General features: G+C 32.3%; 48 protein-coding genes (1 of these 48 running past the window's edge). 38 read left to right on the forward strand and 10 right to left on the reverse strand.

Annotated features, from left to right (window positions below; translation table 11 throughout):
* Nucleotides 1–171: 171 nt before the first annotated feature.
* A complete protein-coding gene (locus NU08_RS10480; protein ID WP_129747075.1) occupies nucleotides 172–585 on the reverse strand; it encodes a thiol-disulfide oxidoreductase DCC family protein in 414 nt (137 codons plus the stop codon).
* A 252-nt stretch (nucleotides 586–837) separates the two neighbouring features.
* Nucleotides 838–3,003, reverse strand: coding sequence for an endonuclease MutS2 (locus NU08_RS10485; RefSeq protein ID WP_129747076.1), 2,166 nt, complete (start codon nucleotides 3,001–3,003; stop codon nucleotides 838–840).
* 153 nt (nucleotides 3,004–3,156) lie between these two features.
* Between NU08_RS10485 and NU08_RS10490 the strand changes: the two genes are divergently transcribed.
* Entirely contained in the window at nucleotides 3,157–3,822 is a 666-nt protein-coding gene (locus NU08_RS10490) for a uracil-DNA glycosylase (RefSeq protein WP_129747077.1), read from the forward strand.
* 154 nt (nucleotides 3,823–3,976) lie between these two features.
* Here the strand turns inward: NU08_RS10490 and NU08_RS10495 are convergent, their stop codons facing one another.
* The 4 genes from NU08_RS10495 to NU08_RS10510 form a co-directional block, all read right to left on the reverse strand.
* On the reverse strand, nucleotides 3,977–4,351 hold the full coding sequence (locus NU08_RS10495; RefSeq protein WP_111424863.1) for a DUF4258 domain-containing protein: 375 nt from the start codon (nucleotides 4,349–4,351) through the stop codon (nucleotides 3,977–3,979).
* A 36-nt stretch (nucleotides 4,352–4,387) separates the two neighbouring features.
* Nucleotides 4,388–5,587: an alanine dehydrogenase gene (locus NU08_RS10500; RefSeq protein WP_129747078.1), complete on the reverse strand. Its 1,200-nt coding sequence runs from the start codon at nucleotides 5,585–5,587 to the stop codon at nucleotides 4,388–4,390.
* A 131-nt stretch (nucleotides 5,588–5,718) separates the two neighbouring features.
* Nucleotides 5,719–6,126 carry a tRNA (adenosine(37)-N6)-threonylcarbamoyltransferase complex ATPase subunit type 1 TsaE gene (gene tsaE, locus NU08_RS10505; protein WP_129747079.1) on the reverse strand — a complete coding sequence of 136 codons (408 nt, stop codon included), beginning with the start codon at nucleotides 6,124–6,126 and terminating at the stop codon, nucleotides 5,719–5,721.
* A gap of 178 nt (nucleotides 6,127–6,304) precedes the next feature.
* Nucleotides 6,305–7,858: a bifunctional response regulator/alkaline phosphatase family protein gene (locus tag NU08_RS10510; protein WP_008464034.1), complete on the reverse strand. Its 1,554-nt coding sequence runs from the start codon at nucleotides 7,856–7,858 to the stop codon at nucleotides 6,305–6,307.
* A gap of 223 nt (nucleotides 7,859–8,081) precedes the next feature.
* Between NU08_RS10510 and NU08_RS10515 the strand changes: the two genes are divergently transcribed.
* The 22 genes from NU08_RS10515 to NU08_RS10620 all read left to right on the forward strand — a co-directional run bounded on the left by NU08_RS10515 (nucleotide 8,082) and on the right by NU08_RS10620 (nucleotide 35,411).
* Nucleotides 8,082–9,311 carry an HD domain-containing protein gene (locus NU08_RS10515; RefSeq protein ID WP_129747080.1) on the forward strand — a complete coding sequence of 410 codons (1,230 nt, stop codon included), beginning with the start codon at nucleotides 8,082–8,084 and terminating at the stop codon, nucleotides 9,309–9,311.
* Between the two features lie 39 nt (nucleotides 9,312–9,350).
* Nucleotides 9,351–10,394, forward strand: coding sequence for a UDP-3-O-(3-hydroxymyristoyl)glucosamine N-acyltransferase (gene lpxD, locus NU08_RS10520; RefSeq protein WP_129747081.1), 1,044 nt, complete (start codon nucleotides 9,351–9,353; stop codon nucleotides 10,392–10,394).
* On the forward strand, nucleotides 10,387–11,775 hold the full coding sequence (locus NU08_RS10525; RefSeq protein ID WP_129747082.1) for a bifunctional UDP-3-O-[3-hydroxymyristoyl] N-acetylglucosamine deacetylase/3-hydroxyacyl-ACP dehydratase: 1,389 nt from the start codon (nucleotides 10,387–10,389) through the stop codon (nucleotides 11,773–11,775). The genes lpxD and NU08_RS10525 overlap by 8 nt, the downstream gene beginning before the upstream one ends.
* Nucleotides 11,776–11,849: 74 nt before the next feature.
* Nucleotides 11,850–12,635 (forward strand): acyl-ACP--UDP-N-acetylglucosamine O-acyltransferase, encoded by a 786-nt coding sequence (gene lpxA / locus NU08_RS10530; RefSeq protein ID WP_008464041.1) that lies wholly within the window; start codon nucleotides 11,850–11,852, stop codon nucleotides 12,633–12,635.
* 129 nt (nucleotides 12,636–12,764) lie between these two features.
* Nucleotides 12,765–13,331: an elongation factor P gene (efp, locus tag NU08_RS10535; protein ID WP_008464042.1), complete on the forward strand. Its 567-nt coding sequence runs from the start codon at nucleotides 12,765–12,767 to the stop codon at nucleotides 13,329–13,331.
* 121 nt (nucleotides 13,332–13,452) lie between these two features.
* Entirely contained in the window at nucleotides 13,453–14,382 is a 930-nt protein-coding gene (locus NU08_RS10540) for a UDP-3-O-(3-hydroxymyristoyl)glucosamine N-acyltransferase (RefSeq protein ID WP_129747083.1), read from the forward strand.
* A gap of 1 nt (nucleotide 14,383) precedes the next feature.
* Nucleotides 14,384–14,746, forward strand: coding sequence for a nuclear transport factor 2 family protein (locus tag NU08_RS10545; RefSeq protein ID WP_008464044.1), 363 nt, complete (start codon nucleotides 14,384–14,386; stop codon nucleotides 14,744–14,746).
* Nucleotides 14,747–14,832: 86 nt separating this feature from the next.
* On the forward strand, nucleotides 14,833–15,705 hold the full coding sequence (sucD, locus tag NU08_RS10550; protein ID WP_057118027.1) for a succinate--CoA ligase subunit alpha: 873 nt from the start codon (nucleotides 14,833–14,835) through the stop codon (nucleotides 15,703–15,705).
* 154 nt (nucleotides 15,706–15,859) lie between these two features.
* Nucleotides 15,860–16,288, forward strand: a complete 429-nt coding sequence (locus NU08_RS10555; protein ID WP_091131824.1) for a hypothetical protein — start codon at nucleotides 15,860–15,862, stop codon at nucleotides 16,286–16,288.
* A gap of 122 nt (nucleotides 16,289–16,410) precedes the next feature.
* Entirely contained in the window at nucleotides 16,411–18,855 is a 2,445-nt protein-coding gene (locus NU08_RS10560; protein ID WP_129747084.1) for a T9SS type A sorting domain-containing protein, read from the forward strand.
* A gap of 470 nt (nucleotides 18,856–19,325) precedes the next feature.
* Nucleotides 19,326–19,931 (forward strand): RNA polymerase sigma factor, encoded by a 606-nt coding sequence (locus tag NU08_RS10565; protein WP_129747085.1) that lies wholly within the window; start codon nucleotides 19,326–19,328, stop codon nucleotides 19,929–19,931.
* A 90-nt stretch (nucleotides 19,932–20,021) separates the two neighbouring features.
* Nucleotides 20,022–21,137: a FecR family protein gene (locus NU08_RS10570; protein ID WP_129747086.1), complete on the forward strand. Its 1,116-nt coding sequence runs from the start codon at nucleotides 20,022–20,024 to the stop codon at nucleotides 21,135–21,137.
* 231 nt (nucleotides 21,138–21,368) lie between these two features.
* The gene (locus NU08_RS10575; RefSeq protein ID WP_129747087.1) at nucleotides 21,369–25,094 is read left to right on the forward strand and encodes a SusC/RagA family TonB-linked outer membrane protein; all 3,726 of its coding nucleotides are present in this window, start codon (nucleotides 21,369–21,371) and stop codon (nucleotides 25,092–25,094) included.
* A gap of 11 nt (nucleotides 25,095–25,105) precedes the next feature.
* Nucleotides 25,106–26,584: a RagB/SusD family nutrient uptake outer membrane protein gene (locus tag NU08_RS10580; RefSeq protein WP_129747088.1), complete on the forward strand. Its 1,479-nt coding sequence runs from the start codon at nucleotides 25,106–25,108 to the stop codon at nucleotides 26,582–26,584.
* Nucleotides 26,585–26,601: 17 nt separating this feature from the next.
* The gene (locus NU08_RS10585; RefSeq protein ID WP_129747089.1) at nucleotides 26,602–27,459 is read left to right on the forward strand and encodes a putative zinc-binding metallopeptidase; all 858 of its coding nucleotides are present in this window, start codon (nucleotides 26,602–26,604) and stop codon (nucleotides 27,457–27,459) included.
* A 16-nt stretch (nucleotides 27,460–27,475) separates the two neighbouring features.
* On the forward strand, nucleotides 27,476–28,816 hold the full coding sequence (locus tag NU08_RS10590) for a DUF4302 domain-containing protein (RefSeq protein ID WP_317126355.1): 1,341 nt from the start codon (nucleotides 27,476–27,478) through the stop codon (nucleotides 28,814–28,816).
* Nucleotides 28,817–29,375: 559 nt separating this feature from the next.
* The gene (locus NU08_RS10595; RefSeq protein ID WP_129747091.1) at nucleotides 29,376–29,567 is read left to right on the forward strand and encodes a hypothetical protein; all 192 of its coding nucleotides are present in this window, start codon (nucleotides 29,376–29,378) and stop codon (nucleotides 29,565–29,567) included.
* A gap of 196 nt (nucleotides 29,568–29,763) precedes the next feature.
* Nucleotides 29,764–30,510, forward strand: a complete 747-nt coding sequence (gene fabG / locus NU08_RS10600; protein WP_008464066.1) for a 3-oxoacyl-[acyl-carrier-protein] reductase — start codon at nucleotides 29,764–29,766, stop codon at nucleotides 30,508–30,510.
* A gap of 107 nt (nucleotides 30,511–30,617) precedes the next feature.
* Entirely contained in the window at nucleotides 30,618–32,645 is a 2,028-nt protein-coding gene (locus NU08_RS10605) for a hypothetical protein (RefSeq protein WP_129747092.1), read from the forward strand.
* A gap of 28 nt (nucleotides 32,646–32,673) precedes the next feature.
* Complete coding sequence (locus tag NU08_RS10610; protein ID WP_129747093.1) at nucleotides 32,674–33,462, forward strand: hypothetical protein; 789 nt, start codon at nucleotides 32,674–32,676, stop codon at nucleotides 33,460–33,462.
* Between the two features lie 11 nt (nucleotides 33,463–33,473).
* Entirely contained in the window at nucleotides 33,474–34,370 is an 897-nt protein-coding gene (locus tag NU08_RS10615) for a LysR family transcriptional regulator (protein ID WP_129747094.1), read from the forward strand.
* Nucleotides 34,371–34,445: 75 nt separating this feature from the next.
* Nucleotides 34,446–35,411: a YeiH family protein gene (locus NU08_RS10620; RefSeq protein WP_129747095.1), complete on the forward strand. Its 966-nt coding sequence runs from the start codon at nucleotides 34,446–34,448 to the stop codon at nucleotides 35,409–35,411.
* A 59-nt stretch (nucleotides 35,412–35,470) separates the two neighbouring features.
* Here the strand turns inward: NU08_RS10620 and NU08_RS10625 are convergent, their stop codons facing one another.
* Nucleotides 35,471–36,421 carry a hypothetical protein gene (locus tag NU08_RS10625; protein WP_129747096.1) on the reverse strand — a complete coding sequence of 317 codons (951 nt, stop codon included), beginning with the start codon at nucleotides 36,419–36,421 and terminating at the stop codon, nucleotides 35,471–35,473.
* Between the two features lie 176 nt (nucleotides 36,422–36,597).
* Between NU08_RS10625 and NU08_RS10630 the strand changes: the two genes are divergently transcribed.
* Nucleotides 36,598–37,596, forward strand: coding sequence for a zinc dependent phospholipase C family protein (locus tag NU08_RS10630; RefSeq protein ID WP_129747097.1), 999 nt, complete (start codon nucleotides 36,598–36,600; stop codon nucleotides 37,594–37,596).
* A gap of 134 nt (nucleotides 37,597–37,730) precedes the next feature.
* On the opposite strand, the gene NU08_RS10635 is transcribed toward NU08_RS10630, so the two are convergent.
* Nucleotides 37,731–39,866: an LTA synthase family protein gene (locus tag NU08_RS10635; protein WP_129747098.1), complete on the reverse strand. Its 2,136-nt coding sequence runs from the start codon at nucleotides 39,864–39,866 to the stop codon at nucleotides 37,731–37,733.
* Nucleotides 39,867–40,065: 199 nt separating this feature from the next.
* Between NU08_RS10635 and NU08_RS10640 the strand changes: the two genes are divergently transcribed.
* The 10 genes from NU08_RS10640 (at nucleotide 40,066) to hisIE (ending at nucleotide 50,240) form a co-directional block, all read left to right on the forward strand.
* Nucleotides 40,066–40,728 carry a response regulator transcription factor gene (locus NU08_RS10640; protein WP_129747099.1) on the forward strand — a complete coding sequence of 221 codons (663 nt, stop codon included), beginning with the start codon at nucleotides 40,066–40,068 and terminating at the stop codon, nucleotides 40,726–40,728.
* Nucleotides 40,729–40,731: 3 nt separating this feature from the next.
* Nucleotides 40,732–42,138 carry a sensor histidine kinase gene (locus NU08_RS10645; protein ID WP_129747100.1) on the forward strand — a complete coding sequence of 469 codons (1,407 nt, stop codon included), beginning with the start codon at nucleotides 40,732–40,734 and terminating at the stop codon, nucleotides 42,136–42,138.
* Between the two features lie 307 nt (nucleotides 42,139–42,445).
* Nucleotides 42,446–43,303: an ATP phosphoribosyltransferase gene (gene hisG / locus NU08_RS10650; RefSeq protein WP_129747101.1), complete on the forward strand. Its 858-nt coding sequence runs from the start codon at nucleotides 42,446–42,448 to the stop codon at nucleotides 43,301–43,303.
* 105 nt (nucleotides 43,304–43,408) lie between these two features.
* Nucleotides 43,409–44,692, forward strand: coding sequence for a histidinol dehydrogenase (gene hisD / locus NU08_RS10655; RefSeq protein WP_129747102.1), 1,284 nt, complete (start codon nucleotides 43,409–43,411; stop codon nucleotides 44,690–44,692).
* Nucleotides 44,693–44,782: 90 nt separating this feature from the next.
* Complete coding sequence (hisC, locus tag NU08_RS10660; RefSeq protein WP_129747103.1) at nucleotides 44,783–45,832, forward strand: histidinol-phosphate transaminase; 1,050 nt, start codon at nucleotides 44,783–44,785, stop codon at nucleotides 45,830–45,832.
* Between the two features lie 161 nt (nucleotides 45,833–45,993).
* Nucleotides 45,994–47,130 (forward strand): bifunctional histidinol-phosphatase/imidazoleglycerol-phosphate dehydratase HisB, encoded by a 1,137-nt coding sequence (hisB, locus tag NU08_RS10665; protein ID WP_129747104.1) that lies wholly within the window; start codon nucleotides 45,994–45,996, stop codon nucleotides 47,128–47,130.
* 161 nt (nucleotides 47,131–47,291) lie between these two features.
* On the forward strand, nucleotides 47,292–47,873 hold the full coding sequence (hisH, locus tag NU08_RS10670) for an imidazole glycerol phosphate synthase subunit HisH (RefSeq protein ID WP_129747105.1): 582 nt from the start codon (nucleotides 47,292–47,294) through the stop codon (nucleotides 47,871–47,873).
* Nucleotides 47,874–47,966: 93 nt separating this feature from the next.
* Nucleotides 47,967–48,692: a 1-(5-phosphoribosyl)-5-[(5-phosphoribosylamino)methylideneamino]imidazole-4-carboxamide isomerase gene (gene hisA, locus NU08_RS10675; RefSeq protein ID WP_129747106.1), complete on the forward strand. Its 726-nt coding sequence runs from the start codon at nucleotides 47,967–47,969 to the stop codon at nucleotides 48,690–48,692.
* An 82-nt stretch (nucleotides 48,693–48,774) separates the two neighbouring features.
* Nucleotides 48,775–49,530 carry an imidazole glycerol phosphate synthase subunit HisF gene (gene hisF, locus NU08_RS10680; protein WP_129747107.1) on the forward strand — a complete coding sequence of 252 codons (756 nt, stop codon included), beginning with the start codon at nucleotides 48,775–48,777 and terminating at the stop codon, nucleotides 49,528–49,530.
* A 107-nt stretch (nucleotides 49,531–49,637) separates the two neighbouring features.
* Entirely contained in the window at nucleotides 49,638–50,240 is a 603-nt protein-coding gene (gene hisIE, locus NU08_RS10685; RefSeq protein ID WP_317126356.1) for a bifunctional phosphoribosyl-AMP cyclohydrolase/phosphoribosyl-ATP diphosphatase HisIE, read from the forward strand.
* 74 nt (nucleotides 50,241–50,314) lie between these two features.
* Here hisIE and NU08_RS10690 read toward each other — a convergent pair whose 3' ends face one another.
* The gene (locus tag NU08_RS10690; protein ID WP_129747108.1) at nucleotides 50,315–51,013 is read right to left on the reverse strand and encodes a carbohydrate-binding family 9-like protein; all 699 of its coding nucleotides are present in this window, start codon (nucleotides 51,011–51,013) and stop codon (nucleotides 50,315–50,317) included.
* A gap of 162 nt (nucleotides 51,014–51,175) precedes the next feature.
* Here NU08_RS10690 and NU08_RS10695 point away from each other — a divergent pair, with 162 nt between their 5' ends.
* The gene (locus NU08_RS10695; protein ID WP_129747109.1) at nucleotides 51,176–52,831 is read left to right on the forward strand and encodes a M1 family metallopeptidase; all 1,656 of its coding nucleotides are present in this window, start codon (nucleotides 51,176–51,178) and stop codon (nucleotides 52,829–52,831) included.
* A gap of 329 nt (nucleotides 52,832–53,160) precedes the next feature.
* On the opposite strand, the gene NU08_RS10700 is transcribed toward NU08_RS10695, so the two are convergent.
* Entirely contained in the window at nucleotides 53,161–54,705 is a 1,545-nt protein-coding gene (locus NU08_RS10700) for a hypothetical protein (RefSeq protein ID WP_008464092.1), read from the reverse strand.
* 155 nt (nucleotides 54,706–54,860) lie between these two features.
* On the opposite strand from NU08_RS10700, the gene NU08_RS10705 reads away from it, so the two are divergent.
* From NU08_RS10705 to ilvD, 3 genes are all read left to right on the forward strand, one after another.
* Nucleotides 54,861–56,036 (forward strand): 2-isopropylmalate synthase, encoded by a 1,176-nt coding sequence (locus NU08_RS10705; protein ID WP_008464093.1) that lies wholly within the window; start codon nucleotides 54,861–54,863, stop codon nucleotides 56,034–56,036.
* 63 nt (nucleotides 56,037–56,099) lie between these two features.
* On the forward strand, nucleotides 56,100–57,218 hold the full coding sequence (gene leuB / locus NU08_RS10710) for a 3-isopropylmalate dehydrogenase (protein WP_129747110.1): 1,119 nt from the start codon (nucleotides 56,100–56,102) through the stop codon (nucleotides 57,216–57,218).
* Between the two features lie 269 nt (nucleotides 57,219–57,487).
* Nucleotides 57,488–57,671, forward strand: partial view of a dihydroxy-acid dehydratase gene (gene ilvD, locus NU08_RS10715; RefSeq protein ID WP_129747111.1) — the beginning only. Its footprint extends 1,490 nt past the window's final position; only the first 184 of its 1,674 coding nucleotides appear in the window; its start codon is at nucleotides 57,488–57,490; its stop codon lies off the right edge, out of view.

Below are 57,671 nucleotides of genomic sequence, written 5' to 3' on the forward strand. Positions count from 1 at the left end.
AATAAGTAACTTTTACAATTTCGACGAAGGAGAAATCTTCTCGAGAAGCTCCACAAAGATTGGATTTTCGTTACAGAGTTACTTGCGAAGATTTCTCCTTCGTCGAAATGACAATATTGCGGAGATTGAAGTTTTACTGTTGGAATTTGAAATTTAAAAAATTGGAATTTTTTAAAGAAATTTAGCTTTTAACTCTGGAGTAGGAATCATGCAACTTTCTTTTTTGCCATACCAATTGTATCTGTTTTTGGCAACGTAATTGTAAATTCTGTCACTTATAAAAATTGGAATGATTCTAAAAATTGGAATTAATTTCCAAAGTCCGCCAAAATTTTTAGCTATTTCAATAACAGCAGAAGATTTGTAGAAATAAGCTGTTCCAGGATCAAACAAAATAATACTATCCATTTTTGAAAAACTGATTCCCAGATGTTTACAAATGGAAATACCTAAGTCAGATTGTAATGCGACAAATCTAAAAACATCTTTTTTGTCGTGATTGATAATAAACTGTACAGCAGAACTGCAAAGATTGCAAACTCCGTCAAAAAGAACAATTTTTTTATTTATAGGAAGGCTTTCCATTATATGGCTTTAAAAGTAAACTTTAAAAAGTTTATATCTAATATTATTAAATTGGTTTTATCTATTGAATTTTGTTTTTGTATAAATTTAGTAAATTAAAAACAGCATTCATAAATTGTTTTAAATGAATTTTTAAAAAATGTTGACCTACTTTTGTGTAATTTTTAAAATAATTGCTTAAATCGCTTTATTTTAATTTTGGCGTTTTTTGGTCAATTTTTTTACTGAAAACTGTCACTGCGACTGAAAACTTTATTTCTTAACAGCCTCTACCAATTCCAATTCATCCAAACTTACTTTAGAAGTAAAAATGCCATAATTTACAGTTGCTTTATTTTTTTCGATTAAGTCTATGCTTCCAACAGATCTTCCGTCAAGCATTCTTACTCGATCGCCAACTTTTAAAATAGGCTTTGGTTTTTCTACAACAGGTTTAAGTTTTTTCTCTTTTTTCTCTTTTCGAATTTCTTCAACTTTTACCTGTACTTCGGCAATAATCTCTTTTTGTTTTTCAACTTTTGCTTTTACTTCTTTCGGAGTTGCTTTTTTACGTTTTGAATTTTCAATCTCAACAATTTTCAAAAATTCGCCAATAAGTTCTTTTTTGTTTTTGTTGTTGAAATACTTCTCAGCAATATCATCAATTTTTTGTCCTATATATATAATCTTCTGATTGCTGTCGTATAGTTCCTGATAGCTTTCCAGTTTTTGCTGAATCTTAGTATTGATGGTTTCCATCTTTTTACTTTCTTCACGCGCACGACTTTCTTCTTCTTTTAAATTGAGAGAAGTTTTTTCAAGCTTCGATCTCTCTTTTTGAAGATTGGCAATAGTTTTATCAAAACGAACTTTTCCAACTTCTATTTTCTTTTTCGCACGATTAATTAATCCAAACGGAATTCCATTTTTTTGTGCTACTTCAAAAGTAAAAGAACTTCCTGCTTGACCAAGAGCCAGTTTATACATTGGCTCAAGAGTCTTTTCATCAAACATCATGTTGGCGTTTGTTGCGTATGGCAACTCGTTTGCCAAAATTTTTAAATTTGCGTAATGCGTTGTGATAATTCCAAAAGCTTCACGATGATAAAATTCTTCCAAGAAAATTTCAGCCAAAGCACCACCCAATTCAGGATCAGAACCTGTACCAAATTCATCAATTAAAAACATGGTTTTTCGATTACATTTCTTTAAAAAGTAATTCATATTTTTTAAACGATATGAATAAGTACTTAAATGATTCTCAATAGATTGGTTATCTCCAATGTCAGTTAAGATTCTGTCAAATAAGAAAGTTTCACTTCTTTCATGAACTGGAATTAATATTCCGGATTGCAACATTAATTGTAATAATCCAACTGTTTTTAAAGAAATAGTTTTTCCACCCGCATTTGGACCAGATATTACAATAATTCTGTTTTCTTGTTTCAGTTCAATTGTCTGCGGATGCGTAACTTCTTGTTTTTGTTTATTGTTCAAATACAAAATTGGATGATAGGCTTCTCTAAAGAATAATCTTCTTTCTTCTGTAATTGCTGGAAGAATTCCGTTAATGCGATTTGCATATTTTGCTTTTCCTGCAACAACATCAATATCGCTCAAAAAGTCTTGGTATTCAACTAATAAAGGAAGATAAGGGCGAATTACGTTTGATAAATTCTTTAGAATTCTCGTAATTTCTTCTTTTTCTTCATATTCCAGATTGGCTAATTCACGAGAATATTTTAGAGTAGCTTCAGGTTCAATGTAAGCAATGCTTCCAGTTTTAGAACTTCCTAAAATTGAGCCTTTTACTTTTCGGCGATACATGGCCAAAACGGCTAAAACTCTACGGTTTTGAACAAAACTTTCTTTAATGTCGTCCAAATAACCCAAGCTATTGTATTGAGTTAAAGCTACGCCAAAACTTTGGTTTACTTTTCCGCGAACCAAATTCATATTCTGACGAATTCCAGACAAAGCAGGAGAAGCATTGTCTTTTATTTCGCCATATTTATCTACAATTGCATCAATTGCCGTAATGATGTCTTTAGTTAATTCTACTCTTGAAGCTCTAGCATTTAAGTTTGGATAATAGTCGTCAAACTTTTTTAAGAAATTCAATAGAACATTTGTAGTCGCAGAAAGATTGGCTATTTTTCTAAAACTTCCAACTTCTAAAAAACTGTCTTCGATGGCAAGAAACTTAATTTCATGCGTTATGGCGTCAAATCCTTGATTCGGAATGGCGTTATTATTTTGAAAAGAAGACACGTACTCTGATGTCTGCATCAAAGCTTGCATTAATTCTTCTTTATCTCTAAATGGTTTTATTTGTAAAGCCTTTTCTTTTCCAATATCGGTGTTGCAACCATCAGATATGGTTTCGAGAACGGTTGGAAATTGTAAGTCTTGTAATGTTTTTTCGGTAATACTGATCATTTAATTTCTTTATGAAAGCAATCACAAAAGTACGAAAACAATAATGAATTATGAGTTATGAATTATGAGTTTTTAGTTTGCTTAACTTGTGACTTTCGATTTTGGACTTTTTTGATTTTAAGTATTAATTTCAGAAATTCGCATAAAAAAATTATGGACGTAAAAATGCATTCTTCTTGGAAGCCTGTTTTGAATGAAGAATTCGAAAAACCATATTTCAACGATTTAATCGAATTTGTAAAATCGGAATATGCAACAAAAGTTTGTTATCCAAAAGGTAGCCAGATTTTTTCCGCTTTTGATCATTGCCATTTTGATGAAGTAAAAGTGGTTATTATTGGGCAAGATCCGTATCATGGGCCAAACCAAGCAAATGGTTTGTGTTTTTCTGTGAACGATGGAATTCCGTTTCCGCCATCACTTCAAAATATATTTAAAGAAATTCAGGATGATTTCAATATACCAATGCCTAATACAGGTAATCTGGAACGTTGGGCAGATCAAGGTGTTTTTCTTTTAAATGCAACTTTAACAGTTAGACAATCTGAGGCAGGAAGTCATCAGGGAAAAGGTTGGGAAAAATTTACTGATGCAGTGATCAAACAAATTTCTGCTGAAAAAGAAAATGTTGTTTTCTTGCTTTGGGGCGGTTTTGCTCAAAAGAAAGCTTCTTTGATCGATGCATCAAAACATCACATTTTAAAATCGGGACATCCTTCGCCTTTGAGCGCCAATAGAGGTTTTTGGTTTGGAAATAAACATTTTAGCCAAACTAATGAATTCTTGAAATCGAAAGGATTGAAAGAAATTGAATGGTAATTTTTTAGAGTTACAAAGGCTCAGAGTTGCAAAGAGACAAAGGGAAAAAAACTTTGTGTTTTTGTGGCTTTGCGAGAAATATTTACAGCTAAAAAAAAATCTTTTGAATCTGCAATCCCTATAGCTATCGGGAGCGAGAAACAAAAGATTTTTTTTATTTTTTTACGATTTCTTCTAAAACGGCTTTGTTTTCGTAATTAACCACTTTCAGAATAATTTCCTGATTTTTTACTGTTTTTCCTTCAATGATATACAGTTTTCCTTTTTTGAACGGAACATTGCTTTGGTCAAAATCTACGTCTCCGTAAGTTAAAGTATTTTTGATATCTGCTGTGTCAACCCATTTTTCGTTTAAAGTCTGAACCGCTTTTGGAGAATATTGAAAAGGTTTTGTTCTAAGATTGTTTAAAACTCGGGCATTTGGAAAATAATTGCAACGGGTGTCTTTTCCGATAAAAAATCCGGATACAATAAAACATCCCATAACGAGACCAATCAGGTAATATGCAAAACGGTGTACGAACTTCATGAAATAAAATTTTTGCAAAGGTACATTAAAGTTCCCTTAAAATACAAGTAAATTAATATCGTTATCTGGAAGATCAAACCAATCGCCAATAGCTTTGTTAGTTAAAATTCCGTGATAAAGATAAATTCCGTTTTTAAGGCCTTTGTTGCAACGAATTGCACTTTCAATGCCACCATCTTCGGCTATCTGATGTAGGTAAGGAGTCAAGATGTTACTGATTGATAATGAAGCAGTTTTAGAGTATCTTGAAGGGATGTTTGGCACACAATAGTGTAAAACATTGTTTTTTATGAATGTTGGTTTTTCATGAGTCGTAACTTCAGATGTTTCGAAACAACCGCCAGTATCAATGCTGACATCAACAATTACGGCACCTTTTTTCATGTGTTCAACCATTGTTTCATTCACTACGATCGGACAACGCTCTTTACCGCGCATGGCGCCAATTGCTACGTCACAGCGTCTTAAAGCTTTTAATAAGCCTTTTTGCTGTATGGTTGAAGTAAAAATTCTTTGATTTAGATTATTTTGCAGACGGCGTAATTTGGTAATGGAATTATCAAAAACTTTTACGTTTGCTCCTAATCCAATTGCGGTTTTAGCTGCAAATTCTCCAACAGTTCCAGCACCAAGAATTACAACTTCGGTAGGAGGAACGCCAGTTATGTTTCCGAATAAAAGTCCTTTTCCGAACTCGTTTGTAATCATTAATTCGGCAGCAATTAAGATTGAAGCTGTTCCGGCAATTTCGCTTAAAGATTTTACTGCTGGATAAGAACCGTCTTCATCTTTTATATATTCAAAAGCTAAAGCAGTAATTTTCTTTTTTGCTAAAGCCTCGAAATATTCTTTCTTTTTGGTTTTTAGCTGAATAGCAGAAATAATAACCGTTTCAGGATTTATCATTTCTATTTCAGTTAAAGTTGGCGGTTCTACTTTTAATAGAAACGGGCAACTAAAAACTCTTTTAGCGTCTTTTGTGATTTCTGCACCAGCATCGGCATATTCTTTATCAGTATAACTCGAACTTTCTCCAGCGCCAGATTCGATCATAACGCGATGTCCTTCATAAGTTAAGGAAGCGACTGCATCGGGCGTAAGACAGATACGACGTTCCTGATAACTTGTTTCTTTAGGGATTCCTATAAAAAGTTCTCTTTTAAAACGACCAACCTCAAGTTTTTCTTCCTGTGGTATTAATTGTTGTTTTGTAAATGGAGTTAACGTGATTGACATGGATTGTGCAAAAAATTAAGAGTACAAATTACGTAAAAAGTTTTAAAATTAGTGTAAAAATTCTGCTAATACTCAAAGCGAAAAGTTAAGAAATATAATATCCATCAATTAAAAGTACTGATTGAATATTTTTAGACCAATTCTAACTCTCTTTTACCGTCAGAAAGTAATTTGATGTTTATTGTAGAATGTTCTTCTGGAATTAAACTTGCGATTTTTTCAGACCATTCAATAAAACACCAATTTCCAGAATATAGGTAATCATCAACTCCCATATCTAGCGCTTCTGTTTCTTGTTTTATTCTGTAAAAGTCAAAATGATAGACTTTTTTTCCGCTTGGAATTTGATATTCGTTTACTAAAGAAAAAGTAGGGCTGCTAGTTGCGTCAGTAATTCCAAGACTTTTGCATAACTGTTTGATCAAAGTTGTTTTTCCAACTCCCATTTCTCCATTAAAAAGGATGGTTTTATTAGGATTTGAAGCTATAATCTGCTCTGCAACTTCTTGAATTTGATCTAATGAAAAAACGATGTTCATTGTTATTTAATTTTTGCCACGAATTTCACAAATTTTCGCGAATTATTTTTTAATGCCACAGATTAAAAGATTAAAAAGGATTTTTTAATCAGTGATAATCTGTGAAATCTGTGGCAAAAATTATTTCTATTTAATTGTATTCATTGCTGAAAACTGAAAACCGCGACTGAAAACTTTTTTACTTCGGGTTAAATACCAAGAACGGAATAATCATTTCTTCTAATGAAATTCCCCCGTGCTGGTAGGTGTTTTTGTAATAACTCACATAATGATTGTAGTTGTTTACGTAAGCCAAGAAAAAATCATTTTTGGCAAAAATAAACGAACTGCTCATGTTTATAGCCGGCAAACCAATAGTTTTAGGCTCTTTTACTACATAAACGTCTTTTTGCTCATATGTTAAGCTGCGTCCAGTTTTGTAACGCAAATTTAGACTTGTATTTTTATCTCCCACAACTTTCGACGGATTTTTTACATTTATTGTTCCGTGGTCTGTTGTTAGAATCAGTTTGAAACCTAAAAGTTGAGCTTGTTGAATGATTTCTAACAAAGGTGAATTTTTAAACCAGCTTAAAGTCAAAGAGCGATACGCTTTATCGTCTGAAGCCAATTCTTTTACCACTTCCATCTCTGTCTTAGCGTGTGAAAGCATGTCAACAAAGTTGTAAACTACCGTTACTAAGTCGTTTCCTTTTAAGGCCTTAAAGTTTTCTGCCAGTTTTTTTCCTCCAGCATAATTGGTGATTTTAAAATAATCTTCCTTAATATTTAAGCCTAAACGCTTTAATTGAGCAGATAAAAATTCTGCTTCGTAAAGGTTTTTTCCGCCATCTTCTACATCATTTTTCCAATATTCAGGAAACTGTTTTTCCATTTCTAAAGGCATTAAACCAGAAAAAATGGCATTTCTTGCATATTGTGTAGCAGTGGGAAGAATAGAGTAGTACGGAACTTCTTTTTCTAGTTTGTAATAGTTTGAGATTACACCTTCAAAAGCTTTCCATTGGTCGTAACGAAGGTTGTCAATTACCACAAAAAGAATTGGTTTGTCTTTCTTTTTTATTTCTGGGACCACTAATTCTTTAAATAAAGTATTGGATTGAATCGGTTTGTCTGCTTTTGGCGCAAACCAGTCTTCATAATTTCTTTCAATATATTTTCCAAATTGAGAATTCGCCTCGACTTTTTGAGATTCTAGAATTTCAATCATCGCTGTATCGTTGATGTCTTCTAGTTTTAGTTCCCAAAAAAGCAATTTTTTATACAATTCAATCCAGTCTTCATACGAATTAACCATTGCCAATTCCATCGAAATTTTTCTGAATTCTTTCTGGTAATCTAAGGTTGTTTTTTCTGTAATCAATCTCGAATCATCCAGATTTTTCTTCAAACTTAACAGAATCTGATTCGGATTTACAGGCTTAATCAAATAATCGGCGATTTTAGAACCAATGGCTTCTTCCATAATATATTCTTCTTCGCTTTTTGTGATCATAATCATTGGTATGGCCGATTTTTTTTCTTTCATTTCAGAAAGCGTTTCCAATCCGCTCATTCCAGGCATGTTTTCATCTAAAAATACAATATCAAAATTATCTTCTTCAAATAGCGCAATCGCATCGAGTCCGTTATTGCAAGTGGTAACTTCGTAATTCTTTTTTTCTAGAAATAATATGTGAGGCTTTAAAAGATCGATTTCATCGTCGACCCAAAGTATTTTTATCTTATCCATAAATCAATTTAATTTTACTGCAATTTAAAGTTATAGAACTTAAAAAGTATTAAAAATAGTATAAAATTACCAAAGATGAAGCATGATTTTATTTTGAAATTTAACATTTTTAAATGTATTTTATTGATAATCATGGCAATTTGTACTGTGATTTTTAAATAAAAAACACCAAGCTCTTTATACTTATTTACTTATATTTGTTGACCTAAAAAATAACCAGACTGTGACTCAGATCAATAAATTAAAAATATTCAACGATCCTATATATGGCTTCATTACGATTCCGAATGAGCTGGTTTACGACTTAATTCAGCATCCTTATTTTCAGCGTTTGCGCCGTATTTCACAGATGGGATTATCATATTTGGTGTATCCAGGAGCCAATCATACCCGTTTTCATCATGCTTTAGGCTGCATGCATTTAATGAAAAAGGCTATTGATACGCTTCGTTTTAAAGATGTCATTATTTCTGAAGAAGAAGAAAATGCGCTTTTAATAGCAATTTTACTTCATGATATAGGACATGGGCCATTTTCGCATGCAATGGAAAAAAGTATTGTAGAAGATGTGCATCATGAAGCTATTTCATTATTGTTTATGAATCAGCTTAATGAGGAATTTGACGGGAGATTAAGTTTGGCGATTCAGGTATTTAAAGGAGAATATCATAGAAAATTCATGCTGCAATTGATTTCAAGTCAGTTGGATATGGATCGAATGGATTATTTAAAACGAGATAGTTTTTATACAGGTGTTGCAGAAGGAAATGTGAATTCTGAACGATTGATTCAGATGATGAACGTAGAAAATGATGTTTTGGTAATTGAAGAGAAAGGAATTTATTCGGTCGAGAAATTTCTGCTTTCGAGAAGATTAATGTATTGGCAGGCTTATTTGCATAAAACGAGCTTAGTAGCAGAATTAATTTTAATGAAAGTTTTAAAAAGAGCAAAAGAACTTGTTTTAAAAGGAGTAGATCTTCCTTGCAGTGAACCACTTTCTTATTTTATGCATAACAAAATCGCTCTTGAGGATTTTGACGCAGAGAAATTGGATTTATTTTCACAACTTGACGATTTTGATATTATAAGTGCACTAAAAGCTTGGCAGAGGCATAATGATTTTATACTTTCTACTTTGAGTAAAATGATTATTAATAGAGATTTGTTAAAAATTAAGCTCAGTGCAGAAAAAATTCCGATGGAAGAATCGCAATCTTTGAAAGAGGAGTTTGCAGAAGCACATCAAATTTCGGCAGTAGATGCTGGATATTTTATTTTTAGAGGGAAAATTAAAAACCAAGCCTATAGTAAAGAAGCAGAACCTATTCGTATTTTGAAAAAAGATAAAACAATTGAGGATGTTGTTGAAGCTTCTGATCAGCTGAATTTGAAATCGTTATCTAAATTGGTAACAAAATATTACATCTGTTTCCCAAAACAACTTATATAAAATTAACATTTAAATCCTATTTTTTATATTTTTGTCGCGATGAAATTTACAGCAGAACAAATAGCAGGAATTTTAGAAGGAGAAGTTGTTGGGAATCCCAATGCAGAAGTTTCTAAGCTTTCTAAGATCGAAGAAGGTGACGAAGGATCGCTTACTTTTTTGGCTAACCCAAAGTATATCAATTATATATATACTACAAAAGCGACAGTAACAATTGTTAATGATAGCTTTATTCCTGAACAGGAAATTAGTACTACACTTATTAAGGTAGAAGATGCTTATGCAGCGTTTTCTAAACTTTTGCATTTTTATAATCAGGTAAAATTAAATAAAAACGGTATCGAACCTCAGTCTTTTATGTCTGAAGGAACTAAATACGGAGAGAATTTATATTTAGGTAGTTTTAGTTATATCGGACAAAATGTGGTTTTAGGCAATAATGTAAAAATTTATCCAAATAGTTTTATTGGCGACAATGTTACTATTGGTGATAATGTATTCATTTTTGCTGGTGCAAAAATCTATTCTGAAACCGTAATTGGTAATAATTGCACGGTACATTCTGGTGTTATTATTGGTGCTGACGGTTTTGGTTTTGCTCCAAATGAAAACGGAGAATACAGCAAAGTGCCTCAAATCGGAAATGTTATTATAGAAGATAATGTTGATATTGGTGCTAATACAACAATTGACAGAGCAACTCTTGGTTCTACTATAATTAGACAGGGAGTTAAATTAGACAATCAGATTCAGATTGCTCATAATGTAGAAATAGGTAAAAATACTGTGATTGCTGCTCAAAGTGGTGTAGCAGGTTCTACAAAAATAGGCGAAAACTGTATGATTGGTGGACAGGTAGGTATTGCAGGTCATTTAACAATAGGAAATAATGTAAGGCTTCAAGCGCAGTCGGGTGTAGCCAGAAACATTAAGGATGATGAAGTTCTACAAGGAACTCCATCTCTTGGATATACGGATTTTAACAAATCGTATGTTCATTTTAAGAATCTGCCTAAAATCGTAGCTGAAGTTGAAGAATTAAAAAAACAAATAATAAACCCAAAAAATGGAAATAATGGTTAAACAGAAGACCATCAAAAATGAAATTTCGCTAACAGGAGTTGGTTTACACACTGGAAAAGAAGTTACAATGACTTTTAAACCTGCACCCGTTAATAATGGTTTCACTTTTGTAAGAGTAGATTTGCAAGGTCAACCAGTCATTGAGGCTGATGCTAATTATGTTGTTAATACTCAAAGAGGAACAAATCTTGAGAAATTAGGAGTAAAAATTCAAACACCAGAACACGTTTTAGCTGCAGTAGTTGGCTGCGATTTGGATAACATTATTATTGAATTGAATGCCTCTGAACTTCCTATTATGGATGGTTCATCAAAATATTTTGTTGAAGCGATTGAAAAAGCTGGAATCGAAGAGCAAGATGCGCAACGTAATGTTTACGTAGTAAAAGAAGTAATTTCTTTTACAGACGAAGCTACAGGAAGCGAAATCCTTGTTATGCCAAGCGATGAATATCAGGTTACAACAATGGTAGATTTTGGTACAAAAGTTTTAGGTACTCAAAATGCTACTCTTAAAAGTTTGTCAGATTTTAAATCTGAAATTGCAAGTTCTAGAACTTTTAGTTTCCTTCACGAATTAGAGTCATTGTTAGAGCACGGACTTATTAAAGGTGGAGATTTAAATAATGCAATCGTTTATGTAGATAAAGAAATCTCTGAGTCTACAATGGAGAGTTTAAAGAAAGCATTTGGTAAAGATGAAATTTCTGTTAAACCAAATGGAGTTTTGGATAACTTGACTTTACACTATCCAAACGAAGCTGCAAGACATAAATTGCTTGATGTAATTGGAGATTTGTCCTTAATTGGAGTTCGTATTCAAGGAAAAATTATTGCTAATAAACCAGGACACTTTGTAAATACTCAGTTTGCAAAGAAATTGGCTAAAATCATTAAAATAGAACAGAGAAATCATGTTCCTACTTACGATCTGCATCAAGAACCATTGATGGATATTCATAAAATCATGTCTATGCTGCCTCACAGACCACCATTCTTGTTGATTGACAGAATTATCGAAATGTCTGATCGTCACGTAGTAGGATTGAAAAATGTTACTATGAACGAGAATTTCTTTGTAGGTCATTTTCCAGAAGCTCCAGTTATGCCGGGTGTATTAATTGTTGAAGCAATGGCACAAACAGGAGGAATATTAGTATTAAGCACTGTTCCAGATCCTGAAAATTATTTGACATATTTCATGAAAATTGATAATGTTAAATTTAAACACAAAGTATTGCCAGGTGATACTTTAATTTTTAAATGTGAGTTAATATCTCCTATCAGAAGAGGAATTTGTCATATGCAGGCAAATGCTTATGCAAATGGTAAATTGGTTACTGAAGCAGAATTAATGGCACAAATAGCAAGAAAACAATAATAAATTATCAAATTTATTGTTTAGGTTTGTTGCTTCAAATTAGAATATTTTAATTAAAAATATAAAACATACAGATGAATCAACCATTAGCATATGTTCATCCAGGCGCGAAAATCGCTAAAAACGTTGTAATAGAGCCATTTACAACAATTCACAATAATGTTGTTATTGGTGATGGTACTTGGATTGGTTCAAACGTGACCATTATGGAAGGTGCTCGAATTGGAAAGAATTGTAATATTTTTCCAGGAGCTGTAATTTCTGCAGTGCCACAAGATTTAAAATTCGGAGGTGAAGATTCTCTTGCTATTATCGGTGATAATTGTACAATTAGAGAATGCGTAACTATAAATAGAGGAACAATTGCTTCTGGTCAGACTGTAATTGGAAATAATTGTTTAGTAATGGCTTATGCTCACATTGCACACGATTGTGAAATCGGAAACAATGCAATTATTGTAAATGGTGTTGCTTTAGCAGGTCACGTAGTTGTTGGAAATCATGCAGTTATTGGAGGATTGGCAGCAATTCACCAGTTTATCCATATTGGAGATCACGCTATGATTTCTGGAGGATCTTTGGTTAGAAAAGATGTTCCGCCTTATACGAAAGCAGCAAAAGAACCATTATCGTATGTTGGAATTAACTCAGTTGGTTTAAGAAGAAGAGGTTTTACAACTGAAAAGATTAGAGAAATTCAGGAAATCTATAGAATTTTATACCAAAAGAATTATAATACAACTCAGGCTTTAAGTATTATTGAAGCTGAAATGGAAGCGACTCCTGAAAGAGATGAAATTCTAGATTTTATTAGAAATTCATCAAGAGGAATTATGAAAGGTTACTCAGGAAACTATTAATTATTTTAGTCCCGATAGCTAGCGGGATAGATTTCTGAACTTTGAAATAAATATTAAATAAAAAATGAAGATTGATTCTATATGAAGAATCTGAAATCTACATTCTAAAATCTAAAATAAAAAAAACAAATGGCATCTACATCAGATATTAGAAACGGATTGTGTATTAAATTTAATCACGATATCTATAAAATTATTGAATTCCTTCACGTAAAACCTGGAAAAGGTCCAGCTTTCGTAAGAACAAAACTTAAAAGTTTAACTTCAGGAAAAGTATTAGATAATACATTTTCTGCAGGTCACAAAATTGACGTTATTCGTGTTGAAACGCACACATTCCAGTTTTTATATCCAGAAGGAGATGAATTTCACTTCATGAATGCTGAAACGTTTGAGCAAATTTCTTTAAATAAAAACATTCTGGATGCTCCAGAATTATTAAAAGAAGGTACAAATGTAATGGTTCAAATCAATACAGAAACAGATTTACCATTATCAGTAGATATGCCTGCATCTGTTATTTTAGAAGTTACTTATGCTGAGCCTGGTGTAAAAGGAAATACCGCTACAAATGCTACAAAAAATGCTACAGTAGAAACAGGAGCAAACATCAACGTTCCTTTGTTTATTAATGAAGGAGATAAAATTAAAATTGATACTGCTACAGGTTCTTATATGGAGCGTGTAAAAGAGTAGTCTTTTAATTAAGATAAATTTGACAATGAGTCAATTAGATAATCTGTGAATCGACATAATTTTGTATATTCACATTCTAATTGACTCATTTTCTAATTGACAAATTTTCTAATTATACTATATGAAATTTCCAAAGAGTCATTCTTTACAAGAAATTGCTAATTTGCTTAACTGCAAATTTATTGGAGACAAAGACTTTCAAGTTTTAGGCATGAATGAAATACATGTTGTGGAGCCTGGTGATATTGTTTTTGTTGACCACCCAAAATATTATGATAAAGCTTTGCAATCGGCAGCGACCATTGTTTTAATAAACAAAGAAGTAGAATGTCCAGAAGGTAAGGCCCTTTTAATTTCTGATGATCCCTTTAGAGATTTCAATATTCTTACAAAACATTTTAGACCTTTCCAGTTTGCTAATGTTGCAATTGCTGATTCTGCAGAGATAGGAGAAGGTACTGTAATTCAGCCAAATACTTTTGTTGGGAATAATGTTAAAATCGGTAAGAACTGCTTAATACATTCTAATGTGTCTATTTACGACCATACTGTAATCGGAGACAATGTAATTATACATGCTGGAACTATTTTAGGAGCAGATGCTTTTTATTATAAAAAACGCCCAGAAGGATTTGATCAATTAGTTTCTGGCGGAAGAGTTGTTATTGAAGATAATGTTGGTATTGGTGCTTTATGTACGATAGATAAAGGGGTTACTGGAGATACAACTATCGGTGCAGGTTCTAAGTTAGATAATCAAGTACATGTTGGTCATGATACTGTAATTGGAAAAAAATGTCTGATTGCTTCGCAAACGGGTATTGCAGGTTGTGTGATTATTGAAGATGAAGTAACCTTATGGGGGCAAGTAGGTACAACAAGCGGTATAACAATTGGAGCAAAAGCCGTTGTTATGGGGCAGACTGGTGTAACTAAGTCAGTTGAAGGAGGAAAATCGTATTTTGGGACACCAATTGAAGAATCTAGAGAAAAATTGAAACAATTAGCCAACATTAAGAAGATTCCTGAAATTTTAAATAAATTGAAGTAATATGTCTATTAAAGAATTTGTTCAGAAATTTTATAAGTCAGATGCCTTAATTGATAGCGAAATTTTAAAAACATATCTGCATCCTGATGTAACGCTTGAATGGAACAGCAGCAAAGGTTTTATTCAAATGGATTATGATTCGATAATTGAAATGGCGAATGAGCTTAGTCGTGCTTACGTGCGTTCTAAGGTTAGAATTAGCCATATTATTAGTGAAGATGATTTAGTATCAGTGCGTTACTCTCATTTTGTAAAAACAATCGAGAATCCGAGAGAAGAGATGCTTTTAGCACATTTCGCAACCATTTGGCAAATAAAAGATGATAAACTTTATAGAGGTTATCAAATGAGTCAATTTTCTTAATATTTTTTTGACAATAAAAGAGTCAAAATACATTACAAAACCTTATTTTTGCAACACAAATTTAAAAACTACATAAAATATATATCATGAGTGTTTTAGTTAATAAAGATTCCAAAATAATTGTTCAGGGATTTACAGGAAGTGAAGGAACTTTCCACGCTTCTCAAATGATTGAGTACGGTACTAATGTTGTTGGAGGTGTAACTCCAGGAAAAGGTGGTACTAGCCATTTAGATCGTCCAGTTTTTAATACAGTAAAAGATGCTGTTGACCAAGCTGGTGCTGATACTTCTATCATTTTTGTTCCGCCAGCTTTTGCTGCTGATGCAATTATGGAAGCTGCTGATGCTGGAATTAAAGTAATTATTGCTATTACAGAAGGAATTCCTGTAGCAGATATGATTAAAGCAAATAATTATGTTAAAGAAAGAAATTCAAGATTAATTGGTCCAAACTGTCCAGGTGTAATTACTCCAGGTGAAGCTAAAGTTGGTATTATGCCAGGTTTCGTTTTCAAAAAAGGAACAGTTGGTATCGTTTCTAAATCTGGAACTTTAACTTACGAAGCTGCTGACCAAGTTGTAAAACAAGGTTTAGGTATCACTACTGCAATTGGTATTGGTGGAGATCCAATTATCGGAACTACAACTAAAGAAGCTGTTGAATTATTAATGAACGATCCAGAAACTGAAGCAATCATTATGATTGGTGAAATCGGTGGTCAACTTGAAGCTGATGCTGCAAGATGGGTAAAAGCAGATGGTAACCGCAAGCCAGTTATTGGATTTATAGCTGGAGAAACTGCTCCTGCTGGTAGGACAATGGGTCACGCAGGTGCAATCGTTGGTGGTTCTGATGATACAGCTGCTGCTAAAAAACAAATCATGAGAGACAACGGAATTCACGTTGTTGATTCGCCAGCTGAAATTGGTAAAAAAGTAAAAGAAGTACTTGGATAATTTTCAAGTCTCAAAATAACAAATTTTAAAAAAGTCTCAATTTCTTGTTGAGACTTTTTTACATTTTTAAAATACTGAGGATAAATATAAAAAAAAACTCAGCATCGATCCCGATAGCTATCGGGACAGTATCTTAGAAGCTTAAAAAAGAATTATGTACAAAGAATTAGAAAAATTTAAATCAACAAACAGTTTTACTTTTACAGTAAATGATAGTTTAGAAGAAGCTTGCAACGCGCCAGAAGGAAGCGCTGGAATCTTTATTGTATATGCTGTTGAAGGTGATACAAAAGAACTGATTATGGTTGGTTCTACAGGAACTGTTCAGAATGACGGAACTTTAAAAAGCAAAAATGGCGGACTTTACGATAAAATAGTAAACGGTCATCAGTTTGCTAAAACAGGAAGAAAATATTCTTGGCCGGCTCAAATGAAATTAGAGAATATTTCTGAGCTTGAAGTAGTTTGGTATGAAACTTTTGCGGGTGATGCAAAAGCTATTCCAACAGCTGTTGAAGGGCAAGTTTTGCAAAATTTCTTGGATGAAAATGGTAAATTGCCAAGATGGAATGTAGCTTTTTAAGTTACTTTTATACATCAGATTATAAAAAACCTTATTAAGTAAATTAGTAAGGTTTTTTTTATAAGGCTATAGGTTTTTAACTTTGGGTTTTATATATTTAAACACCAAAAACTAACAACCCTATGATAAAAAACTACCTGCTATTACTGACTTTGTGCTTTTTTTCTTCATCAAAAGCGCAAATAATTACTTTTCCAGATGCCAATTTCAAGGCAAAATTGCTTCAAGCAAATGGTTCTAACACAATCGCAAAAGATTTAAATTCAAATTACTTTAAAATTGATTCTAACAACAATGGTGAAATTGAAATAGCTGAAGCTTTAAATGTAAGCTATTTAGATTTAAGAGATTCTAATATTGCATCGCTGGATCAATTGTCGAACTTTTCTAATCTAACTGATTTTAATTGTTCTAATAATAATTTGGGAATTTTAGATGTCAGTAGTTTAAAAAAACTTACTAGATTAGTTTGCTCTTCAAATTTAATTAGTGACTTAAATCTTTCAGATTTAAGCAAAATAAGTTCACTTATTTGCGGGCAAAACAAATTAACTTCATTGAATGTTAGTAACTTAACAGAATTAAACATAATTGAGTGCAACAATAATGATTTGCAATCTCTGGATGTTTCGAATAGTTCGCATTTGCGAGAACTCGTTTGCTACAAAAACAAGCTTACTGAGTTAAAGCTCCCTAATTCAACAGTATTATGGTTTTTTAAATGTGCACAAAATTTATTGCCAAGCCTAGATATCGCAAAATTGCCTGGACTTGAGTATTTAGATTTTTGGGATAATAAAATAACCTTTCTCGATTTTTCAAATTCTAAAATAATAACAGATTGTTACGGTGGGGCAAATCCAATTGAATCTATTGATTTATCAAATCAAGTGCTTTTAGAGACTTTATGGATTGGGCATACATTAATTAAAACCTTAGATATTAGTAGTTCGAAAAACTTAAAAGAGTTAAATATATCAGATTGTCCAAATTTAGAGTTTCTTAATATTAAAAACGGAGCTGTTAAAAATTTAAGTTTTTTAGAGACACCTTTAAGTTCGTTAGGCTACAATGGTTTTAATTTGTCAAATTGTCCTAATCTGCAATATATTTGCGATGACGATTTTAATCTGGCATTGGTTACAGAAAAAATAGCACCATATAGATATGAAAATTGCTTAGTTGGAAATTATTGCTCATTTGAGCCAGGCGGAACAAACTACACTATAAAAGGCAAAAGCCAGATTGATGTTGATAGTAATGGCTGTGATACTGGTGATATAGGAGCTAAGTACTTAAAATTTTCAATTTTTGATGGTACAAAATTGGAGTATTTTACCGCAGATTCTAATGACGAATATGCTTTGAAGATTCCTGCGGGTTCTTATAAAGTAACTCCTATTGTTGAAAATTCTAGTTATTTTACGGTTTTACCATCTTATGCGGATGTTGTTTTCCCTACGCAGGTAAGCCTTTTTAATCAAAATTTTTGCATTGTTCCAAATGGTGTCCATAACGATTTAGAAATCAATATTATACCGATCGATGCCGCTAGACCTGGTTTTGATGCAAAATATAAATTAGTCTACAAAAACAAAGGGAATACGGTTCAATCAGGAACTGTAAATCTTAATTTTGACGATTCAATTTTGGATTTTGTTTCTTCAAACTCTGTGGTTTCTAGTCAAAGCTCTGGTAAATTAGTTTGGAATTTTTCAAATCTAAAACCATTTGAAAGCAGAGAAATTGATTTAGTTTTAAACGTCAATTCTCCTGTTGAAACTCCAGCAATAAATATTGGAGATATATTGAAGTATAAAGCTATCATTAATTCTGCAGAAACTGATGAAACATCTGAAGATAATGTTTTTGAACTTGCTCAAACGGTTGTGGGTTCTTATGATCCAAATGATAAAATCTGTTTAGAAGGAAAAGTTATTAAACCTGAACTTATTGGTCAATATGTTCACTATCTAATTCGTTTTGAAAATACGGGAACTTATAATGCTGAAAATGTAGTGATTAAAGATGTGATTGATATATCGAAATTTGATATTTCGACTTTAATTCCTACTAGTGCAAGTCATGCTTATGAAGTGAAAGTTTCTGATGTAAACAAGATAGAATTTATCTTCAAAAAGATAGATCTTCCTTTTGATGATGCTCATAATGATGGCTATATTGCCTTTAAAATTAAAACTTTGCCAACTTTAAAGGTAGGTGATTTATTTGAAAATGAGGCTAATATTTATTTTGATTATAATTTTCCAATTTTAACAAACAAGGCAACATCAACTTTTAAAACATTAGGAAGACCAGATTTCGAACTTTCATCCCATTTAAATATTTACCCAAATCCAGTTCGAAATTATCTACAAATAGAATCTAAAGATTTAGTAGAAATTGAATCAATATATGTTTATAATGTTTTAGGGCAAGTGATTGAAGTGATACCAAATGCTCAAAATATTTCTAAAATTGATGTCTCAAAATTTCAATCAGGAAACTATATTCTTCAAGTCAAAACTGCGTCTGGAGGCTCAATTATGAAGTTCGTTAAAATTTGAAAGTGTTTTTACACTCAAGAAAAAGTCTTACTTTTTGTAAGGCTTTTTTTTTTTTTTTTTTTTTTTTTTGAGATTTTATTTGATAATAACTATGAAACTTGTCAATTGTGTCATATAATTCTGTTAATAAAAATTTAAATTATCGTAAATTTTAAGTTTAATCAAAAAAATAAGGTAAAAACTGATGAATTTGGAAAAAGAAGCAAATTTTAGCGATTTATTGGGTTTTAACCATTTGCTTTTCTATATTTATCACACAAAAACAAAAATTAATGTTAAAATTTAATTCTTTTGAGATGGTCAAAGCTTGGTGAAATGTAAAAGACTTATTTATTTTTTGTTAAATAATGTTTATTATAAACCATTTGAACATTTAAGAATCAAATTTTCATTTACGATTTAATCTCTTGCAATTAATCTTCTTTTAAGAATGATCTAAAATGATTGATTTTTTGCCCAAAGTATCTTATATGAGCCAAATTTTAAAAAACAAGGTTTTAGACGATTTTATTCTATGGAATAATTTGAAAAATGGAAATGAGAAATCTTTCTCTCTGCTTTTTGAAAAATATTATAGAGATCTAATTAGTTACGGCAATTCACTTTGCCCGTACGCTGAAAAGGTGCAAGATTGTATACAGGATGTTTTTGCAGATATTTGGCTTTATAGAGATTCTCTTCAAGATAATGTTGTTGCTAAGGCATACTTGCTTTCCAGCGTTAGAAAGAGAATTGCACGTTTGCATGAAAGAGATCATGTATTTAGAAAGACCACAACCACAGATGTTTTGGAATTCCTTTTTGATTTTTCTATAGAAAATGATTTGGTTGAAGATGAAGTAACAGCCGAACGTGTTCTTCTTTTAAATAAATTACTAAATGATTTGCCTGTACGCCAAAAAGAGGCTTTATATTTACGTTACCACCAAGGTTTGAGCGTTGATCAAATTGCCGATTTACTGGAGATGAATTATCAGTCTGCTAGTAATCTTCTTCATCGTGGTTTGTTAAATCTTCGTAAGGAATGGAAAGGCAGTATTCCGTTTCTAGTCCTTATATCTTCAGGGGTTTTTTAAAAATTTAAGAAAAAATCAAAAAAAAATCTTAAATAAGTGAGTATATAATATAAAAACTGTCCTCTATGTTTTTGTAACCTTAATAATAAGATGCAAAAACGTAACAATTATATCGAAATAGAAGACTTCTTGGCTGATGAATCTTTTCAACTATGGATTTTATCAAAAGTTGATGAGCAAGGCTGGGAAGAATGGACTTTAGAAAATCTTCAGAGAGCTAAACTTGTTGAAGATGCTAGACTTGTATTGCTAGCAATGCGAGTTCCAGAGTCTAAACTTTCTTCAAATGAAGTTCATGAAGCCTTACAGCAAACTTGGCGTAAAATTGAGCATAGAGAAGGACTCTCTCAACAAACCTCAAAAATTAAAAAACTTAAAATACAAAGATACTGGATCACTGGTATTGCTGCAGCTGTATTGGTTGGTGTTTTTTCTACTTGGTTTTTTAAAAATAACATAATAACTAACGATAATGTCGTTACGTACAATGAATTAGTTCAGGATAATGATGAAGGTTTGGTAGAACAAACCAACAATTCTGAAAAATCGCAGATAATCACTTTGTCTGACGGAAGTTCGGTTTTATTACAGCCCAATAGTAAATTAAGTTACCCTAAAATCTTTACCGGAAACGAAAGAAAGGTGTATTTATCCGGCGAAGGTTTCTTTGAAATTAGTAAAAATCCTAAAAAGCCTTTTTTTGTTTACGCTAACGAGATTGTAACTCGCGTTGTTGGAACAAGCTTTAGAATAAAGGCTTACCCAGACCAGCAAAACGTTGAAGTTCTTGTTCGCACCGGTAAAGTTAAGGTAAAGTCAAACGATTTAGTTCGTGCTGTTGAAAACAAAGAAATTGTTCTTCTTCCTAATCAAGCATTGCGTTTTGTTCGTAAAGAAATGGTTTTTAATAAAATAACCAATATAACAGAAGATCCAATTTTAGTGAATAGTGTTAGAAATATCGAACAATTAAGTTTTGAATTTACAGATATCCCTGTAGCACAGATTCTTGAAACTATTGAACAGGCTTATTTGGTAGATATAGATTTTCCTCACGACAAATTGAAAGACTGCCGTTTAACAACTTCATTGAGTGATCAGCCTCTAGCTGAAAAACTTAAAATAATCTGTAAAAGTATCGGAAACGACACCAATTATGAGATGAATGGAAATCAGATTGTAATTACGACTTCTGGCTGTAACTAGAATTCTTAATTCAATTAAGATAAAAACAAAAAAATCCAAAATCAAACTAATTAAAAACTAAAAAAAAATAATTTGTAATTGCCTATGTGAAAAACGAATACATAAAAAAAGTGCCGAGAATGCTGTAACATTATCGACACTTAAATCTGAATAAATTACTCTCTGTAAAGGATAATTTATGATGTTTCTTAAAATACACTCGAATAGTATTAATCAAAACAAACCAAAATTATGAAAAAACCTGTTGTCAAGCAACGATTACTTCACCAAATCATGAAAATAACGCTGTTTCAGTTTGTGTTAGCGCTTGTATTTTCAAGCGTTACCCTCGCAAATAATGTAAATGGGCAGAAAAAATTAGATACTAAAGTAACTATTACAGTTGATAACCTAACTTTAGACAATGCTTTATCTAAAATCGAGAAATCTGCTCATGTAAAATTTTCCTATAACTCAAGACTTCCTCAACTTGGAGAGAAAGTAAGTATAGAAGCAAATCAAGAAACTCTGTCTAGTATTTTGAGCAGAATATTGGTTCCTTTTAATATTACTTTTTCTGAAGTGAGTAACCAGATTGTATTGCAAAAGAATTCTGCAAGTTCGTTTTCTTATGCAAATAATCATGATGCCTTATTTGAAGTTTTAGCTTTTGGTCCAATCATTAAAGGAAAAGTTACAGATCAGAGTGGTTCGCCTCTTCCTGGTGCTACCGTAATGGCAAAAGGAACAAAAACTGCTGTTTTAACAGATTTTGATGGAAACTTTTCTATTGAAATGCCTGCTAATGTAGATCGTTTGGTTATTTCTTATGTAGGAATGGAAACAAAAGAAATTGGAATTAGTAATCCCAATCCAACAATTGTTTTGACAGAGGCAGGGCAAAATCTTAAAGAGGTTGTCGTTACAACAGGTTACGAGAAAACTTCAAAAAGAACATTCACTGGAGCGATCAGTAAAATTTCTGGCACTGAATTAAAAGTTGACGGTGTGGTTGATGTAAGCCGAATGATCGAAGGAAAAGCAGCGGGGGTTACAGTACAAAATGTTACAGGAACTTTTGGTACGGCACCTAAAATTACAGTTCGTGGTTCTTCTTCAATTTTTGGAGATACAAAGCCATTATGGGTTATCGATGGTGTTGTTCAAGAAGATATTATTAATATGTCATTTGCAGATTTAGCATCTGGAAATTCGGAGACTTTATTAAGCTCATCTGTAGCTGGTTTAAGTGCAAATGATATTCAAAGTATTGAGATTCTTAAAGATGCATCGGCTACTTCGATTTATGGTTCGAGATCATTAAATGGAGTTGTGGTTGTAACAACAAAACAAGGACGTAGAGATTCTCCATTAAAAATTTCTTATGGACTAGAACAAACGGTTAGGACAGTTCCGAATTATAGCCAGTTTGATATTTTAAATTCTCAAGAGTCCATGAGTATTTTTAAAGAAATGGAAGCTAAAGGTTATTTAGATTTGCCTTCTACAGTTAACGGAAGATATGGCGGCGCATATAACATTTTAGGAAGAGCAATAAATACATATAATACAGAAACAGGAACTTATTTAGTTAATAATGATCCAGTAAGCCGTAACAATTTCTTAAAAAAATACGAGCAGGCAAATACAGATTGGTTCAATGTATTATTTAGACCTTCAATTACACAAAACCACTCTTTAAGCTTTTCTGGTGGAGGAAAAAACAATACTTTTTATGCATCATTGGGTTACTATACAGATCCAGGATGGACTATTGCCGATGATGTTAAACAAATCTCTAGTAATATAAAAGGGACATTCTACGTAAATGACAAGTTGAACATCACATTATCTACATTAGCGTCTATTAGAGATCAAGGTGCTCCAGGAAGTTATGAAAGCGAAAAAGATGTCGTTTTTGGTAAAGTAACTCGTGACTTTGATATTAACCCATTTAATTATGTTTTAAATACAAGTAGAACTTTACGCCCTTATGACGAGAATGGTAATTTAGAGTACTACAGAAATAACTGGGCCAGAATGAATATAATAAACGAATTAGCTAATAATTTCATGGAAATTGAAGTGAAAGATATTCGTTTTCAATTGGATTTAGATTACAAGATTAATCCGCACTTGACTTATAATTTAACGGGTTCTGCTCGTTATGCAAACACAAGCCGTGAGCATAAAATCTTAGAAGGTTCAAACGTTGTTGGAGCCTACAGAGCAGGAACAGCAATTGGTGAAGATGGAGTAAATACTCTTGTAAGAGATCAAAACATATTTTTATACCAAGACCCTAATGATTTAACGGCTCCAAAAGAATCTGTATTGCCAAACGGAGGATTCCTAAGAAAATTTACCAATGACATGACTTCTTATAATTTAAGAAACAGTGTTAGTTACAGAAATATATTCAGCGAAAAACATGAGGTAGAAGGTTTATTTGGAACTGAAATGAGAGTGGTGGATAGAACCAGCGATCAATTTACTGCAGCAGGATTACAATACGATAGAGGTTTAACAGCTTTTACAGATCCACGAATTATTGAAAAAATAATTAATGCGGGGGATTCGTATTATGGATTTAATGAAGAAAAAGAAAGAACTGTAGGTTTCTTTGGTAAAGTAGGTTATACTTATGATCGTCGTTATACAGCTTCTCTTACAGGGCGTTATGATGGATCTAACCGACAAGGAAATAGTGATTCATCACGATGGCTGCCAACGTATACTGTTAGTGGAAAATGGAATGTTGCCGAAGAAAGCTTCATGAAAGATGTTTCATCAATCAATACATTAGCAGTAAGAGCATCGTATGGTTTAACAGCAACTGCTGGACCGGCAACAAACTCTTTGGCTATTTACAAAAGTGCTATTACAGACCGTTTTGGACTTGACGACAGAGAGTCTGGAATTCGTATTGAAGAATTGCAGAACGGAAACTTAACTTGGGAAAAACAATACGAAACAAATATCGGGCTTGATCTTGGAATGTTCAATAACAGACTTCAATTAACAACAGATGTTTATCGTCGTAAAGCTTTTGATTTGGTTGATTACGTAATTACATCTGGAATTGGAGGTCAGAGAATCAGACAAGGTAATAATGCCGACATGGAGACTAAAGGTTGGGAGGTTGGAATTACAAGTAAAAACATTAATGGTAAGGACTTTAAATGGTCAACAAACCTTAATTTTTCTATTTACCACCAAGAAATTACAAAATTGCAAAATACGCCAACCGCATTTGATTTAATTGATGCAAACGGAGGTAATACAGTTGGACATCCTAGAAATTCATTGTATTCTTATCAGTTTACAGGTTTAAACAATCAAGGTCTTCCAACATTCAAATTGCAAGATGGAGCCGAAAACAATATTACTGACGCCAATTTTCAGGATAATTTAAATGTTACAAAATATTTAAAGTATGAGGGATCAATTGAGCCAAATAAATCAATTGGTTTAGCAAACACATTCACATATAAAAACTGGTCTTTATATGTATTCATTGTAGGTTCAGGAGGAAATAAAGTTCGTTTAAACCCTGTTTATGATAGTACTTATGACGACTTGACAGTATTTACAAAAGATTTTACAAACAGATGGATTAATCCAGGTGATGAAAATTACACAAATGTGCCAGTTATCGCAGACAAACGCCTGAATGCCAATTATGGTGGTGAGCGTACTTTGGCAAGAGCTTATAATACCTACAATTATTCAGATGTTCGCATTGCAGATGGAGATTTTATCAGATTGAAAAATATATCATTAAGCTGGGAATTCCCAAGTGATTTCAAGAAAAAAATTGGAGTGAGCACTTTTACATTAAAAGGTTCGGCAGTAAATCCTTGGTTAATTTATTCTGATAAAAGATTAAATGGGCAAGATCCTGAGTTTCGTAATTCTGGAGGGGTTGCTTTACCAGTAACATCTCAATACACATTTACTTTAAACCTTTCATTATAATAGTCAAGATCATGAAAAACTTAAAAATAGCATTATCCCTAATAATACTGATTTGTATTACTAGCTGTGATGATTTCTTATCAGAGAAACCAGATAATAGAACAGAAATTGATACACCAGAGAAAATTAAAGAATTATTAGTAGAAGCTTATCCTCAAATGAGTTATTTTGAGATTGCTGAAACTATGTCTGATAATGTTTTTGATAGTGGATTAGCTACAACATTAGTAAGAAACGAGCAGAACTACAATTGGGAAATTAATACAGAAGCAACTGATATTGATACTCAAGCGTATTATTGGGATGCTTGTTATAAAGCAATCGCACACGCAAACAAAGCACTAGAAGCAATAGAAGAACTAGGTAGTCCAGCAAGTTTAAATCCACAAAAAGGTGAAGCATTGATGGCTAGAGCTTATTCTCATTATATGCTAGTTTCATTATGGTCAAAACGTTACAATCCAGCAACTGCCGATTCTGATTTAGGAGTTCCTTATGTGACAAAACCAGAAACAGAGCTAATGGTAAAATACAAAAGGAATACAGTTGCTGAAGTTTTCGCTTTTATTGAAAAAGACATCGAAGAAGGTTTGAAATATGTGACAAACGATTATAAAGAACCAAAATTTCATTTTAATATAGCAGCCTCAAAAGCTTTTGCGAGTAGATTTTATTTAGTAAAAGGAAACTGGGATAAAGTAATTGAGTTGTCTAATGATTTAGGATCAAGACCAATAGGGAAGTTAAGAGATTTTTCTACTTACGAATCTATTGGTGTAGAAGACCAACAATTAAAATACGGAGCAAGTGATGTTGAAACCAATTTATTAATCGTTTCAGCAAACACTATTGTAGGAAGATTATATTCTTTAAACCGCTTTAATTTATCAGGTTTACGTCGTCCAGAAATTTTTGGGGGTACAACAAATCTTTTTAATAAAGCGTATTATTATAATTTCTATTCTTCAAACGGTAGTATTACATTGTTTCTTCCTAAGTTTTATGAATACTTTAAGTATTCTAATGTAACTGCAGGAATTGGAGATCCTTATGTTGCTGAAGTTTTGCTAAGCAATGATGAGTTTTTCTTGAACAGAATTGAAGCTCACGTTATGAAAGGAGAAATAGATACAGCTACCGAAGAATTGGAGTATTTCTTGGCAACAAGAACTCCGACATATAACCCAACAACAGATCGATTGACTGAGGCTAAAGTAGTGGCAAAATTTCCTGTAATTGCAGATGAGTATACTCCATTTTACAGTATGACGCCTGTGCAGACTTCTTATGTAAAAGCAATTGCAGAAACAAGAAGAAGAGATTTTATACACGAAGGACTTAGATGGTTTGATATTAAACGTTTTAACATTGTAGTAAAACATGAGACATCAAACAAGCCGGCTAACATATTAGTAAAAGACGACAACAGAAGAGCTTTGCAGATTCCGTTGCACGCTTCAAGCACTGGCTTAGAACTAAATCCTAGATAATCTTAAAAATGAAAATTATGAAATTATTAAAATATAATAAAATTGCGGTTTTAGCACTAGTTTCAATAACGCTGTTTTCATGTGGAAGTGATGACCTTCCAGGAGAAAGCCAGTTAGACTTTACGCAGCCAGAAAAAACAAGTTTAGATAACTGGATTGATGTTACGTATTTAAACCCATACAATATTAACGTACAATATAAATGGAATCAAAACACTGTAGATAATAGTCGTTATTTATTCCCGCCCGAAGTTGATAAAGTAAAACCTGCACTTGAAATCGTAGAAACAATATGGCTAAAAAGTTATGCAGCAATCGGAGGTCCAGACTTTGTAAAGAAGATTGCTCCAAGAGAAATTGTATTGGTCGGTGGAGTTAATTTAAATAGTGTTGGAACAAAAACTTTAGGTTTAGCCGAAGGAGGGCAGAGAGTTACTTTATTTGAAACAGATTATATCGATAAAGCAGACCGTGAAAACGTATCGCAGTTTATACACACGATTCAGCACGAGTATATCCATATTTTAAATCAAAATAAACCTTTTGATGAAAAAACTTGGAAAACGTTGACACCAGGAGGTTACACAGCAGATTGGTACAATTATGAAATCGAAGAATCTAATGAGCTTGGATTTATTACAAGTTATGCAAGATCTAATATTAATGAAGATTTTGCAGAAACAGCTGCAATGATTCTAATTTACACAAAAGATGAATATGCTGCATTTTTAGCTGGCATTCAGAGTCCATTTGCTCTTCAAGCTTTAAAAGCAAAAGAAGCGATTGTGGTAAAATATTTCAAAGAAGCATTCAATATGGATTTTTATGCTTTAAGAGATGAAGCAGAAAAGAATACAACATCTGTACTAAATTAAAATTAGCATTATGAAAATGAAACAACTATATAAGTATTTATTTGCAGCTATTTTAATACTGCAATTGACTGCATGTAATAATAATACAGATGCAGAACAACTTTTTAATGAAACACCGACAGCGCGTTTAAACCAGCAAAAGTCTGAGTTGAATGATGCATTACTTTCATCGCAATACGGATGGAAAGCGGTTTATTTTACAGACAATACAGTTTTAGGAGGATATACTCATTTGTTTAGGTTCGCAGAAGATGGAACTGTACAAATGGCTTCTGATTTTGATGCTGATACAAAAACGTATAAAAGTGAGTATGCAATTCAAGTAGGAAGTACAGTAAGTTTGACTTTTACGACAAAAAATAGAATTCACCTTTTATCAGATTCAGACAACTATCCAATTCCAGCTTTAAGAGCGAAAGGGTATTTAGGGGATTTTCAGTTCTTATATTATGGACAAGAAAATGGAGAAATCATTTTCAGAACCAATAGAAATAACAGAGAACTGCGTTTTGTAAAAGCAACTGCAGAAGATTGGCTGAATTTAGATCAAAATCTTGTAATGGAGCAAAATGTTATTGGAGGTGAAGAAAGACCGCTTTTTAGATTACTGGAAACCAATGATGGAACAACCGTTCATAAATTTGATTTTTCATTTACAGCGGCTACCCGTTTTGCCAATTCAAATTCTATTGAGAGCGGTTATTCTGTAAGTTATAACATGGGAGTTGGTTATACTCCAACAGGAATAATTGTAAGTCCAGCAGTTGAAGTAGGCGGACAAAAGTTGTCGGATTTTACATATAATGATGCCGACGGAAGTTTTACAGCAACAGGAACAGGCGGTGTATCTGCTGTAATTAAATATACAACTAAGCCTTTAGTTCTTACAGACGATTATAAATTCTTGCTTCCTGGCCAGCCATTGGCATGGTTTGGATTCTTTGTAGACGATTATACTATAGATTCTCCTGCGAATTCACCATTGTTCTATGCTGAGTTAGAAAAAGTAAATGCAGCTTTACCAGCAGGACAAAGCATTGCATCAATCCAAATATATGCAAATCATTCTATTGGAACTTTTATTTATTACACTTTTGTTGGAAGAAATCCATTGCAACATCATGTGACTGTCCAAGAAGATGCAGTAGGTAAAAAAGCAATCTTAAAACATAAATCATGGAACGGAAATACTACTGTAGCAACACCAGCTTTCTTAGCGAGTATAGATAAATATTTTATGGATCCTGAAGGGCTTTACGTAAAAGCAGAAAGTTTCAGATTGTTCTATTCTGATCCTGTTTACACTTTTACAAGTGCGTCAAGTCCGTTTAGAATGACAACTTGGAAACTTCAATAATATAAAAAAAAGCAGCTCATTCTTTGAGCTGCTTTTCCCAACATAATTTCTGAAGCAAAATAGTATCACTTTAAAATTTCTGAATATTATGATTAAAAGAATACTTTCACCAGCAACTATTGCAATACTGTTTTGGGGAACAGGTTTACTTATTATAAATGGATATTATTATGAGTATTTAAGGCCTTATTTGTACGTTTCCATACTGTTAATTATTCCAGTAACGATATGGAGTCTAATTCAAAAGAGAAAAAATGATAAAATTAGTGGAACGAAAGAATTTCAACATGCTATTTATAGAATGTTAATTATGTCAATAGTCATGATTGTAATATTTTTTGTAACGAAACAAAATCACATTTAAACTTTTTTAGTTTTGTTTTTTATTTTGGGGGGAAACAGCTCATTTTATGAGCTGTTTTTTATTTTTTTAAGTTAAAACTTTCTTTTTAAACATGTATTGCGTTTATTTTCTTATATTTAGACGAAATATTAAAATGTCTGAAAACTCAACAGACAAAAAAGGATTGAGTTAGCAAAAATCAAAAAACTAATTATTATGTTAAAATCAATTTTAAATTTTAAAGGAGTAGAGATTTTGAATCGCGATGAGCAAAGAAGTATTAAAGCTGGAGAATTTTTTTGGGATTGCCAAACAGGAGAAGGTGGTGTAATGACGCCGCCGTATATTGCACCATGTATTGATCAGCCTGTTGAAATCATTCCTGTTCCAGAGTTTGATTTGCCATAATCAATATAATTAGATTAAAAAAAACGTTTCAAATTTCGAAATGGTTTTTTACTTTCGGAAAACAGCTCATAAAATGAGCTGTTTTTTTTGTTTTAGTAGCATCTGAAATTCTTAAGCCATTTTTTGGATTACAAATTTTATTAAATGCTCAAATAATCTATATTTGTAATTCAAAAAATAAAACGAATACCTTAATATGAAATTACTAGAAGGAAAAGTTGCAATTATTACTGGTGCAAGCCGTGGAATTGGAAAAGGAATTGCTGAAGTTTTTGCTAAACATGGAGCAAATGTTGCTTTTACATATAGCTCATCTGCAGCATCTGCAGAAGCTTTAGAAGCAGAATTAAATAGTTTAGGCGTTAAAGCAAAAGGATACCAATCTAATGCAGCAGATTTTAACGAAGCTCAAACTTTTGTTGACGCTGTTTTAGCAGATTTTGGAACTGTAGATATCTTAATCAATAATGCTGGAATTACAAAAGACAACCTTTTAATGCGTATGTCTGAGGCAGATTTTGACCAAGTAATTGATGTAAACTTGAAATCGGTTTTCAATATGACAAAAGCGATTCAGAAAACTTTCTTGAAACAAAGAGCTGGATCTATCATTAACATTAGTTCTGTTGTTGGAGTTTCTGGAAACGCAGGTCAGACAAACTACGCAGCATCTAAAGCTGGTGCAATCGGATTTACTAAATCTGTAGCTCTTGAGTTAGGTTCTCGTAACATTCGTTGCAATGCAATCGCTCCAGGTTTTATCGAAACTGAAATGACTGCAAAATTATCGGAAGATGTAGTAAAAGGATGGAGAGAAGGTATTCCGTTGAAACGCGGTGGAACTCCAGAAGACGTGGCAAACGCTTGTCTTTTCTTAGCTTCTGATATGAGTGCTTATGTAACAGGACAAGTTCTTAATGTTTGTGGAGGAATGCTTACCTAAGATTCTAAGTTGCTAAGATTCTGAGGTACTAAGTTTTTAAGCTGACTCAGGAAAGATCACAATTTTTAATCTGCTTACTGCAAACTGATACTGAATACTAAATAAATATGACGACAAACACGATTCTTTTATTATTGCTTTCTTTAGTAATTGCTGGTGGTTTATCGTACTTTCAATATTTTTTCAAAGCCAAAAGTAAATCTAATGTGATTATACTTTTGGCTTTTTTACGTTTTCTAGCCATTTTCGGATTATTGGTTTTATTGATTAATCCGATAATTTCTAAAAATTCTTTAGAGGTTACCAAAACGCCTTTGGCAATTGTTGTCGACAATTCAAGCTCAATCGTAGCTTTAAAATCTGATAAAAAAGCGGTTGAATTATATCAAAAACTAGTTTCAAATCCTGCTTTAAAAGAAAAATTCGAAATTCAGTCGTATCAGTTTGATAACGATTTTAAAACTTCAGATAAATTTGATTTTAAAGGAAATCAAACCAATTTGGACGAAGCAGCAAAGAATTTAAAAAGTATCAACAAAAATCTGATTTTCCCAACGGTAATTATTACAGACGGAAATCAAACTACAGGAAACGACTATGTGTATAGATTTGATCCTGTCAATAAAGTTTATCCTTTGGTTGTGGGAGATACAACCACTTTTTTTGATTTAAAGATTAATCAATTGAACGTAAACAAATACGCGTTTCATAAAAATAAATTTCCTGTCGAAGTTTTTCTGCAATATGCTGGTGATAAAACCACCAATGCAGAATTTACCATTTCGCAAGGAAATACTGTTGTGGCAAAAGAAAAACTTTCGTTTTCACCATCAAAGAAAACAGCTTCTTTAAATTTGCTTCTTCCTGCAGATAAAGTAGGATTACAGATTTATAAAGCCAGTATTCAATCTTCGGCTAAAGAAAAAAATAGCTACAACAATATCAAAAATTTTGCAGTTGAAATTATTGATCAGAAGTCTACAATTGCTATTGTTTCTGCAATAAATCATCCAGATATTGCTTCTTTAAAACGTTCGATTGAAGTTAATGCACAACGTAAAGTAATATTGGCTAAACCAAATCAAATCAATGATTTACAAGATATTTCTGTTTTGGTTTTATATCAGCCAACAACAGCTTTCAAGCCGATATTTGATAATAATAAATTAAAAGGCACAAACACCTTTATTATAACAGGAAACAATACTGATTTTAATTTTTTAAATCAGCAGCAAAATAATCTGATTTTTAAAATGAGCAATCAGCGAGAAGATTTCCTTAGCGAATTCCATTCAGATTTTAATTTGTTTGCCATCGACGATATAGGTTTTGAGAATTTTCCGCCTTTACAAAATCCGTTTGGAAATATCAGCACAAATGGAAATGTATCTGTTTTGCTTTCATCAAAAATTAGAAACGTTTCTACAAATGCTCCATTATTAGCTTTCGCCGAAAATCAAGGAAAAAGAACTGCTTTTCTTCTTGGAGAAAATAGCTGGAAATGGCGTTTGCAAAGTCATGTTGACAATCAGTCATTTGAAAAGTATGATGTTTTTATTGATAAAATCATTCAATATTTGGCGTCATCGGCTTCAAAAAAATCTTTGGTAGTAACTCATGAAAGCTTTTATAATTCGGGAGAAGAAATTATCATCAACGCGCAGTATTTCAACAAAAATTATGAGTTTGACGAAAAAGCCAGACTTACAATCAGCGTGGTAAATGCAGCAACCAAACAAACTAAAAATTACGATTTACTAAAAGGAAGCAATTCTTTTTCGGCTAATTTGGAAGGGCTTCCAGCTGGAAAATATAACTTTACAGTAAAAGAATTAAATTCAAATACTTCATACGCAAGTCATTTTGAGATTTTAGATTTTGATATCGAAAAACAATTTGTAAATCCAGATGTAGCTAAATTGCAGCAATTGGCACAGCAAACTGGAGGAAAAGTGTTCTTCGAAGATCAAGCAGATCAATTGATTAATACGCTTTTAGAAAACAAAGAATATAAATCAATTGAAAAAAATATTTCAAGTAAAACTCCAATTATTGACTGGGTTTGGTTATTGATTTTGATTGCAGCTCTCTTAACAACGGAATGGTTTGTTAGGAAATATAATGGGCTTTTGTAGTTTTTAGTTTAAACTAACTTTTATAATTATGTCTAATTTTTCCGCAAATAATAATCAGAAAGATGATGTTGTTTTTAATAAATTTCAAAAACAACTAGAAAGAAATGGATTAAGAATTGAGTCAATTGATGCGGATGGGTTCATTTATGTCAATATCGGAGAAACTGATCTGAAAGTTAGTTTAGAGAATGTTAGACGAAATTACGAAAGAGATTTTGATGAAAGACATATTGCTGATTTAGTAGAAGTAATTGTGCAGCATTCATTTAAAATTGAAGATTGGGAACAAGTAAAAGACAAAATATATTTGCAGTTTGTTCCAAATGACTTTGAGTTTGAAAATATTATAAATGAAAAGGTAACTAGTGAATTTAGTAAAGTTTTTGCATTAAATCTTAATAATGGTTTTTCGTTTATAACTAATGACGATTTATCAGATTGGAAAATAGACGTTACAGATTTAGAAAAACAAGCAGATTTTAATTTAGGGATTCTATTAGATAAAGTAAAGATAGAATTTGAAGATATAGACAATCATAAACTAGGAATGATTAATGTTGAAGAAGTGTCACTTAAAAGTTCTTGTCTTTTTTCTTCTAAGATAAAAAATCTAGTTGAAAATAATATTGGTTTTCCTTTTTATGCTGTAATTCCGGTAAGTGATTTTTGTTATATTTTTGCTGAAAAAGATTTTGAATATTTTTCGCAACGCCTTGGTTCTGTAGTTCTTGATGAATATAATAACTCTGGATATCCGATTACAACAGAAATTTTAAGATTTTCAGATACAGGTGTTGAAGCAATTGGAAAATATTAAATAGAGAAATCATGGACTTTCGGTTAAAAGTTTTCTACACTGTTGCACTCCGCCTTAATTTTACTAAAGCGGCAACAGAATTGTATATTACTCAGCCGGCAGTTTCTAAACATATTCAAGAATTAGAAGAAACATACAAAACCAAACTTTTTGAGCGAAACGGTTCTAAAATCGCTTTAACCCCAGCGGGAAAAATACTTCTAAAGTATACTAAAAGTATTTTTGATATTTATCGAGAAATAGATTTTGAAATGAGCTCATTTAATGCGGAACGCCAAGGCTTGCTGAGACTTGGAGCGAGTACTACCATTTCACAATATATTATTTCTCCAGTTTTAGCTAGTTTTCATCAAAAGCAAAAAGATATAAAAGTCAATCTGCTAAATGGAAATACAGAACAAATCGAAAATGCTTTAATCAATAAAGAAATCGAGATTGGAATTGTAGAAGGGCATTCTAAAAATCAATCCATAAAATATATTCCGTTTTTAAAAGACGAACTGGTTTTGGTCTGCAATAGCAATAATCCTTTTGTCAAACAAAATGAAATTTCGGTAAGCGATTTAAAATCAATGAAATTTATAACTCGAGAACGCGGATCAGGAACACTTGAAGTTATAGAATTTGCCTTAAAAAAAGCGGGTTTAAAATTTTCAGATTTACAAATCGAAATGCAGCTCGGAAGTACAGAAAGCATAAAATCATATTTGCTAAATTCGGATTGCTTTGCTTTTATGTCTATTCATGCAGTGAATAAAGAATTGAAAAACAAAGAATTGATTGTTTTAGATGTGGAGAAATTATCTGTAGAAAGATATTTTTACATTGCCACTTTACAAGGAAAATCAGATTCATTATCAGAACTGTTTATTCAAAATTTAGCAAATCATTATAACTTGAAGTTATAGCCGATTGTAATTTACGATTGGTGTTTTCAATATAAACGGCGGAACTTTGCGACATAATATCAATACCCATTTATTTTGAAAACAAAAGAACAAACCACAGCACAATTATTTGAAATTAATCAATCTTTACAGCAAGTGCTTTTTCTTGCCGTAATTCTACTATGTTTATTCTCGATTATTTCTCCGCCAATTGCACTTTTGTTAGGCGTTTTGATTGTGAATCTTTTCGGAAATCCATTTGCAGAATTCAATCATAAAGCCATTACATTTTTATTGCAGTTCTCTGTAGTTGGTTTAGGATTCGGAATGAACGCCAACAGCGCAGTTTCAGCTGGAAAAGAGGGATTTGTCTTAACTGTTTTTTCAATATTCAGTACATTGCTTTTCGGATTTTTGTTAGGGAAATGGCTTAAAACAGAGAAAAAAACATCGCACTTAATCTCTTGCGGAACAGCAATCTGCGGAGGAAGCGCTATCGCAGCGATTTCACCTGTAATCAAATCAAACGAAAATCAGACTTCAATTGCTTTAGGAGTTATTTTTATACTGAATTCAATTGCCTTATTTGTTTTTCCGTTTATCGGACATCAATTGGGTTTATCACAAAAAGATTTTGGTTTATGGTGTGCCATTGCCATTCATGACACGAGTTCTGTAGTAGGTGCGGCAAATAAATATGGTGCAGAAGCCTTGCAAGTTGCTACAACTGTAAAACTAGCCAGAGCATTATGGATTATTCCCATTTCAATCCTAACCGCTTTCCTTTTTAAGAGTAAGAATTCAAAAATAAAAATTCCTTATTTTATTGGATTGTTTGTTTTGGCGATGCTAGTAAATACCTACGTTCCTTCTACAGCCATTTTTACTGGACATATTGTAGGAATTGCTAAAATAGGTTTGACCATAACTTTGTTTTTAATTGGAGCAACTTTAAATTTTGCCACTTTAAAAACAGTAGGAGTAAAGCCTTTACTTCAAGGGGTTTTTCTTTGGGTTTTTATAGCCGTTTTAGCTTTGTTTTCAATTCTTTATTTGGGTTAATATTTTTTAACCGCAAAGAGCGCAAAGAATTACGCAAAGTTCGCAAAGTTTTTTTGCTATTATTTTACATTGGAGAATTTTACAATTGGTTTGTCAATCATTTTGTAAAATTTTCCTTTGAAAGCATAACGTCTTTCAATCTCAAAATTAAATGATTTTTTCGTTTTCGCCATTATTGCAATTTCTTCAGGAACATTTGTTTCAAATTCGTCTTGTGCTTTTAAAGCTTTATTAAATGTTCCTGTTGTTTTTATGATAATATCTCTAAAATGTTTTTTGGTGTTATCATTTACAACCGTATAAGTTCCAGACCATTTTACGCTTTCAACATTGGTAAGCTGATAATTATCAACTTCCATTATAGGCTGATATTTTCCGTCAAAACCAGCAACCAGATACAGCCAGCCTTCAAAAGGTCCGCCCGCGCCACCATTAACATGCAATAAGGTAAAAGCAAATTGATCCTCTCCAATTTCAACCAATTTTGGAGTTGGGCATTGCGCAAAAGCACCAAATGCAGCAACTGCAGGCTGAAAAGATCTCATATACCAAGAATTGCCATTTTTTGCAAACTTAGCCAAACCTAACAATCCTCCAGAAAAACGTCCTGTCTGAAGTCCGTCTTCATCATGAACAGAATGATTAAAAGCTAATATTTTAAATTGATTTCCTTTTGAATCAGAATAGTCAATATTAGCTAAAAGTCTTGTTGCAACACCTTCAGAATATGGAAACAATTGATCGCCTTCAACACCGTTTACGTCCAAAAAAGGTGAAGGTTTGCAAGATTTGCATTTCCAGCTTATAAAAGTATTTTTATCTGAAAGATGATATAGATTACCAGGAAACAATTTTTGAATTGTTTTTATGCCGTCAAAAGGTTCAGAAACTTTAAGAGTCCGTTTGGTGTTTAATATAGTATCTGTAACGTTTTTAAGCTGTAAATCAGTTTCTTGAGCAAAGCAGAATGAAGAGGTTAGCAGGAAGAAGCTTAAGGTAATTTGGCGCATAAAAATATATTTAAATTATGAAAACAAATATATAAAGAAATTTATTGTTAATACGGGCTTCTTGTCGATTTTAAGCCGTAAAATATCAAAATGCTAAATTATGAGAATCTTAATAACAGTATTTTTTGCGTATTCTTTAATTAAAGCTAAATTTGCTCCCTCTAATAAAAAAACAAATGAAGAAAATCCAAATGAGACCAAAACTAATCGCTTTCGGAGCTTTAATTATTGGGTTTATTATGCTGTCATGGGGAAATGTTGGCCATGAGCGTATTAACAAAGCAGCTGTAATGGCTTTACCAAAACAATTACAGATCTTTTTTTACAACCACATTGATTTTATTACGCAAGAAGCTTCGGTTCCAGATATCCGTAAGTATGCTTTAAATTATAAAGAAGAAGGCCCAAGGCATTATTTCGACATGGAAAACTTTGGAGCCGCTGACACATATCCACAGACATTAGAAGAAGCAAAACAAAAATATGATGCCAAATTTTTAAGCGATAACGGAATTTTACCTTGGTATATCGAGGATATGATGGCAAAATTGACTAAAGCTTTTAAAGAGAAAAATAGAGCTGAAATCTTATTTCTTGCTGCAGATTTAGGTCATTATATTGGCGATGCGCACATGCCTTTGCATACTTCTAAAAATCACGACGGACAATTGACTGATCAAAAAGGAATTCATTCGCTTTGGGAAAGCAGATTGCCGGAATTATTCGTTAAAAATTACAAATTAAATGTTCCAGAAGCTCAGTATTATACTGATGTTCATAAAGCGATTTGGGATATGATCAATGATACGCACAGCTTTGCGCAGCCTTTATTGGATATTGATAAAAAGCTAAGAACAGCAACTCCTGAAAACAAAGTTTTTGAAATGGATGCTGATGGTAAGATCGCTAAAACAAAATACAATACTTCTAAGTTTTCTGATGAATATGCTACAAAATTGCATGCAGAATTAAACGGAATGGTAGAAAGCCAAATGAGAAAAGCAATTGCTGCAACAGCAAGTTTTTGGTATACAGCTTGGGTAAATGCAGGAAAACCAGATTTAAGTGATTTAGATTCGCCAGCTGTTACTCAAAGAAACTACCAATTTTTACAGGATGATTTAAAATTGTACCAGAAAGGAAATTTATTCGGAATGAAAAATCAAAATGATTAATTTTTGTTTGAAGTTTTCAAGTTTCAAGTTGAACTGAAAATTATAAAAAGCCTCAGATTCTTTACGAATTTGAGGCTTTTATAATTTAACAAACCCTAACAGATTTTTTTAACCTTTTGGATTATTTTAAAATTTTAACGAACTTTTGCATATAATTTTTTATTCTTATCTGCCAAATCTTTAAACTGATATTCTTTCTCTTTCAAAACATACGATGCTGATTGATAGTAAGAAATGGTTTCGTCAAGCAATTCCTTGTTCTCAGTTTTCAGTGGAATTTCATCGTAATGAATTTGAAATTCAGGAGCAATGCCAGTTTTCTCATTAAGTTTCAGCTGAAACTGTTTTATCTGTTGTTTTGGAGATAAAATCGTCAAGACATTGTCTTTTATTAAACCTAAGTCCTGATAAGTTGCTATAAAGGCTCGTGGCTGATAATCTGGTTGAAATACATCTTGTCCAAAGAATTTGCTTTCATAATCAAAATTTAAAAGCCCAAATAATGTTGGCATAATATCAATCTGTGACATTAATTTGGTATATTTTTCAGGCTTCATTTCTGGCGTATAAATCAAAGCTGGAATTCTGTATTTGTCTAACGGAAGTTCTGTTTTTCCTGCACTCGAAGCACAATGATCGGCTACAATTACAAATACTGTATTCTTAAACCAAGGCTGTTTTTCAGCTTGTTTAAAGAATTGTTTAAGAGCATAATCGGTATATTTTACACCTCCATCACGAGATTTGATGTTTCCAGGAATATCTATTTTATTGTTAGGATAAGTAAAAGGTCTGTGATTACTTACAGTCATAATATGATTGAAGAAAGGCTTGTTTTGTTTTGCTTCATCATTCATAACTTTAATTGCTTTATTGTACATGTCTTCGTCGCAAACTCCCCATACGTTTGAAAAAGTGATTTCGTTTTCTGCGAAACTTGATTTGTCTATAATTTGATAGCCATTTCCGGTAAAGAAATCCTGCATGTTGTCAAAAAATGCATCTCCGCCGTACATGAATTTTACATTATAGCCTTTTTGAAGAAAAACAGATCCTGTTGAGAATTTATTTTTGTTGTCTTCTCTTTTTACAACACTTTCTCCAGCGGTTGGAGGCAGGCATAAAGTTACGGCTTCAAGACCACGTACTGTTCGGTTTCCTGCAGCATATAAATTCGTAAAAAGCAAGCTTTTTTGTGCCAAACTGTCTAGGAAAGGTGTGATGTTCTGCTCATTTCCATACATTTTCATAAAGTCAGCACTTAAACTTTCGATTGTTATTAAAACAACATTTTTACGTTGTTCCAAAGAATCTTCTTTTATTTTTCGCAATGTATTTGTCCCTGCAATATTTGGAAGTTCTTGCTTTAATATAGCAAATGCTTTTTCGTTCGGAATTGTTTTGTAGAATTTAAAATAATCCAATTTGTTATTCTGAAACGCCAGATAGAATTTGTAAATACCGTTTGATTGCAGTTCATTAACAAATACATTTTTAGAATTTTCTGTTTTAGCCAATTGAGGAGTGGCTAGTAAAGAAATAACAAATAGAACAGCATATAAGGCTGTAATTTGTAATTTTTCATTAAAGCTAGGAATCTCATCTATGTAATTTTTAGATCTTTTAATGATGAAATAAGTAATAATTCCTGTAATGATAAACAAAGCAGAAAATATAGGAATTACAGGATACGACTGCATAATGTTTCCAATGACTTCATTGGTGTAAATCAGGTAATTAACTGCAATGAAATTGTATTTTGCTCCAAATTCGTTCCAAAAGAAAAATTCGCTGATTGCGTTTTGAAGAATCAGTAAAACATATAGAAAAATCACAAAAGCAAAAAGCCAAAATCTGATTTTATCTCTGTGCTTTGGAAGGAAAAGGAAAAGAGAAAACAAAAGTGTTTTTAAAGAAACAAAAATCAAAACGATTTTTGGCAAAGCGCCACCGTATTCATCAAAAATGCTTTTTCCAGAAGCTACGTAAATTAAAAGTGCTAGAAAACCTGCGAGTATAATATATCCGTAAGGTTTATTGTATTTTGAGTTTGAAATAAAAATGAGATAAAGCCATAAGAAAACCGACGCTAACACGAATACAAAAAAGTCTGACAGTAAACCTAGCGAGAATATTTTTAAGCTCTCTGCAAAGGTAAACGAACTCTGGGTAATGGGATGAAAAAGCAATACCAGTCTAAGTGTAAAACTTACTATAAAGTACAGTAAGGCAAGATTGTAGAAAGGCGAAAGTTTTTTGTAAAAATTCATCGGATTTATTTTTTTACAAAATTAATTTCCAATGATTAACACCAGATTAAGTTCAACTTTTACCTTACTTAACATTAACTTAAAGTTTGCTTAAGATACTGGTTTTCTTTATTTATTGATATGTCGGACTATTTCTGAGAGGTAAATTATCTATCTTTGAATTGAAAAAATGAAATTCAAATTTAATCAGATACGATAAATGCATATTTTAATAGTTGAAGACGAAGTAGGAATTGTTCAATTTCTAAAACAAGGTTTGCAAGAAGAAGGCTATCAAATTACTACTGCTGCTGACGGTTCCAAAGGATTTGAATTGGTCCGGGAGCAAAAATTTGACTTAATTCTTTTAGACTGGATGTTGCCAAAGATTAACGGTTTGGATTTGTGCAAAGCTATCCGAATTAAAGACCAAAGCACGCCAATCATTTTTTTGACTGCAAAAGACACAGTTCAGGAAACTATTGAAGGTTTAAAAGCGGGCGCCAACGATTATATCAAAAAGCCTTTTAGTTTTGAAGAATTAGTAGAGCGAATTAAAGTCCACTTTAGAAATAAAAAGCAAACTGAAAACTTAACTCTCGGAAACATTACGATGGACCTATCCAGACATATTGTTTTGAAAGCAGAGGAAGAAATTTCGTTAACTCAACGCGAATTTGAATTATTGGCTTATCTAATTCAGCATAAAGGAAAAGTCTGCACTAGAAATCAAATTTTAAGGGACGTTTGGGAAATTAACTTTGAGTACGATACAGGTGTTATAGACGTGTTTATGAATGCCATTCGAAAAAAACTGAACCTTAAAATCGAAGAAGATTATATCAAAACCATCCGAGGCATTGGATATATTGCCAATGATTAACAAATGACATCGTTATCTTTTAAAGACAGAATTGCATTAAATTATATTGTAGGAACCGGACTGTTGGTTTTAGCGGTCTTTTCTGCTATTTATTTTATTGTAAAACTTACGGTTTATAACCATATTGACGAAAACTTGAATATTGAAATTCAAGATCATTTGAAAGAACTGAGAATTGAGAAAGGTAAAGTTATCTTTATGGATGCTGAAGAATGGGAAGAAAGAGAACATAATTCAGTAGATGTAAATCCTATTTTTGTTCAGTTTTTGAATGTGAACAAACAAATCATTGAAAAATCACCTAATCTAAAGAATGAAAAACTCGTTTTTCACGGAAAAAAAGATCATTTTCATCCTTTTGACACTAAATTATTAGGTAATAAAATTCGTCAGATTCAGGTTCCGCTTCATGTGCAATCCAAGAAAGTTGGTTATCTGATTATCGCCATGTCACTTTCAGATTCTTCAAAAGTTTTGGATAATCTAATGGATGCTTTATTGATAACATTTCCCATCATTTTGCTGATTTTGTTTTTCTTAGCTAGATTTTATGCAGGAAGAAGCATCAAGCCAATAAATAATATCATTCAAACCTCAAAAGTTATTACTAAAGATAATCTTAAAGCGCGAATTCCGTTGCCAAAAACAAGAGACGAATTGTTTACGCTTTCTAAGACCATTAATAATTTATTGAACCGAATTGAAGATGCAATTGAACGTGAAAAACAGTTTACATCTGATGCTTCACATGAGTTAAGAACGCCCCTTACAGTTATTAAAGGAACACTTGAAGTACTCATTCGTAAACCTCGTGACAATAAAGAATACGAAGAAAAAATTAATTATTGCATCAGTGAAGTTGATCACTTGAATTCGCTTGTTGATCAGTTGCTTATGATGGCTCGTTTTGAGAATCAAAAACAGAATATTCTTAAAGAAAATATCTACTTAAATGCTGTAATTTTAGATGTGCTGAAATTAAATACAGAGAAAATTAAACTGGGAGGAATAAATGTAATTTTAGATGCACCAGAAGAATTTTATATTTATTCGGATACTTATTTAACAGTAACAATTCTTCGAAATATCATTTCAAATGCAGTGAAATATTCAAAATCTAATAGTGAAATCCGCATTTCTTTATCTAGAGAAAATCATAAAATTATCTGCAATATTTTAGATCAGGGAATCGGAATTGCAAAGAAAGATCTTGAGTCAATTTTAAATCCGTTTTTTCGATCAGACTCGCTCAATCATTCAGAAATTAAAGGGACTGGGCTTGGTTTGTTTATTGTAAAAAGAATGACCGATCTGCTTCATATTAAGTTTAAAATTGAAAGTGAAATTGGAAAAGGAACCCAAGTTTTATTGGTTTTTGAAGAATATGATAATTCGTTAAAGCAATTTTAAAATTATTAAGCAAAATGTGCTTCAAAACGATTTTTAACAATAAACTATCGTTAAGTTAAAATAAAAATTGCTTTTTAATTATTTTATCTAGTATATTTGCAACCGAATCAAAGAAGTAAAAAAACAAAACAAATCATGAATTCAATTCAATTACATCATCATCATTTACATTATTGCTCTCAAGCGATGTGTTAATGGTATGCGTGTAAATCATCATATTTTAAAACCCGTTTGAGTACATCAAACGGGTTTTTTAATTCAAGCTCTCTTTGTACTCAAACTATTAATTCAACAAACAACTAAAAAAATGAGTACTTTAAAAATTGCAATTCAAAAATCTGGGCGTTTAAACGAAGACAGCATTCAAATTCTAAAAGACTGCGGTATTTCAATCAACAACGGAATAGACCAGTTAAAAGCCGAAGCTTCAAATTTTCCTCTTGAAGTTTTATATCTTAGAAATTCAGATATTCCTCAATATTTAATCGATGGAGTGGTAGATTTAGCTATAGTTGGCGATAATCTTTTGGTAGAAAAAGGAAAAGGAATCGAAGTGGTTCAGAAATTAGGATTCTCAAAATGTAAAGTTTCTGTAGCAGTTCCTAAAACCTTCGAATACAATTCGGTACAAGATTTAGCTAATCTTCGTATTGCTACCTCTTATCCAAATACAGTTACCGAATATTTTAATAAATTTGGTATAAATGTAGATATTCACCAAATATCTGGTTCTGTGGAAATTGCGCCAAATATTGGTCTTGCAGATGCGATTGTAGATATTGTTTCAAGCGGAAGCACTTTATTCAAAAACAACTTAAAAGAAGTTGAAGTTATTTTGAAAAGTGAAGCAGTTTTAGCAGTTTCTCCAAAAGTTTCTCCAGAAATACAGAAACACATTGACACTTTAAAATTCAGAATTCAAGCGGTTTTAAGAGCTAGAAATTCAAAATATATTCTAATGAACGTTCCAAATGACAAAATTGAAGCAGTTGGAAAAATTCTTCCAGTTTTAAGAAGTTTAACTGTTCTTCCGTTGGCGCAAGAAGGCTGGAGCAGCGTTCACTCTGTAATTGACAAAGATACTTTTTGGGATGTAATAGATCAGTTAAAAGAAGTAGGAGCAGAAGGAATTCTAGTTTGCCCAATTGAGAAAATGGTACTATAAAAAAGAATTTTCAATTTTTAAATCCCAAATTCCAAGCTTAGCGTTGATCTTTAAAGAATTGGAATTTGGAATTTTAGAAGTTTGGAATTTAATATCGAAAATATTATGAATAAAATAGATAATCCAAAACCAGAAATCTGGTCAGAAATATTAAAAAGACCGACTAAAACTGTAGATGATATAGAACTTACGGTAAAAGAAATCTTCAAAGAAGTTCAAAGAAAAGGAGATGAAGCTGTTGCAAAATACACTTCGATTTTTGACGGAATTTCTCAAGACAATTATGAAGTTTCGCAAGCAGAAATTGATGAAGCAATTAGTTTGATTCCGAACGAGCTGAAAGAAGCTATTGAATTAGCGAAAGACAATATTTATAAATTTCACAATGCTCAAAAAACAGATCGTGTTTCTGTTGAAACTATAGAAGGTGTAAACTGTTGGCAGGAAAAAAGACCAATTCAAAAAATCGGTTTGTATATTCCTGGAGGAACAGCGCCTTTGTTTTCGACTGTTTTAATGTTGGCTGTGCCTGCTGAAATTGCGGGTTGCAAAGAAATTGTGTTGTGTTCTCCGCCGGATAAAAAAGGAAAAATTAATCCGGCAATTTTGTATGCTGCAAATTTATGTGGTGTCACTAAGATTCTAAAGGTTGGCGGAATCCAAGCTATTGCAGGAATGACTTTTGGAACACAATCAATTCCTAAAGTATATAAAATCTTCGGCCCAGGAAATCAATTTGTGACTGTGGCTAAACAGTTGGCAACTCAATTTGGTGTTGCAATTGATATGCCTGCAGGGCCTTCAGAACTGTTAATTGTTGCTGATGATACAGCGGTTCCAGCTTTTGTAGCGTCAGATTTATTATCTCAAGCAGAACACGGAACTGACAGTCAGGTAATTTTAGTTTCGACTTCAAAAAAGCTAATTTCAGAAGTAGAAAAAGAAGTTCAGTCACAATTGGAAGTGCTTCCAAGAAAAGCTATAGCAGAAAAAGCAATTGAAAATTCAAAATTGATTTATGTCGAAAATGATCAGATTGCTTTAGATTTAATCAATGAATATGGCCCAGAACACTTTATAATCTGCTCAGAATACGATGATTTCTATTGCAACGGAATTGTAAATGCAGGTTCTGTCTTCATCGGAAATTATACGCCTGAAAGTGCTGGGGATTACGCTTCAGGAACCAATCACACATTGCCAACAAATGGTTATGCGAAGAATTACAGCGGTGTAAATCTAGACAGTTTTATGAAATCAATGACATTTCAGAAAATTTCAGAAAAAGGAATTCAAAACATTGGGAAAGCGATAGAATTGATGGCTGAAGCCGAAGGGTTACAAGCGCATAAAAATGCTGTGACGCTGAGATTAAAGAGTTTAGAATAAGAAAAAGAAAAGAAGCAAGAAGAAAGATATTGAGTGGGTAAGATAAGAAGTCTTTTCTCTTGTTTCTAATAGTCCAAAAAACAACAACAAATGAACATATTCGATATAAATACAATTACACGTGAAAACGTAAAATCTTTAAAACCCTATTCTTCTGCGAGAGATGAGTTTGAAGATTTTGATACAGCCGAAATGATTTTTTTGGATGCCAATGAAAATCCGTATCAAAATGGAGTGAATCGTTATCCAGATCCACAGCAGAATTCGGTTAAAGCGATTTTGGCCAAGAATAATTTAGTAAAGCAAAGTCAGATTTTGTTAGGAAACGGAAGTGATGAAGTTTTAGATTTGCTTTTTAGAGCTTTCTGCGAACCTAACAAAGACAATATTATTTCGCTTCCTCCGACATATGGAATGTATGGAGTTTTGGCAAATATCAATGCAGTAGAAAATAGAGAAGTTTTGCTTTCAACTGATTTTCAGCCACAAGTAGAAAAGATTCTAGAAGCCGTTGACGAAAACACGAAAATCATCTTTTTATGTTCTCCGAACAATCCAACGGGAAATTCTTTCTCAGATGAAAGTGTTGTGAAATTACTTCAAAACTTCAAAGGTTTGGTTGTAATTGATGAAGCTTATATTGATTTTTCAGATAAAGAAAGCTGGCTGACAGAAATCGACGAATATCCGAATTTAGTGATTACTCAAACTCTTTCCAAAGCGTATGGTTTGGCTGGAATACGTTTAGGAATTTGCTACGCTTCTGAAGAAGTGATTTCAATTCTAAACAAAATCAAACCGCCTTATAATGTAAACGAACTTACGCAGCAAAGAGCTAAAGAGCGTTTAAAAGATTCTGATAAAATTAAACAAGAAATTGTTTCTATTATTGAGCAAAGAGAAGAATTGCTTAAAGTATTGCTTGAAGTAAATTTTGTTGAGAAAGTATATCCAACAGAAGCCAATTTTATCTTGGCAAAAGTAGATGACGCTAACAAAAGATACGACCAGTTAATTGAAAAAGGAATCGTTATCCGCAATAGAACAACACAACCTTTATGTGAAAATTGTCTTCGTTTTACCATTGGAACAAAGGAAGAAAATGCTGTTGTAATTAGAGAATTGAAATTATTGAATTAGAAATTATTAGCCACAGATTAGAAAGATTAAAATGTTTTTTTTCTGTGCGTGATTTAGCCACGAATTACACAAATTACCACGAATTAAATTAGAGAAATTCGTGAATTCGTGGCTAAAAAAATCATATTAATCTGTGAAATCAGTGGCAAAACAAAATACATATGAAAAAAGTACTTTTTATCGATCGTGATGGTACGATTGTTTTAGAACCTGAAAATTATCAATTAGATAGCTTAGATAAACTAGAGTTTTACCCAAAAGCATTTCAATATTTGGCTAAAATTGCTGCTGAATTAGATTACGAACTTGCAATGGTAACGAATCAGGACGGCTTAGGAACTGATAGTTTTCCAGAAGATACATTTTGGCCAACGCAGAATTTTATTCTAAAAGCATTTGAAAACGAAGGAGTTGTTTTTGATGAAATTTTTGTAGACAGAACTTTTCCAGAAGAAAATGCACCAACTCGCAAACCAAGAACTGGAATGCTAACTAAATACTTGAATAATCCAGAATATGATTTAGAAAACTCTTTTGTTTTAGGTGATCGTTTGACAGATGTAGAACTGGCTAAAAACCTTGGTGCAAAAGCTATTTTCATGAATGATACAGATGGAATTGGAAGCAACGAAATTTCATCAAAACGTGAAGAATTAAACGAGACAATCGTTTTGCAAACAATGGATTGGAAGAAAATCTATGAGTTTTTGAAATTAGAAGCGCGTTCAGCCTCAATTACAAGAAAAACCAACGAAACGGATATTTACATCAATCTAAATATTGACGGAACTGGAAAAAGCAAAATCGATACTGGAATTGCATTTTTTGATCACATGTTAGACCAAATCTCACGTCATGGTCAAATGGACTTAGAAATCACAGTAAAAGGCGATTTAGAAGTCGATGAGCACCATACAATTGAAGATACAGCAATTGCCTTAGGAGAAGTTTTCGCGAAAGCGTTAGGGAATAAACTAGGAATCGAGCGCTACGGATTCTGCCTTCCCATGGATGATTGTTTAGCACAAGCTGCAATTGATTTTGGAGGAAGAAACTGGCTTGTTTGGGAAACTGAATTCAAACGCGAAATGGTAGGTAAAATGCCAACAGAAATGTTTTATCATTTCTTTAAATCATTTACAGACGGCGCAAAAGCCAACTTAAATATAAAAGCAGAAGGAATTAACGAGCATCACAAAATTGAAGCTATTTTTAAAGCTTTCGCTAAAGCCATAAAAGTAGCCGTAAAAAGGGATACAGAAAAAATGATTTTGCCAAGTACTAAAGGTATGTTGTAAAAAGTTTAACCGCAAAGTACGCAAAGATTTACGCAAAGCACACAAGTGTTTTCGCGTTCTTAGCGTAAATCTTTGCGAACCTAGCGGTTAAGTAAAATAGTATTAATGATTTTAAGTTGAAGAGAAATCTAAAATCTAAAATCTAAAATCTAAAAATAATTTTGAAAATAGTAATTATAAATTACGGAGCAGGAAATATTCAGAGCATTATGTTTGCTATTGAAAGATTGGGTTTTAAGGCTGTTTTGAGTAATAATCCAGAGGAAATTAAATCGGCTGATAAAGTGATTTTTCCTGGCGTGGGCGAGGCGAGTTCAGCTATGGCTAAACTTCGTGAAAGCGGTTTGGATAGCCTGATTCCAGAATTGAAACAGCCTGTTTTAGGAATCTGTCTCGGAATGCAATTGATGTGCAATAAAACTGAAGAAGGAGATACAAAAGGTTTAGGGATTTTTGATGTTGATGTTTTGAAATTTTCAAACAACGTAAAAGTGCCTCAAATGGGATGGAATCAGATTTATGATTTAAAGACTGATTTGTTTAAAGACATTTCTGAAAATGAATTCATGTATTTGGTTCATAGTTTTTATGCACCAAATTGTCCAGAATCGATCGCAACAACAAATTACGATGTTGAATACGCGTCAGCTTTACAAAAAAACAATTTCTACGGAACACAGTTTCACCCAGAAAAAAGCGGTGATGTTGGCGAAAAGATTCTAGGTAATTTTTTAAAAATGTAAAAACTTCAATATCAATCAAATATCAAAAAAAAAAAGCAACAATTTCAATTTTTAGAATCTAAAATCTAAAATCAGAAATCTAAAATAATAAAAATGAGAATAATACCAGCCATAGATATCATTGATGGAAAATGCGTTCGTTTGTCCAAAGGTGATTATGATACGAAGATAATTTACAACGAGAATCCACTTGAAGTGGCAAAATCATTTGAAGCACATGGAATCGAATATCTGCATTTAGTGGATTTAGACGGTGCAAAATCAAGTAAAATTGTCAATTATAAGATTTTAGAACAAATTGCTACGCAAACAAGTCTGAAAATTGATTTCGGTGGCGGTTTAAAATCGGATGATGATTTGAGAATTGCTTTTGAAAGTGGTGCAAATCAAATCACCGGCGGAAGTATTGCGGTAAAAAACAGAGCAATTTTTGAAAAATGGATTTCAGAATATGGTTCAGAGAAAATTATTTTAGGCGCTGATGCAAAAGATGAAAAAATTGCTGTTTCTGGTTGGTTAGAAGAATCAAATGAAGATTTAGTTCCTTTTATTCAAGACTATCAATCAAAAGGAATTCAGTATGTTATCTGTACAGATATTGCCAAAGACGGAATGCTTCAAGGCCCAAGTTTTGATTTGTACAACAAAATTTTAGAAGAAGCTAAAGGGATAAAATTAATAGCTTCTGGTGGAATTTCAACTTTCGACGAATTACCAAAATTAGCAGAATTAGGCTGTGAAGGAACAATCATCGGAAAAGCGATTTACGAGGGAAGAATTACTTTGAAACAACTTGAGGATTTTATAATTAGAAAATGAGAAAATTTGATAATTAGATAATTTACACAGTATGTGAAGTAATTATCTAATTGACTAATTCTCTAATTAACACATTAGATAAATGTTAGCAAAAAGAATCATACCTTGTTTAGATATAAAAAACGGAAGAACCGTAAAAGGCGTTAATTTCGTTGACTTGCGCGATGCGGGAGATCCTGTGGAATTGGCTGCAATTTATTCAGCTGAAGGTGCAGACGAATTGGTTTTTCTGGATATTTCGGCAACAGAAGAAAGACGTAAAACACTGGTAAATATGGTGCGAAGCGTTGCAGAAAAAATCAATATTCCGTTTACGGTTGGCGGTGGGATTTCATCTGTTGAAGATGTTGATATTCTGTTGAATAACGGAGCTGATAAAGTTTCAATCAATTCATCGGCAGTTAAAAATCCACAATTAATTAATGATTTAGCGCAGAAATTTGGAAGCCAATGTGTTGTAGTAGCAATTGATGCCAAGCAAATCGACGGAAAATGGATTGTGCATTTAGTTGGCGGAAAAGTACCAACTGAATTGAATTTATTTGACTGGGCTGTTGAAGTGGCAGAACGTGGTGCAGGAGAAATTTTATTCACTTCAATGGATAATGACGGAACCAAAAATGGGTTTGCAAACGAAGCTTTGGCTAAACTTTCAGAATTAGTAAATATTCCAATCATTGCTTCTGGAGGAGCTGGAAACATTCAGCATTTCGTAGATTCGTTTCAAAAAGGAAAAGCAGACGCCGCTTTGGCTGCAAGTGTTTTTCACTTTAAAGAGATTGAAATCAAAGCCTTAAAACAAGAATTAAGAAATAATAATATAGAAGTAAGATTATAAAATTCCAATTTTTGAAGCGCCAAATTCCAATCAATAGCAATATCAAAAAATCAAAAAAAATAAATTTTCAGTTTTTAGAATCTAAAATCTGAAATCTAAAATCTAAAATAGACATGGACATCGATATCAAAAGCGCACACGGATTAATTCCGGCGATAATTCAGGATTCAGAAACAAAAAATGTTTTGATGCTGGGTTATATGAACGAAGAATCGCTTCAAAAAACAATAGAAACACAAAAAGTAACTTTCTTTAGTCGTTCAAAGCAAAGACTTTGGACAAAAGGCGAGGAGAGTGGTAATTTTTTAAACTTAGTAAGCATTAAAAATGACTGTGATGGCGATACGCTTTTAATTCAGGCAAAACCTGTTGGGCCAACGTGTCACACGGGTGCAGATACCTGTTGGCAGGAGCCAAATGATGCTAATTACGGTTTTATTTCACAATTAGAAAATACAATTAAAACCCGTAGAGAAAATGCTGATTCTGAACAGAGTTATGTGGCTTCTTTGTTTGCAAAAGGAATAAATAAAATAGCGCAAAAAGTAGGTGAGGAAGCTGTAGAAGTCGTTATCGAAGCGAAAGACGATAATGACGATTTATTTCTTAGCGAAAGCGCCGATTTGCTATTTCATTATTTGATTTTATTGCAGGCAAAAGGTTATCAATTAAATGATGTTGTTGAAGTTTTGAAAAAGCGTCAGAAGTAAAATATTTTGTTTCAGGTTTCAGGTTTCAAGTTCCATGGGATAATCTGAAACTTAAAACCTGAGACAAACTAAACTCACTCCATAAATTCAAAAACAGCAAATTCTGCTGGTTGATGGAATCCAAAAACTGAAGTTTTATACGGCTGTAAAGCAAGATATTCCGTTGTATCGCCGTAATCAATTCTAAAAGTGTTTCCTCTCCATTTTGTTCCAATTTTTGGTTTTTTAAATCCGCCATTTTCAATTTTTTTGAGGTTAGAAAAAGGGATTTTGATTTCTACTGTATAGCCATCAGAATTTATTTTGCTAACAGATTCCATACCTTTAATATCAAAATCCATCGAAGTATTCCATCCTCCGCATTCTGGCGTAATGCATTTTAAAACCAAATCATAATTTGTAGAAAATGCATTCACTCCAATTTCAATATAATTCTGTCCATCTCCATCCGGATCTAGAAAAATTTCAGCTAAATCATCTGTGTTGAATATTTGAGAATCTTTTGTTTGCGCTGTGCCAATGATTTTAGAATCAGTGCATTTATAAGCTAAATAGAAGTTTTTGCTATTCCACGAAAGTGAAACAAAAGTTTGTTGGGAAGCTTTTTCGCCTGTATTATGAATTACAAACGGACCAAGAAAAGGGGGTTTCCATTCTGATAAATCGCCATCAATATTAATTTTGCCATTTGTTTTATGAACAGGAAATGTCTGAGAATAAACGGATAATTGGCAGAATAAAAGCGAAACAATAGTAATGTATTGCAATTTCATAAAGCACTGAATATAATTGAATAGCTAAAGTAAAGAAAATGCGTTTATCTATTGTTTTTGATTGTTAAAATGATAAAAATTTAAAAAGTTTGATATGAATGTTTACATTTGTTGAAGATTAAAACAGGTTTGACAACCTTATTTATTTCAAATTTATAAATAATGAAAAAACACTTTTGTGGGGCATTTATCGCCTTTTTAGTTGGTTTTGCGGCCAATGCTCAGGGACTTTTAAATAAGTCAGAAACCGTTTTTACACATCAGGATACTTTACGCGGAAGCATCACAAAGGAAAGAGCTTGGTGGGATTTAAAATATTATCATCTTAATGTAAAGGTAAATCCAAAAGAAAAATCAATTTCAGGTTCGAATACTGTTCGTTATACGGTTTTAACAGAAAATAACCGTATGCAGATTGATTTGCAGCAGCCAATGAATATTACCAAAGTAACGCAAAACGGAAAGGAATTAAAATTTGAAAGAGATGGAAATGCGTTCTTTATTACTTTAAATGAAGAACAAAAAGTTGGTGACACTAAGGAGATTATAGTTTATTATGAAGGAAAACCGAAAGAAGCTGTAAGGGCACCATGGGATGGAGGTTTTTCTTGGAAAAAAGATAAAAACGGAAAAGATTTTGTTGCTACATCTTGTCAGGGTTTAGGCGCTAGTGTTTGGTGGCCTTGTAAGGATCATATGTATGATGAAGTAGACAATATGCTTATTAGCGTAAATGTGCCAGGAGATTTAACGGAGGTTTCTAACGGAAGACTGAAAAGCGTTAAAAAAGAAAAAGACGGAACAAAAACCTTTAATTGGTACGTTTCTAATCCAATTAATAATTATGGTGTAAACATCAATATTGGTGATTATGTAAATTTTTCTGAAGTATTTAAAGGAGAAAAAGGAAATTTAGACTGTAATTATTATGTTTTGAGAGATAATTTAGCTTTAGCTAAAGAACATTTCAAAGATGCTCCAAAAATGCTGAAAGCTTTTGAAAGTTGGTTTGGACCATATCCTTTTTACGAAGACAGCTATAAATTGGTAGAAGTGCCTTATTTAGGAATGGAGCACCAAAGTTCTGTAACTTATGGAAACCAATATAAACAAGGTTATTTAGGAAAGGATTTAAGCGGAACTGGTTGGGGACTAAAATTTGATTTTATCATCATTCATGAATCTGGACACGAATGGTACGCTAACAATATCACCTACAAAGATATTGCAGATATGTGGGTTCATGAGAGTTTTACCAATTATTCTGAAAGCCTTTTTGTAGAGTATTATTATGGTAAAGAGGCTGGTGCTGAATATGTTATTGGATGCAGACAAAATGTTGAAAATGATAAGCCAATCATCGGGCATTATGATGTAAATAATGAAGGATCTGGAGATATGTATCCAAAAGGAGCCAATATGCTTCATACAATTCGTCAAATAATTAATGATGATGCTAAATGGAAATCAATCTTAAGAGGTATGAATAAAACTTTTTATCATCAAACCGTTACAGGAAAACAGATTCAAGATTATATAAATGAACAATCTGGAATTAATTTCAATAGAGTTTTTGCACAATATTTAACTACAACCCAAATTCCAGTTTTTGAATATATGTTTAAAAATGGAACTTTTGGATATCACTGGACTAACTGTGTTTCTAAATTTGATATGCCTGTAAAAGTTAAAATTAATGGAGTAGAAACTTGGTTAAAACCAACTACAGAATGGCAGTCTATAAAAACAGATAACGAAGATAGAAAACTGGAAGTAGATAAAAATTTCTATGTTACTACTTCGAATATAGTCGAATAAATTCTTTTAGTTTTCAATAGAAAAATCCCAAATTCCAATTTTACGATTGGGATTTGGGATTTTTTATTAAGATTTGAATTGTCTGCGTTTAGTAACCCGACAGGTTTTTAAAACCTGTCGGGTTTGTTTTTATGCGTATAGTATGTCATTTCGACGAAGGAGAAATCTCCGCAAGTAACTCCGTTCCTAAAAATGCCAAACTTTGGCGAGCTACTTACGGAGATTTCTCCTTCGTCGAATTGACAAAAAGCTCTGAAAAATTATTTTTCAGAGCTTTTTTTATTAGAATTTGATTCCGAAATCTCAGAGTAAATATCGAACTTTAAATCTTATCGGTTATTCAATTTCGCTTTCTCCTTAATAATATCAGCGATTTTTCTGTTTTCTATTTTGCTTTCAAGCCACGAAATAATATCTAGGTATAAGAAAGCCCTTTTTTCGTAAGTGTTTTTTTCAAGTTCAACAAAACGCGTATGCATTTTTTTGAATTCTTTTTTAATGTCAGCAGGGTAGAAGTTATTTAGGTTTCTTAAGAATTTAATGATTTCTTTTTGAACTTCATGCAAATCGTTCATTTTCAATAAGAACTTGTAAGTACTTTTTAAATGATTTTCTAAATAATAATCTTTACCAAGTTCATAATGAGCAATCAATGAAAGTAATCGCGCAAAACACATTAAATCCTCGCGCATTGTCAAGTTTTTATTGTTGATGATTTTATCTAAGTAATTAATGCATTCATTATACTTTTCGTTACCAAAATAAATGGAAGCAATTTTATAGAAAAACAACATTTCGTGATGCTCATCTAGATGTTCGCTGTGCAATTTTAGTTTGTTTAAAATCTCAGGAATTAGATATTCGCTTTCTGCAAATGTTCCTTCTAATATATGCAGATTCAATTTATTGTTATAAACATATAAGAAAGACAATGAGGCAAGATTATCATTTACAGGAAATTTAGGATCAGCGATTGTTTCTTCCAGAAGATTTAGATATTTCTTGAAATTCGATTTATATTTTAACATATAAAGCGATTCTAAGAAATAATGATTTCCTTTTAAGAAGAAAACAGGATTCAGATAAATCATATTTGGATTATCATAGAAAAGCTGAACCCATTTATAAGCAAATTTATAACTCGCTAAAAAATCTTGAACTAGAAAGCTTCGCCAAAGGTTGGCATTGTAAAACCAATACTTTTCTCGGAAACCAAATTTACTCTCGTCAAGTTTAGAAATATGCTTATTAAAGTAATCATCAATATATCGATATTCTTCGTCATTTTTTACGTAACCTGTTTTCAGCATGATTCCGTATAATTGAAGAGATAAATTGGATAATTTGCTTGAAATTGTATTTCTATAATTTAATTCTTTAGCCTGAACTACCAATTCGTCAGCACGACCTTGAATACTTCGGGTGATGTATTGCGATTCAATTAGTTTTTCAAACTCTACAATTTCATAGGCCATGTATTTTTCATCATTTTCTAGAGCTTGTTGTTTTGTTTTGTCTAATATTTTTAAACTCTGTTTGTATAATCCTTTATTATAAAGAATAACAGCAAAATCCATTTGCTCTCGAAGCTGATAACGAATATTCTGACTAGGAATATTTAGTCTTATACTCACTAGGATTTGTTTGTATAAGTATGATTTTAAGTTAGATAACTGTACTTTTTGGATAACTCCGCTTTTCAGAATAAGTTTTTCATCGTAAACTTCAGATTTATCTAGAATATTGAATAATTCGATAAATTTTGTATTTGAACTTGTTTCTAATCGGCTTGCAAAAATTTTAAATTGCCTTTTTTCTGATTTCGAAAGTGATTTGATTAGAACAAATAAGAAATCTTTTTGATGGTTAGCCATTGTAAAAAATAATAATATAACTTACTGATTATAAGTTAGTTAATATAGTATAAGTCGTTTTATAAACAGTATAATTTCATTAAAATGAATTTCATACTGTAATAGTACAATATATATTTGTTATCAAGATGTGAAATTACATTAAATAAATGAATATGAATAGAGAGAAAGTTCAAATTTTTGACACCACATTGCGAGATGGTGAACAAGTTCCAGGATGTAAGTTAGATACTAAACAGAAATTAGTTATCGCAGAACGACTAGACAAAATGGGAGTTGACATTATCGAAGCAGGCTTTCCAGTGTCAAGTCCGGGCGATTTTTTATCGGTCTCTGAGATTTGTAAAATTGTAGAAAATGCAACCGTCTGCGGACTAACAAGAGCCGTAAAAAACGACATTGATGTTGCTGCAGCTGCTTTAAAGCATGCTAAGAAACCTAGAATCCATACTGGAATCGGAACTTCGGAATCTCATATACTCCACAAATTAAATACTACGCCTGAAGATATTATTGCAAGAGCAAAATTTGCTGTATCACACGCTAAATCTTATGTAGAAGATGTTGAGTTCTACGCTGAAGATGCTGGTAGAACAGACAATGCTTTCCTTGCTAAAGTTTGTGAAGAAGTTATCAAATCTGGAGCTACTGTATTGAATATTCCTGATACTACTGGATATTGTCTTCCAGAAGAATACGGAGCAAAAATTAAATACTTAAAAGAAAACGTAAAAGGAATTGAAAACGTAATCCTTTCATGCCACTGTCATAATGATTTAGGAATGGCAACTGCAAACTCAATTGCAGGAGCTATAAATGGAGCAAGACAAATTGAATGTACTATTAATGGTATTGGTGAAAGAGCTGGAAACACGGCACTTGAAGAAGTGGTAATGATTTTCAAACAGCACCCTTACTTAAATTTAGATACAAACATTAATACAAGAGAATTAAACGAAATGAGTCGTTTAGTTTCTGAAAGTATGGGAATGATTGTACAGCCAAATAAAGCAATTGTTGGAGCAAATGCTTTTGCACACAGTTCTGGAATTCACCAAGATGGTGTAATCAAAAACAGAGCAACCTACGAGATCATGGATCCGCTAGATGTGGGAGTGAATGAATCTTCAATCATTTTGACAGCAAGAAGCGGAAGAGCAGCCTTGGCTTACCGTGCTAAAAAAGTAGGTTACGAATTGACAAAAACACAATTGGATATCGTTTACATCGAATTCTTGAAATTCGCAGATATTAAAAAAGAAGTTGTAGACGCAGATATCCACCAAATTATAGAAGCTTCTAAAATAGAAGGAGATTTAATAAGAAACTAAAATAGTATAAAAATAAGAGTTTAAGGAACAATAAGGATTTAAAGACATAAAGAGCGAGAGATTATGAATTTAAAAATTGCAGTTTTACCAGGAGATGGAATTGGACCTGAAGTAATATTACAGGCTAAAAAAGCTTTGTACGCCATTGGCGAAGTGTATAATCATGAATTTGTTTTTGAAGAAGCGCTGATGGGAGCGGTTGCTATCGATAAAACAGGAAATCCGTTGCCGGAACAGACTTTGAATCTGTGTTTGAATACAGATGCAGTTTTGCTTGGTGCTATTGGAGATCCTAAATACGATAACAATCCAAATGCAAAGGTTCGTCCAGAACAAGGATTATTAAAATTGCGAAAAGAATTAGGATTGTTTGCTAATATTCGTCCTATTAAACCTTACAAAGCCTTAATTGAATCTTCTCCTTTAAAAAGAGAAATTATTGAAGGAGCTGATTTTACCATCTTTAGAGAATTAACTGGTGGAGCTTATTTCGGAACTAAAACACTTAATGAAGCAGGAACACATGCTTCAGATTTATGTGAATATTCAGAAGAAGAAATTACAAGAATTGCACATTTAGCTTTTAAATCGGCGCAAAAAAGACGTAAAAAGCTAACAATGGTAGACAAAGCAAATGTTTTAGAAACTTCAAGATTGTGGAGAAAAGTAGTTCAGAAAGTGAGCGAAGAGTATTCAGATGTTAAACTTGATTTCTTATTTGTGGATAATGCAGCAATGCAGTTAATCTTAAATCCAAAGCAGTTTGATGTGATTTTGACTGAAAACTTGTTTGGGGATATCTTATCTGATGAAGCTAGCGTAATTACAGGTTCAATTGGCTTATTGCCATCGGTATCTTTAGGAGAAAAAAATGCTTTATTTGAGCCAATTCACGGATCATATCCGCAGGCAAAAGGCAAAAACATTGCCAATCCGATTGCTTCTATTTTGGCAGCGGCGCTTTTGCTGGAGCATTTTGGATTAACTAAAGAAGCTCATGTAATCTACAAAGCGGTAGAAAAAGCAATTGAATACAAAGTAGTTACAGTTGATTTGAAACCAGACTCAAAATTCGGAACAAACGAAGTAGGAGAATTCGTTTCTAATTTTATTTTCAGCAAAGATGATTTGCTTTATTTCAATAATGATAATGTAAGTATTGGACAATCTACAATTGTTTAATATTTTTTGTTAAAATGTGAAGATAATCACAAGAAGTGTTGTAAATGTTGAGATTTTATTTTTTTACTTCCAGAAGTTTATTTACTTTTGTGACACTAAAAAGATAAATGATGCAAATCTCAATTATTATTACTTCTGTCGTTGTTGTCAATGTGATTCACACATTTGCATCGGGAATGTTATAAATATAATTGAAAGACTATATTACAAACCTTCCAAATACTGGAAGGTTTTTTTTTGAATAAAAAATTAAAAAAAATAAAACTATAATGGAATTAAATAAGTACAGCAAGACCATCACACAAGATCAAACACAGCCTGCGGCGCAAGCGATGTTGTATGGAATTGGTTTAACTGAGGAAGATTTAAAAAAAGCACAAGTTGGTATTGTGAGCATGGGTTACGATGGTAACACTTGCAACATGCACCTGAATGATTTAGCACAAGATGTTA

The sequence above is a fragment of the Flavobacterium anhuiense genome (genome assembly GCF_004151235.1).
Classification (GTDB): Bacteria; Bacteroidota; Bacteroidia; order Flavobacteriales; family Flavobacteriaceae; genus Flavobacterium; species Flavobacterium anhuiense_A.

Bases quoted from the DNA above. Each gene is read 5' to 3' on its own strand.
- NU08_RS10510 (WP_008464034.1), bottom strand. From the start codon at position 7,858: ATGGATAAGATAAAAATACTTTGGGTCGACGATGAAATCGATCTTTTA.
- NU08_RS10480 (WP_129747075.1), bottom strand. From the start codon at position 585: ATGGAAAGCCTTCCTATAAATAAAAAAATTGTTCTTTTTGACGGAGTT.
- NU08_RS10490 (WP_129747077.1), top strand. From the start codon at position 3,157: ATGGACGTAAAAATGCATTCTTCTTGGAAGCCTGTTTTGAATGAAGAA.
- NU08_RS10700 (WP_008464092.1), bottom strand. From the start codon at position 54,705: ATGGCTAACCATCAAAAAGATTTCTTATTTGTTCTAATCAAATCACTT.
- hisG (WP_129747101.1), top strand. From the start codon at position 42,446: ATGAGTACTTTAAAAATTGCAATTCAAAAATCTGGGCGTTTAAACGAA.
- NU08_RS10585 (WP_129747089.1), top strand. From the start codon at position 26,602: ATGAAATTATTAAAATATAATAAAATTGCGGTTTTAGCACTAGTTTCA.
- lpxD (WP_129747081.1), top strand. From the start codon at position 9,351: ATGAAATTTACAGCAGAACAAATAGCAGGAATTTTAGAAGGAGAAGTT.
- NU08_RS10595 (WP_129747091.1), top strand. From the start codon at position 29,376: ATGTTAAAATCAATTTTAAATTTTAAAGGAGTAGAGATTTTGAATCGC.
- NU08_RS10570 (WP_129747086.1), top strand. From the start codon at position 20,022: ATGCAAAAACGTAACAATTATATCGAAATAGAAGACTTCTTGGCTGAT.
- NU08_RS10525 (WP_129747082.1), top strand. From the start codon at position 10,387: ATGGTTAAACAGAAGACCATCAAAAATGAAATTTCGCTAACAGGAGTT.
- hisC (WP_129747103.1), top strand. From the start codon at position 44,783: ATGAACATATTCGATATAAATACAATTACACGTGAAAACGTAAAATCT.
- NU08_RS10575 (WP_129747087.1), top strand. From the start codon at position 21,369: ATGAAAAAACCTGTTGTCAAGCAACGATTACTTCACCAAATCATGAAA.
- efp (WP_008464042.1), top strand. From the start codon at position 12,765: ATGGCATCTACATCAGATATTAGAAACGGATTGTGTATTAAATTTAAT.
- NU08_RS10560 (WP_129747084.1), top strand. From the start codon at position 16,411: ATGATAAAAAACTACCTGCTATTACTGACTTTGTGCTTTTTTTCTTCA.
- NU08_RS10630 (WP_129747097.1), top strand. From the start codon at position 36,598: ATGAAGAAAATCCAAATGAGACCAAAACTAATCGCTTTCGGAGCTTTA.
- NU08_RS10545 (WP_008464044.1), top strand. From the start codon at position 14,384: ATGTCTATTAAAGAATTTGTTCAGAAATTTTATAAGTCAGATGCCTTA.
- NU08_RS10555 (WP_091131824.1), top strand. From the start codon at position 15,860: ATGTACAAAGAATTAGAAAAATTTAAATCAACAAACAGTTTTACTTTT.
- NU08_RS10540 (WP_129747083.1), top strand. From the start codon at position 13,453: ATGAAATTTCCAAAGAGTCATTCTTTACAAGAAATTGCTAATTTGCTT.
- NU08_RS10615 (WP_129747094.1), top strand. From the start codon at position 33,474: ATGGACTTTCGGTTAAAAGTTTTCTACACTGTTGCACTCCGCCTTAAT.
- NU08_RS10565 (WP_129747085.1), top strand. From the start codon at position 19,326: ATGAGCCAAATTTTAAAAAACAAGGTTTTAGACGATTTTATTCTATGG.
- NU08_RS10625 (WP_129747096.1), bottom strand. From the start codon at position 36,421: ATGCGCCAAATTACCTTAAGCTTCTTCCTGCTAACCTCTTCATTCTGC.
- NU08_RS10635 (WP_129747098.1), bottom strand. From the start codon at position 39,866: ATGAATTTTTACAAAAAACTTTCGCCTTTCTACAATCTTGCCTTACTG.
- NU08_RS10605 (WP_129747092.1), top strand. From the start codon at position 30,618: ATGACGACAAACACGATTCTTTTATTATTGCTTTCTTTAGTAATTGCT.
- hisB (WP_129747104.1), top strand. From the start codon at position 45,994: ATGAAAAAAGTACTTTTTATCGATCGTGATGGTACGATTGTTTTAGAA.
- NU08_RS10485 (WP_129747076.1), bottom strand. From the start codon at position 3,003: ATGATCAGTATTACCGAAAAAACATTACAAGACTTACAATTTCCAACC.
- sucD (WP_057118027.1), top strand. From the start codon at position 14,833: ATGAGTGTTTTAGTTAATAAAGATTCCAAAATAATTGTTCAGGGATTT.
- NU08_RS10590 (WP_317126355.1), top strand. From the start codon at position 27,476: ATGAAACAACTATATAAGTATTTATTTGCAGCTATTTTAATACTGCAA.
- hisA (WP_129747106.1), top strand. From the start codon at position 47,967: ATGAGAATAATACCAGCCATAGATATCATTGATGGAAAATGCGTTCGT.
- NU08_RS10705 (WP_008464093.1), top strand. From the start codon at position 54,861: ATGAATAGAGAGAAAGTTCAAATTTTTGACACCACATTGCGAGATGGT.
- NU08_RS10690 (WP_129747108.1), bottom strand. From the start codon at position 51,013: ATGAAATTGCAATACATTACTATTGTTTCGCTTTTATTCTGCCAATTA.
- NU08_RS10645 (WP_129747100.1), top strand. From the start codon at position 40,732: ATGACATCGTTATCTTTTAAAGACAGAATTGCATTAAATTATATTGTA.
- hisD (WP_129747102.1), top strand. From the start codon at position 43,409: ATGAATAAAATAGATAATCCAAAACCAGAAATCTGGTCAGAAATATTA.
- NU08_RS10695 (WP_129747109.1), top strand. From the start codon at position 51,176: ATGAAAAAACACTTTTGTGGGGCATTTATCGCCTTTTTAGTTGGTTTT.
- NU08_RS10580 (WP_129747088.1), top strand. From the start codon at position 25,106: ATGAAAAACTTAAAAATAGCATTATCCCTAATAATACTGATTTGTATT.
- NU08_RS10640 (WP_129747099.1), top strand. From the start codon at position 40,066: ATGCATATTTTAATAGTTGAAGACGAAGTAGGAATTGTTCAATTTCTA.
- tsaE (WP_129747079.1), bottom strand. From the start codon at position 6,126: ATGAACATCGTTTTTTCATTAGATCAAATTCAAGAAGTTGCAGAGCAG.
- fabG (WP_008464066.1), top strand. From the start codon at position 29,764: ATGAAATTACTAGAAGGAAAAGTTGCAATTATTACTGGTGCAAGCCGT.
- NU08_RS10500 (WP_129747078.1), bottom strand. From the start codon at position 5,587: ATGTCAATCACGTTAACTCCATTTACAAAACAACAATTAATACCACAG.
- leuB (WP_129747110.1), top strand. From the start codon at position 56,100: ATGAATTTAAAAATTGCAGTTTTACCAGGAGATGGAATTGGACCTGAA.
- NU08_RS10495 (WP_111424863.1), bottom strand. From the start codon at position 4,351: ATGAAGTTCGTACACCGTTTTGCATATTACCTGATTGGTCTCGTTATG.
- lpxA (WP_008464041.1), top strand. From the start codon at position 11,850: ATGAATCAACCATTAGCATATGTTCATCCAGGCGCGAAAATCGCTAAA.
- NU08_RS10610 (WP_129747093.1), top strand. From the start codon at position 32,674: ATGTCTAATTTTTCCGCAAATAATAATCAGAAAGATGATGTTGTTTTT.
- hisF (WP_129747107.1), top strand. From the start codon at position 48,775: ATGTTAGCAAAAAGAATCATACCTTGTTTAGATATAAAAAACGGAAGA.